The sequence below is a fragment of the Salinivibrio sp. HTSP genome (genome assembly GCF_003390965.1).
In the GTDB taxonomy this organism is placed as follows: domain Bacteria; phylum Pseudomonadota; class Gammaproteobacteria; order Enterobacterales; family Vibrionaceae; genus Salinivibrio; species Salinivibrio kushneri.
The window spans coordinates 57,672-115,342 of sequence record NZ_PXUD01000013.1; the positions used below are offsets into that span (position 1 = coordinate 57,672).

General features: G+C 49.4%; 51 protein-coding genes (2 of these 51 cut by a window edge). 31 read left to right on the forward strand and 20 right to left on the reverse strand.

From position 1 onward, the window contains the following. From C7A19_RS02915 to rmf, 7 genes are all read left to right on the forward strand, one after another. Window positions 1-2,346: the final stretch of an NAD-glutamate dehydrogenase gene (locus C7A19_RS02915; RefSeq protein WP_116644114.1), read on the forward strand. It extends 2,475 nt beyond the left edge of the window; only the last 2,346 of its 4,821 coding nucleotides appear in the window; the start codon falls outside the window, past its left edge; the stop codon is at window positions 2,344-2,346. A gap of 66 nt (window positions 2,347-2,412) precedes the next feature. Further along, on the forward strand, window positions 2,413-3,426 hold the full coding sequence (gene pyrD, locus C7A19_RS02920) for a quinone-dependent dihydroorotate dehydrogenase (RefSeq protein ID WP_069362419.1): 1,014 nt from the start codon (window positions 2,413-2,415) through the stop codon (window positions 3,424-3,426). Window positions 3,427-3,565: 139 nt separating this feature from the next. After that, window positions 3,566-4,120, forward strand: coding sequence for a cell division protein ZapC (locus tag C7A19_RS02925; protein WP_077458716.1), 555 nt, complete (start codon window positions 3,566-3,568; stop codon window positions 4,118-4,120). A gap of 647 nt (window positions 4,121-4,767) precedes the next feature. Beyond that, a complete protein-coding gene (gene rlmKL, locus C7A19_RS02930; RefSeq protein WP_116644115.1) occupies window positions 4,768-6,897 on the forward strand; it encodes a bifunctional 23S rRNA (guanine(2069)-N(7))-methyltransferase RlmK/23S rRNA (guanine(2445)-N(2))-methyltransferase RlmL in 2,130 nt (709 codons plus the stop codon). Beyond that, a complete protein-coding gene (locus tag C7A19_RS02935) occupies window positions 6,894-7,148 on the forward strand; it encodes a glutaredoxin family protein (RefSeq protein ID WP_077653000.1) in 255 nt (84 codons plus the stop codon). Before rlmKL ends, C7A19_RS02935 begins: the two co-directional genes overlap by 4 nt. Continuing rightward, window positions 7,135-9,045 carry an ABC transporter ATP-binding protein gene (locus tag C7A19_RS02940; RefSeq protein WP_077458713.1) on the forward strand — a complete coding sequence of 637 codons (1,911 nt, stop codon included), beginning with the start codon at window positions 7,135-7,137 and terminating at the stop codon, window positions 9,043-9,045. Before C7A19_RS02935 ends, C7A19_RS02940 begins: the two co-directional genes overlap by 14 nt. A 191-nt stretch (window positions 9,046-9,236) precedes the next feature. Next, window positions 9,237-9,407 (forward strand): ribosome modulation factor, encoded by a 171-nt coding sequence (gene rmf, locus C7A19_RS02945; protein WP_077458712.1) that lies wholly within the window; start codon window positions 9,237-9,239, stop codon window positions 9,405-9,407. 229 nt (window positions 9,408-9,636) lie between these two features. On the opposite strand, the gene fabA is transcribed toward rmf, so the two are convergent. Both fabA and C7A19_RS02955 read right to left on the reverse strand, forming a co-directional pair. Beyond that, complete coding sequence (gene fabA, locus C7A19_RS02950; RefSeq protein WP_100297992.1) at window positions 9,637-10,155, reverse strand: bifunctional 3-hydroxydecanoyl-ACP dehydratase/trans-2-decenoyl-ACP isomerase; 519 nt, start codon at window positions 10,153-10,155, stop codon at window positions 9,637-9,639. Window positions 10,156-10,220: 65 nt separating this feature from the next. Continuing rightward, window positions 10,221-11,876, reverse strand: coding sequence for a Lon protease family protein (locus C7A19_RS02955; RefSeq protein WP_116644116.1), 1,656 nt, complete (start codon window positions 11,874-11,876; stop codon window positions 10,221-10,223). Window positions 11,877-12,060: 184 nt separating this feature from the next. On the opposite strand from C7A19_RS02955, the gene matP reads away from it, so the two are divergent. After that, window positions 12,061-12,510 carry a macrodomain Ter protein MatP gene (matP, locus tag C7A19_RS02960; RefSeq protein WP_077486263.1) on the forward strand — a complete coding sequence of 150 codons (450 nt, stop codon included), beginning with the start codon at window positions 12,061-12,063 and terminating at the stop codon, window positions 12,508-12,510. Between the two features lie 31 nt (window positions 12,511-12,541). Next, on the forward strand, window positions 12,542-12,832 hold the full coding sequence (locus C7A19_RS02965; RefSeq protein WP_046073224.1) for a DUF3634 family protein: 291 nt from the start codon (window positions 12,542-12,544) through the stop codon (window positions 12,830-12,832). Between the two features lie 266 nt (window positions 12,833-13,098). On the opposite strand, the gene C7A19_RS02970 is transcribed toward C7A19_RS02965, so the two are convergent. Both C7A19_RS02970 and C7A19_RS02975 read right to left on the reverse strand, forming a co-directional pair. After that, complete coding sequence (locus tag C7A19_RS02970; RefSeq protein WP_116644117.1) at window positions 13,099-15,219, reverse strand: ATP-binding protein; 2,121 nt, start codon at window positions 15,217-15,219, stop codon at window positions 13,099-13,101. Between the two features lie 2 nt (window positions 15,220-15,221). After that, the gene (locus C7A19_RS02975) at window positions 15,222-16,412 is read right to left on the reverse strand and encodes an FIST N-terminal domain-containing protein (protein ID WP_116644118.1); all 1,191 of its coding nucleotides are present in this window, start codon (window positions 16,410-16,412) and stop codon (window positions 15,222-15,224) included. Window positions 16,413-16,554: 142 nt separating this feature from the next. Between C7A19_RS02975 and C7A19_RS02980 the strand changes: the two genes are divergently transcribed. Next, window positions 16,555-17,115, forward strand: a complete 561-nt coding sequence (locus tag C7A19_RS02980; RefSeq protein WP_069362409.1) for a hypothetical protein — start codon at window positions 16,555-16,557, stop codon at window positions 17,113-17,115. Window positions 17,116-17,202: 87 nt separating this feature from the next. On the opposite strand, the gene C7A19_RS02985 is transcribed toward C7A19_RS02980, so the two are convergent. Further along, a complete protein-coding gene (locus C7A19_RS02985) occupies window positions 17,203-17,622 on the reverse strand; it encodes a hypothetical protein (RefSeq protein WP_077522082.1) in 420 nt (139 codons plus the stop codon). 277 nt (window positions 17,623-17,899) lie between these two features. Here C7A19_RS02985 and ccoN point away from each other — a divergent pair, with 277 nt between their 5' ends. The 11 genes from ccoN (at window position 17,900) to ttcA (ending at window position 27,932) form a co-directional block, all read left to right on the forward strand. After that, entirely contained in the window at window positions 17,900-19,327 is a 1,428-nt protein-coding gene (gene ccoN / locus C7A19_RS02990; protein ID WP_046073229.1) for a cytochrome-c oxidase, cbb3-type subunit I, read from the forward strand. 13 nt (window positions 19,328-19,340) lie between these two features. Then, a complete protein-coding gene (ccoO, locus tag C7A19_RS02995; RefSeq protein WP_077459067.1) occupies window positions 19,341-19,952 on the forward strand; it encodes a cytochrome-c oxidase, cbb3-type subunit II in 612 nt (203 codons plus the stop codon). A gap of 12 nt (window positions 19,953-19,964) precedes the next feature. Continuing rightward, entirely contained in the window at window positions 19,965-20,147 is a 183-nt protein-coding gene (locus tag C7A19_RS03000; protein ID WP_077459068.1) for a cbb3-type cytochrome c oxidase subunit 3, read from the forward strand. Then, window positions 20,147-21,127, forward strand: a complete 981-nt coding sequence (ccoP, locus tag C7A19_RS03005) for a cytochrome-c oxidase, cbb3-type subunit III (RefSeq protein WP_116644119.1) — start codon at window positions 20,147-20,149, stop codon at window positions 21,125-21,127. The genes C7A19_RS03000 and ccoP overlap by 1 nt, the downstream gene beginning before the upstream one ends. Window positions 21,128-21,201: 74 nt before the next feature. Continuing rightward, window positions 21,202-21,687 (forward strand): FixH family protein, encoded by a 486-nt coding sequence (locus C7A19_RS03010; protein WP_077459070.1) that lies wholly within the window; start codon window positions 21,202-21,204, stop codon window positions 21,685-21,687. Window positions 21,688-21,689: 2 nt separating this feature from the next. Beyond that, entirely contained in the window at window positions 21,690-24,068 is a 2,379-nt protein-coding gene (locus C7A19_RS03015) for a heavy metal translocating P-type ATPase (protein ID WP_116644120.1), read from the forward strand. A 4-nt stretch (window positions 24,069-24,072) separates the two neighbouring features. Continuing rightward, window positions 24,073-24,288, forward strand: a complete 216-nt coding sequence (gene ccoS, locus C7A19_RS03020; RefSeq protein WP_077459072.1) for a cbb3-type cytochrome oxidase assembly protein CcoS — start codon at window positions 24,073-24,075, stop codon at window positions 24,286-24,288. After that, the gene (locus C7A19_RS03025) at window positions 24,275-24,949 is read left to right on the forward strand and encodes a sulfite exporter TauE/SafE family protein (RefSeq protein ID WP_077486255.1); all 675 of its coding nucleotides are present in this window, start codon (window positions 24,275-24,277) and stop codon (window positions 24,947-24,949) included. The genes ccoS and C7A19_RS03025 overlap by 14 nt, the downstream gene beginning before the upstream one ends. 65 nt (window positions 24,950-25,014) lie before the next feature. Continuing rightward, window positions 25,015-25,764, forward strand: a complete 750-nt coding sequence (locus C7A19_RS03030) for an FNR family transcription factor (RefSeq protein WP_077648835.1) — start codon at window positions 25,015-25,017, stop codon at window positions 25,762-25,764. A 145-nt stretch (window positions 25,765-25,909) separates the two neighbouring features. Continuing rightward, the gene (uspE, locus tag C7A19_RS03035; RefSeq protein ID WP_069362402.1) at window positions 25,910-26,857 is read left to right on the forward strand and encodes a universal stress protein UspE; all 948 of its coding nucleotides are present in this window, start codon (window positions 25,910-25,912) and stop codon (window positions 26,855-26,857) included. Window positions 26,858-27,002: 145 nt separating this feature from the next. Further along, a complete protein-coding gene (gene ttcA, locus C7A19_RS03040) occupies window positions 27,003-27,932 on the forward strand; it encodes a tRNA 2-thiocytidine(32) synthetase TtcA (protein WP_116644121.1) in 930 nt (309 codons plus the stop codon). Between the two features lie 155 nt (window positions 27,933-28,087). Here the strand turns inward: ttcA and C7A19_RS03045 are convergent, their stop codons facing one another. Together C7A19_RS03045 and C7A19_RS03050 are read right to left on the reverse strand one after the other, a co-directional pair. After that, window positions 28,088-28,738: a DUF2987 domain-containing protein gene (locus C7A19_RS03045; RefSeq protein WP_069362400.1), complete on the reverse strand. Its 651-nt coding sequence runs from the start codon at window positions 28,736-28,738 to the stop codon at window positions 28,088-28,090. A gap of 30 nt (window positions 28,739-28,768) precedes the next feature. Then, entirely contained in the window at window positions 28,769-29,596 is an 828-nt protein-coding gene (locus C7A19_RS03050; protein ID WP_069362399.1) for a hypothetical protein, read from the reverse strand. 271 nt (window positions 29,597-29,867) lie between these two features. On the opposite strand from C7A19_RS03050, the gene potA reads away from it, so the two are divergent. The 3 genes from potA to potC are packed head-to-tail and all read left to right on the forward strand — an operon-like array spanning window position 29,868 to window position 32,588. Further along, on the forward strand, window positions 29,868-30,983 hold the full coding sequence (potA, locus tag C7A19_RS03055; RefSeq protein WP_116644122.1) for a spermidine/putrescine ABC transporter ATP-binding protein PotA: 1,116 nt from the start codon (window positions 29,868-29,870) through the stop codon (window positions 30,981-30,983). Then, window positions 30,970-31,821 (forward strand): spermidine/putrescine ABC transporter permease PotB, encoded by an 852-nt coding sequence (gene potB / locus C7A19_RS03060; protein WP_069362397.1) that lies wholly within the window; start codon window positions 30,970-30,972, stop codon window positions 31,819-31,821. Before potA ends, potB begins: the two co-directional genes overlap by 14 nt. Then, window positions 31,818-32,588, forward strand: a complete 771-nt coding sequence (potC, locus tag C7A19_RS03065) for a spermidine/putrescine ABC transporter permease PotC (RefSeq protein WP_116644123.1) — start codon at window positions 31,818-31,820, stop codon at window positions 32,586-32,588. Before potB ends, potC begins: the two co-directional genes overlap by 4 nt. A gap of 58 nt (window positions 32,589-32,646) precedes the next feature. On the opposite strand, the gene cobB is transcribed toward potC, so the two are convergent. Next, entirely contained in the window at window positions 32,647-33,363 is a 717-nt protein-coding gene (cobB, locus tag C7A19_RS03070) for a Sir2 family NAD+-dependent deacetylase (RefSeq protein WP_077459078.1), read from the reverse strand. Window positions 33,364-33,551: 188 nt separating this feature from the next. On the opposite strand from cobB, the gene C7A19_RS03075 reads away from it, so the two are divergent. Together C7A19_RS03075 and C7A19_RS03080 are read left to right on the forward strand one after the other, a co-directional pair. Further along, entirely contained in the window at window positions 33,552-34,271 is a 720-nt protein-coding gene (locus C7A19_RS03075) for a DUF3581 family protein (protein ID WP_116644200.1), read from the forward strand. A gap of 67 nt (window positions 34,272-34,338) precedes the next feature. Next, a complete protein-coding gene (locus C7A19_RS03080) occupies window positions 34,339-35,163 on the forward strand; it encodes an HDOD domain-containing protein (RefSeq protein ID WP_069362394.1) in 825 nt (274 codons plus the stop codon). A gap of 55 nt (window positions 35,164-35,218) precedes the next feature. Here the strand turns inward: C7A19_RS03080 and C7A19_RS03085 are convergent, their stop codons facing one another. Next, window positions 35,219-36,121 (reverse strand): LysR family transcriptional regulator, encoded by a 903-nt coding sequence (locus tag C7A19_RS03085; protein ID WP_069362393.1) that lies wholly within the window; start codon window positions 36,119-36,121, stop codon window positions 35,219-35,221. A gap of 177 nt (window positions 36,122-36,298) precedes the next feature. On the opposite strand from C7A19_RS03085, the gene C7A19_RS03090 reads away from it, so the two are divergent. Together C7A19_RS03090 and dld are read left to right on the forward strand one after the other, a co-directional pair. Further along, entirely contained in the window at window positions 36,299-37,990 is a 1,692-nt protein-coding gene (locus C7A19_RS03090; protein ID WP_077459080.1) for an L-lactate permease, read from the forward strand. A 103-nt stretch (window positions 37,991-38,093) separates the two neighbouring features. After that, entirely contained in the window at window positions 38,094-39,884 is a 1,791-nt protein-coding gene (gene dld / locus C7A19_RS03095) for a D-lactate dehydrogenase (protein ID WP_116644124.1), read from the forward strand. A 40-nt stretch (window positions 39,885-39,924) separates the two neighbouring features. Here dld and C7A19_RS03100 read toward each other — a convergent pair whose 3' ends face one another. The 3 genes from C7A19_RS03100 to hrpA all read right to left on the reverse strand — a co-directional run bounded on the left by C7A19_RS03100 (window position 39,925) and on the right by hrpA (window position 45,608). Continuing rightward, a complete protein-coding gene (locus tag C7A19_RS03100; protein WP_077459082.1) occupies window positions 39,925-40,782 on the reverse strand; it encodes a DNA ligase in 858 nt (285 codons plus the stop codon). A 179-nt stretch (window positions 40,783-40,961) separates the two neighbouring features. Beyond that, window positions 40,962-41,591, reverse strand: a complete 630-nt coding sequence (locus C7A19_RS03105; protein ID WP_116644125.1) for a murein L,D-transpeptidase catalytic domain family protein — start codon at window positions 41,589-41,591, stop codon at window positions 40,962-40,964. A gap of 180 nt (window positions 41,592-41,771) precedes the next feature. Continuing rightward, complete coding sequence (gene hrpA, locus C7A19_RS03110) at window positions 41,772-45,608, reverse strand: ATP-dependent RNA helicase HrpA (RefSeq protein WP_235614257.1); 3,837 nt, start codon at window positions 45,606-45,608, stop codon at window positions 41,772-41,774. 329 nt (window positions 45,609-45,937) lie between these two features. Between hrpA and C7A19_RS03115 the strand changes: the two genes are divergently transcribed. Continuing rightward, a complete protein-coding gene (locus tag C7A19_RS03115; RefSeq protein WP_069362387.1) occupies window positions 45,938-46,402 on the forward strand; it encodes a TerB family tellurite resistance protein in 465 nt (154 codons plus the stop codon). A gap of 18 nt (window positions 46,403-46,420) precedes the next feature. Here the strand turns inward: C7A19_RS03115 and btuD are convergent, their stop codons facing one another. The 6 genes from btuD to pheS all read right to left on the reverse strand — a co-directional run bounded on the left by btuD (window position 46,421) and on the right by pheS (window position 53,554). Beyond that, a complete protein-coding gene (gene btuD / locus C7A19_RS03120) occupies window positions 46,421-47,194 on the reverse strand; it encodes a vitamin B12 ABC transporter ATP-binding protein BtuD (RefSeq protein ID WP_102505287.1) in 774 nt (257 codons plus the stop codon). After that, window positions 47,191-48,174 carry a vitamin B12 ABC transporter permease BtuC gene (btuC, locus tag C7A19_RS03125; RefSeq protein WP_116644127.1) on the reverse strand — a complete coding sequence of 328 codons (984 nt, stop codon included), beginning with the start codon at window positions 48,172-48,174 and terminating at the stop codon, window positions 47,191-47,193. The genes btuD and btuC overlap by 4 nt, the downstream gene beginning before the upstream one ends. 62 nt (window positions 48,175-48,236) lie before the next feature. Continuing rightward, the gene (locus tag C7A19_RS03130) at window positions 48,237-49,277 is read right to left on the reverse strand and encodes a succinylglutamate desuccinylase (RefSeq protein WP_116644128.1); all 1,041 of its coding nucleotides are present in this window, start codon (window positions 49,275-49,277) and stop codon (window positions 48,237-48,239) included. Between the two features lie 170 nt (window positions 49,278-49,447). Next, window positions 49,448-49,744, reverse strand: a complete 297-nt coding sequence (gene ihfA / locus C7A19_RS03135) for an integration host factor subunit alpha (RefSeq protein ID WP_069362384.1) — start codon at window positions 49,742-49,744, stop codon at window positions 49,448-49,450. A gap of 404 nt (window positions 49,745-50,148) precedes the next feature. Then, window positions 50,149-52,551, reverse strand: coding sequence for a phenylalanine--tRNA ligase subunit beta (gene pheT, locus C7A19_RS03140; protein WP_116644129.1), 2,403 nt, complete (start codon window positions 52,549-52,551; stop codon window positions 50,149-50,151). Window positions 52,552-52,570: 19 nt separating this feature from the next. Then, window positions 52,571-53,554 carry a phenylalanine--tRNA ligase subunit alpha gene (gene pheS, locus C7A19_RS03145; protein ID WP_069362382.1) on the reverse strand — a complete coding sequence of 328 codons (984 nt, stop codon included), beginning with the start codon at window positions 53,552-53,554 and terminating at the stop codon, window positions 52,571-52,573. A gap of 443 nt (window positions 53,555-53,997) precedes the next feature. On the opposite strand from pheS, the gene C7A19_RS03150 reads away from it, so the two are divergent. Together C7A19_RS03150 and C7A19_RS03155 are read left to right on the forward strand one after the other, a co-directional pair. After that, a complete protein-coding gene (locus C7A19_RS03150; RefSeq protein WP_116644130.1) occupies window positions 53,998-55,026 on the forward strand; it encodes a lipoate--protein ligase in 1,029 nt (342 codons plus the stop codon). A 322-nt stretch (window positions 55,027-55,348) separates the two neighbouring features. After that, a complete protein-coding gene (locus C7A19_RS03155) occupies window positions 55,349-56,737 on the forward strand; it encodes a peptide MFS transporter (protein WP_077600047.1) in 1,389 nt (462 codons plus the stop codon). 59 nt (window positions 56,738-56,796) lie between these two features. Here C7A19_RS03155 and C7A19_RS03160 read toward each other — a convergent pair whose 3' ends face one another. Beyond that, window positions 56,797-57,600 carry a PhzF family phenazine biosynthesis protein gene (locus C7A19_RS03160; protein WP_116644131.1) on the reverse strand — a complete coding sequence of 268 codons (804 nt, stop codon included), beginning with the start codon at window positions 57,598-57,600 and terminating at the stop codon, window positions 56,797-56,799. Next, a protein-coding gene (locus C7A19_RS03165; RefSeq protein WP_069362378.1) for a hypothetical protein crosses the window boundary here: on the reverse strand, window positions 57,597-57,671 show its 3' end. The gene runs 216 nt beyond the window's last position; the window shows 75 of its 291 coding nt (coding positions 217-291); the start codon falls outside the window, past its right edge; its stop codon occupies window positions 57,597-57,599. The genes C7A19_RS03160 and C7A19_RS03165 overlap by 4 nt, the downstream gene beginning before the upstream one ends.

Here is a 57,671-nt window from a genome sequence, read left to right on the forward strand (position 1 = left end):
CTTGGTCTTGTCAAAGCGCAGCAGGTGAAAAACACCGTGATTGTGCCTGTTGGGGCGAAAGGTGGATTTGTCTGCAAGCGCCAACATCAGCTTTCCGGTCGCGATGCGATTTTCGCAGAAGGGAAGCGCTGCTATCGGATCTTCATCCAAGGGTTGCTCGACATTACCGATAATATCGTGGAAGGTACCCTGACACCGCCGCGACACGTTGTCCGTCATGACGAAGACGATGCCTATCTAGTGGTAGCGGCGGATAAAGGGACGGCGACATTCTCTGACCTTGCTAACAGTGTTTCCGCACAATATGACTTTTGGCTGGGCGATGCGTTCGCGTCGGGTGGTTCCAACGGTTATGACCACAAGAAGATGGGGATTACCGCAGCCGGTGCATGGGAGTCAGTGAAACGTCATTTCCGCGAAATTGATATCAACTGTCAAACCACAGATTTTACCTGTGTGGGGATTGGCGATATGGGCGGTGATGTGTTTGGTAACGGCATGTTGCTGTCTAAACATATTCGCTTGGTGGCTGCGTTTAACCACATGCATATCTTTATTGACCCTGAGCCAGATGCTGCAAAAAGTTGGAAAGAGCGACAGCGGCTTTTCAACCTGCCGCGCTCAAGCTGGGAAGACTATGACAGCAAGTTGATTTCCAAAGGTGGGGGGATATTCTCTCGCCGCGCCAAGTCGATTACTTTAACGCCAGAGATACAAAAACTGCTTGGGACACGCAAGCAGTCAATGGCACCGAATGATCTGATTAAGCAGATCTTAAAAGCCAAAGTGGATCTGCTTTGGAATGGTGGGATCGGGACCTATGTGAAGTCGTCTGATGAAACCCACACCTCTGTTGGTGATCGCGCCAATGACGGATTGCGTGTTAATGGTAACGAAATTGGCGCCCGCATTATCGGTGAGGGGGGCAACTTAGGAATGACGCAACTGGGGCGGATCGAATATGCGCTCAAAGGCGGTCGCGTCAATACCGACTTTATCGACAACGTTGGTGGGGTCGATTGTTCCGATAACGAAGTCAATATCAAGATCTTGCTCAATGGGCTGGTGGCCGCTGGCGACTTGACCATGAAAAAACGCAACGAGCTACTAGAGCGGATGGAAGATGAAGTGTCGGATATCGTGCTTGAAGATGCGTACAGTCAGAGTGAGTCGATTTCGGTTACTCACAATCAGCAAGCTGCGTTATTAAAAGAGCAGATCCGCTTTATTCATTATCTTGAAAAAGAGGGCAAGCTGGATCGCGCACTTGAATATTTGCCGGATGATGAGACCTTGTCTGAGCGTAATCTGCGTGGCACGGGCCTAACGCGCCCAGAAATTGCCGTGCTGGTGGCGTACGGGAAGATGGTGCTCAAAGAGCAACTGGTGGTCGACGAAGTGACGCAAGATGCACACTTTGGCCAGCTACTTCCCAGTTACTTCCCGAAAGAGTTACAGCGTCACTATCGCCAAGAAATGGAATCCCATCCACTTCGCGGCGAGATCATTGCGACGGCGTTGGCGAACCAGATGTCGAACGACATGGGCTTTAATTTCATTACGCGTATGCAAGATGAAACCGGCGCAAGTGTCAGTGAGATTGCCAAATCGTATGCTATCGCGCGTGATGTGTTTGGCTTTGAACAATTATTTGATGATGTCCGAGCGCTAGATAATCAGGTCAATGCTAAGGTGCAATACGATATCTTGTTCCGTTGCCGTCGGATGTTACGTCGCGCAACGCGATGGATGTTACGCAACAAACGTAAAGGGGAGAGCATCGAGGCACAAGTGGCCTTTTATCGCCCCGCGCTGCAAAACTTGGTTGAGCACTTGGACAAGTATCTGGTTGAGAGTGAAATCAAAGAGCATGACCAACAGGCGGAGACATTGCGACAAGCTGGGGTGCCGGATGCACTGGCCAATAGAGTCTGTCGTCTCACTAGCGTGTTCTCTGGCTTAGACTTAGCTCAGGTGTCAGAGCAGCTGAATAAGCCGTTTGAGCTGGTGGCGCGCTTGTATTACGTGCTAGGGGATGGCCTGTCACTGCACTGGTTCTTGAAACAAATCAACAATCAACCCGTGGATAACCACTGGCAAGCCTTGGCCCGTGCGTCTTTCCGTGAAGATCTGGATTGGCAACAACGCTTACTCACCGCTCATATTGTGTCTGAAATGGCGGATGATCAAGATGCTGAGACAGGATTAGCGCAATGGATGGATGAGCACGTGGTGATCCTCGGCCGCTGGCAGAGCATTGTTGATGAGTTCAAAGTGGGCTCAGTGCATGAGTTTGCCAAGTTCTCGGTGGCACTCCGTGAATTGTCGCTGTTAAATTTAAATTGAATTAGCGCGCCAATAACGCAATAATCTAGCCCCGTTTATACGGGGCTTTTTTTATTAGGAGGGATAATGCTTTACCGCCTCGCCAGACCGGCTATCTTTCAGTTAGATCCAGAAAAAGCACATGATCTAACCATCAACACCCTTTCTCGATATCACCACACCCCGCTTCGTTTTCTCTATTCCCAACAGCTTCCTCCTCGTCCAGTTACCGTGATGGGACTCAACTTCAATAATCCCGTTGGCTTAGCAGCAGGATTGGACAAAAACGGCGAGTGCATAGAAGCCTTTGGCGCGATGGGGTTTGGCTTTGTAGAAGTGGGGACAGTGACGCCCCGTCCGCAACCGGGTAACGATAAGCCTCGACTTTTTCGTATTATAGCTGCCGAGGGGATCATCAATCGAATGGGTTTCAATAACCAAGGCGTTGATGCATTGGTAGAAAACGTGAAACGTGCGAAAAACTTCGATGGTGTGTTGGGGATTAATATTGGTAAGAACAAAGATACACCCATCGAGCAGGGGACCGACGATTATCTCGCCTGCATGCGAAAAGTATACCCACACGCTGACTATATTGCCGTCAATATCTCGTCGCCTAACACGCCAGGATTACGTACCTTACAATATGGCGAGATGTTCGATGAACTCCTTAGCACACTGAAAGCGGAACAGGCACATTTGGCAGACACCCACGATAAATACGTGCCTTTGACAGTTAAGATTGCCCCAGACTTGAGTGAAGACGAAATTCAACAAGTGGCCCAAGCACTGATTCGTCATCAGATTGATGGCGTGATTGCGACCAACACGACGCTTGAGCGTTCATTGGTAGATGGTATGCCACATTATCGTGAAGCGGGTGGGCTGAGTGGCCGTCCTGTGCAACTAAAAAGCACCGAGGTCATTCGCCAACTACATCGTGCACTCGATGGTGCGATGCCCATCATTGGGGTAGGCGGCATTGACTCAGTCACCGCCGCGCGAGAAAAACTCGAAGCGGGGGCGGATCTGGTGCAAGTCTACTCTGGGTTAATATACCAAGGTCCTGGGCTCATCAAACAAATCGTGCGTCATATTTAGCTTAGTAAATAAACGCTTAACGCATTAAAGGGGACGTTTTCTTCCCCTTTTTTTTTCGCTTCAGCCCATTACACTTCAGGCAATGGCAGTGTTGTTATCGCCAGACACCCAGTAAGTGAGTCATCGCGGGAGCTGAAGTATGTTAAAACCTAATGATGCATGGAGATGGTATTTCGATAATACGTCGAATTCACTGATGCTGGATTTAGGCGATGACATGGTTTTTCGCGTGGCGGTTAATGCCAAACATCTCATCCCCGATGCGTTCTCATCATCCCCATTTTCTGTTGAGGATGCATCACTCTTTCAACGTTTGACAGAGCCTCTGTCAAATCTTTCACTTTCCGGCCCTCGTCAGGCCGAACTCGCTTTGAACGCAGTGGCAGCCTATCGCTTCCACAAACCTGTCTTACCTAAAAGCTGGTTTTTCGAGCCACAACAAGACACTATTGCCACCCCTGAGTGGGGGCAAATAGTCGAGCTCACCAGCCAAACAGGGGATAGGGCGCCGTTTATTATCATAGAGAACGCCGGTTCCGCTTCACTGTGCATGCTCGCGCGCGAAGCGGATTTTGAACTGAGCGCGAATAAAAAAATGGCGTTTTGTGGTGCGATTAAAGTAATGAACGACCGGCTATCGCAACCAATATGTCAAACAAATAGCCAAAAAGGTCGCTTTGCGTTAGTGGGCTGAGTGGTTTTCACTCAGCCCACGCCTCCTTTCTTCCCTCACTTTCCTTGTTCCGTAGACAGATGACAGCGCGATAGCTGTATCTTGACGTTTCTTATACCAAACAGACGTGCATAAAAAATGTGATATCAGTTCATTTTATGAACGAAAAGTGTGCGCATCTCTGAGCATTTTTTCATTCATTTGGGGATATTTTCACCCTTATCACGGCAGTTATTGACTGCTTTCTTCCTATTTTATCCGGCAAAATGCTTGAGCAAATCTCTTCTGGTATAGTCCAGTTTTGATGGTGATGCATTCTTTCCCAAAGGGAAAATAAGTCCGTTTTTATTGTTATAAAGTGAGGTTTGATAGATATCATAGCAGCAGTGAATACTTACACGCGTCGGTTCAAACCGCATTGCGCGAGGCGATGTCAGTGTAGAAGCAAGATGGTTTCCTGGAAGAAACACGGATGGGGGTCGGGGTCGGATAATTGATTCCATGCAGAAACAAATCTTTCTTAGCATCTGTTTTTATATGGAAACAATAATCCGGCGATTTATTCATCGTTCAATGGTGTTTGTTACCGCTTGGGTCAACGATAGGCGCAAGATTGATGTATAATCGCCGCCATGATGATAACGACGCCCAAAGGGTGTAGAGACTGAATGAAACACTATCTCGCAATAACCGCTCGAGGCCTCGAGCACATGCTAGCTCAAGAGCTTGAACAACTTGGCGTCTCTAGCGTCAAGCAAGTTCATGCGGGGGTTAAATTTAAAGCCGACGATTCAACACTGTATCAATGCTGTTTATGGAGTCGGATTGCGTCGCGGTTTGTCTTAGTTCTGGGCGAATTTGCGGTGCGCGATGATATGGATCTCTACCTCGGGGCAACGGCAATTAACTGGCCCGATTATTTTCACGCCAGTCAGCGGATTGCGGTGGACTTTAATGGTACCAATCGCGAGATACGCAATAGCCAGTACGGGGCGTTGAAAGTCAAAGACGCAATTGTAGACAAGTTTGAAAAGTCGAATTTGCCCCGCCCAAGCGTCGACCGCGAGCAGCCTGATTTACGTATCTATATGCGGTTATCGAAAGATCAAGGCCTGCTTGGGATTGATATGGTAGGGAGCGGCCTACATCAGCGCGGCTATCGTACCCAAGCAGGCGCTGCGCCCTTACGAGAGACCCATGCGGCAGCCTTAGTCGCAAGGAGTGGCTGGAAGATGGATCAGCCTTTGATGGATATCATGTGTGGCTCGGGCACCCTGCTGATAGAAGCGGCGATGATGGCAGCGAAAATCGCGCCTGGATTAAAGCGCAAGCGCTGGGGCTTTGAATCGTTGTTGGGCTTTGATGATGAAGCCTTTAAAGCGATCAAAGCGGAAGCGAGTGTCAAGGCAAAACGAGGTGTAAGTCAGTGCCAGACACGTTTTTATGGCACGGATAACGATGCCCGTATGATTGAGACAGCACGCGCGAATGCACGACGTGCTGGCGTGGGTGAATTGATTGATTTTGCAACGGGTGATGCCACGCAAGTGACGCCGCCTGAGGGATTCTCAGGGGGACATATTCTTTCTAATCCGCCGTACGGGGAGCGCTTGGGAACCACGCCTGGCTTGATCGCCCTCTACACGCAGCTCGGTGATCACCTTAAAGAGGCATTTGCGGGGAACACGGTTTCTTTGTATTCAGGATCGGAAGAGTTACTGAGTTGCTTGCGGATGCGCGCGGATGACAAATTTAAGTTACGCAACGGTGCGTTAGACTGTGTGATGAAAACCTATGCGATCACTGCGCGTGGTGAAAAACCGGAGAGTGAAGCGCCAAAGGCGGACGTCGCCCCAGATTTTGCTAACCGTTTGCGCAAGAATATGGCGAAGCTCGACAAATGGGCGAAGAAACAAGCGTTAGAGTGTTATCGACTCTATGATGCCGACTTGCCTGACTATAAAGCCGCGATAGATCGCTATCGCGATTATTTGGTGATTCAAGAATACGCAGCGCCGAAAACCATTGAGCCTGAGAAAGCACGTCGTCGCTTGTTGGATATGGTGCGTGCTGCCATTGCAGTGACGGGTGTGGATGCCAATAAAGTGGTGTTAAAAACGCGCGAAAAGCAAAAGGGCAACAATCAGTATCAAAAGCTTGCTGGCGCGTCGCGGACCATGACGGTCCATGAATACGGCGTGGCGCTTGAGGTTAATCTCTATGATTATCTTGATACAGGGGTATTTCTTGACCATCGCAATACCCGTCGTCTAATCGGCGAGAAAGCGCAAGGGAAAGATTTCCTTAACCTTTTCGCCTATACGGGCAGTGCGTCGGTGCATGCCGCGGTCGGTGGCGCACGCTCTACCACGACTGTAGATATGTCAAAAACCTATATAGCGTGGGCGGAACGCAATATGGCGCTCAATGGCATTGTCGGGCGTCAACACCGTTTTGAACAGGCAGACTGTCTGCAATGGATTCGCCAATCAGATCAGCAATTTGATTTAATCTTTATCGATCCGCCGACATTCTCTAACTCGAAAAGAATGCACAGCACTTTTGATGTGCAACGTGATCACCTGGATGTCCTTTTGGCACTAAAAGACCGTTTACGTCCCGATGGTGAAATTATTTTTTCCAATAACAAGCGACACTTTAAGATGGATTTGGAAGGTTTAGCGGCTGCAGGGCTCAGTGCAGAAAATATTAGCAAACGCTCGATTCCTGAAGATTTTGCCCGCAACCCACATATTCACAATTGCTGGATTATTCGTCATCAGGATATGTCCGCATGACACTCGTATTGTTTAGTACGGAAGGGTGCCACCTTTGTGAACAAGCGTGGGCACTCTATCAATCTCTCGGTTATCAAACGCCACTCAACAGTCAAGACATTGCCTTTGACGATACGCTCTTTGAGCGTTACGGCGTCACTATCCCTGTGATCGCAATACGTGATCAGTCTGGAGCGGTGAGGGCTGAATTAGGATGGCCGTTTGATCACACACAATTACAAGCTTGGTTAACGCAACATGGCATTGATTAAAATAACCTCCGCCCAGTTGGCGTATGGCGACAACCCATTACTGGACAAAACTGACTTTATTCTCCAGCCAGGTGAGCGCGTGTGTCTGGTAGGGCGCAATGGCGCCGGTAAATCTACCTTGATGAAGGTGCTTGATGGTCAGGTACAGCTCGATGATGGCAGTATTCAAAGTCAGTCTGAACTCAAAGTCTCCCGGCTTGAACAAGATCCCCCCCGCGATAGCCAAGGAACTGTGTTCGATTATGTGGCCGAAGGTCTCGCGGAAGCAGGGGACAAACTCAAGCAGTATCATCAGCTGATCGCGACGATCGAAACCGATCCTAGTGATCGCAATATTGCCGAGCTGGCCAAAGTGCAAGAAGCGCTCGACCACGCTGACGCTTGGCGCTTTGATAATCAGATTATGGTGGTGTTAGGGGCGTTAGGCCTAGAGGGCAATACCGCGCTTAAAGCCTTATCTGGCGGTTGGCAGCGCAAAGCCGCTTTAGCGCGCGCTCTGGTTTGTGAGCCGGATGTGTTGCTTCTTGATGAGCCCACTAACCACTTGGATGTCTCGACTATTTTGTGGTTAGAGCAATTCTTAAAAGATTTTAAAGGCGCAATCGTTTTTATCTCGCATGACCGCTCGTTTATTGGCGCGATGGCCACACGTATCGTTGATCTTGATCGCGGTAAGCTGACCTCATGGCCAGGCGACTATCAAACCTACCTCGACGGTAAAGAAGAAGCGCTGCGAGTGGAAGCTGAGCAGAACGCTGAATTTGATAAAAAACTGGCTCAAGAAGAAGCCTGGATTCGTCAAGGTATCAAAGCACGTCGTACCCGTAACGAGGGGCGAGTGCGCGCACTGAAAGCGCTACGCCAAGAGCGTGCGAGCCGCGTTGAGTTACAGGGTAATGCTAACTTGCAGCTCGACGATGCCAGCCGCTCCGGCAAAATTGTGTTTGAAGCGGAAAACGTCGCCTTTAGCTATCAAGACAAGCCGCTGATTAAGCCATTTAGTTTCACTGTGATGCGCGGCGATCGCATTGCGCTGATTGGCCCGAACGGATGTGGCAAAAGTACGCTATTAAAGCTGATGCTTGAAACACTCACCCCGGACAGTGGCACTTTGCATGTAGGCACAAAACTGGATGTGGCCTATTTTGATCAATACCGGGAGAAGCTAGATCCAGAAAAAACGGTTATCGATAACTTGGCGGGAGGCAAAACCGAGGTTGAAGTCGGTGGTCGTAAGCGTCACGTGATGGGATATTTGCAGGATTTCTTATTCCATCCTCGCCGCGCTCAAACCCCGGTTAAGGCACTGTCTGGGGGCGAGAAAAACCGTCTGCTGTTGGCTAAGTTGTTCCTCAAGCCAGCGAATCTATTGGTTCTTGATGAGCCAACCAACGATCTCGATATCGAAACGCTGGAACTATTGGAAGACTTGCTTTCGCAATTCCAAGGCACTTTATTGCTGGTCAGCCACGATCGTCAATTCGTCGACAACACGGTCACTCATAGCTGGATATTCGAGGGCGACGGTACCATTAATAAGTTTGTTGGGGGATATCACGATGCCCAACAACAGCGTGAGCAGTATCTTAAAGCCATCACACCCAATAGCCGCACGCATTCAACGGGTGGTGAGGCTGATACGGAACAAAAGACGGCAAAACCTAAGAGTAAGCCACGCAAGCTCTCTTATAAACTGCAACGTGAGCTAGAAGCCCTGCCAGCGCGGCTTGAGGCGCTAGAAGAAGAGATTGAAGCATTACAATCAGAAATGAACGATCCTGATTTTTTCTCGAAAAGTCAGGATGTTACCCAACCTAAACTGACTCGATTAGCAGAGGCTGAACAGGAACTAGAGCAAGCCTTTGAACGCTGGGAAGAATTGGAAGCGATGCAATAATTGCGCTAGTGACGTTGTCACATATGGGAGGGATATGACTCACATTTTGTTTAGTTGTTGCGCGATAGTGCTTGCTTAAAAAATAATCATGATCGAAGCTGTAGAAGGTGCTTCATAAAAACGTCACAGACGGAAGCATCCTTGCAAATAGCAAGCAGCATTGAACAAAATGGAATAAAGAGGGCGACCCTATGAAAAGACAGAAGCGAGATCGTTTGGAACGCGCACAGTCAAAGGGCTTTCAAGCAGGTATAAACGGTCGATCGTCTGAACTATGTCCTTACCAACAAACGGATGCTAGAAGTAGCTGGCTTGGCGGATGGCGCGAAGGCAGAACCAGTAAATCGGAAATGATGAAGTAGTCTCTTTCTAATCTTCTACGGCCTTACCGTTTTGGTAAGGCCTTTTTAATTAGTATATAATGCACTATAACTTTATATATTTGTCACCAAATAGAGATAAGTACAAAGATAACGTTAACAATCGCTAAAAAATTAAACCATTAGTCGAGCAAAGCGCGAGGGGAAATATGGTGAGTCAAGAAGGCGGGCGGTAAAAAGCCGGCGATAGTCACCGGCTAGACAGCGAGGATTAGAATGCTGAGGTATCTTGGAAAAGCCCCACTTTCAGATCTTTCGCGACGTAAATCTCTTTGTCATCAACGTAGACGTGGCCATCACCGACACCCATCACGAGTTTGCGGTTAATCACGCGTTTCATGTGAATTTCATAGCGAACACGCTTAGCCGTTGGCAATACTTGTCCGGTAAACTTCACTTCACCCACTCCTAGGGCGCGGCCTTTTCCTTCGCCGCCAACCCAGCCGAGAAAAAAGCCGACTAGCTGCCACATGGCATCTAGACCAAGACAACCTGGCATCACGGGATCACCAGGGAAGTGACAGTCGAAAAACCATAAGTCTGGGTTGATATCCAACTCTGCGACAATCACGCCTTTATCAAAGTCACCACCTTGATCGGTAATGTTGGTGATGCGGTCCATCATCAGCATGTTTGGTGCCGGAAGCTGTGGACGTCCCGGGCCAAAGAGCTCACCTTGGCTAGACGCGAGTAAATCGTCGCGATTATAGGAATTTTGGCGTTTCATTATATCTAAACTGCTCCTTATTCAATTGCGAGCAGATTAGCGTACACGTGTACGCCAAACAACTCGGATCAGTACTGGCCAAACCAGTTTTTTAAGCGTTTAAACAAACTGTTGCAGCTTTGTTTGTCATCAGTATGAAAATGATTTATTCGATTAGATATTTTTCTGAGCAATGTCTCATCATCATCTCCGGAGAATGGGAGACCTGTCACAAGCGGCAAGGCTTGTTCGACATCATCCACCGCCCAAATATGAAACTGGCCGGCTTTAATCGCATCAACCACGTCGTTACGTAGACACAAAGAAGAGAGGTTGGTTTTGGGTAACACCACGCCTTGTTGACCGGTTAAACCACGGTGCGCGCAGACTTGATAATAGCCTTCAATTTTTTCATTAATCCCGCCAACCGCTTGTACGCGACCAAATTGGTCAACGGCGCCGGTGATGGCGATGGCTTGATTAATCGGTTGTTGAGATAACGCGCTCACAAAGGCACATAATTCAGCCAAGGATGCACTGTCACCATCCACTTCGCTATACGATTGTTCGAATACAATGGAGGCGGAATACGGTAAAGGGTCATCGAGGTTTAGCGCCACGCTCACAAAGGCCTGCATAATCATCATGCCTTTGGCGTGAATGTTGCCCGCAAGCTCGGCTTTACGCTCAACATCAGCAATATCACCATCACCGGAATGAACGACACAAGAAATTCTCGCTGGCTCACCGTAACTCATCGGATGCCCAGGCACTTCGATCACCGTTAATCCGTTTATTTGACCGATATGCTCGCCGCGGGTATCAATAAAAACTTGCCCTTTGTGGATATCTTCAATCGCACGTTCGGGGAGGTAGGCAGCACGTTGGTAACGCTGAGAGATAGCAGCATCAATGGCAGCTTTGTCGAGGGCATCCGACGCCGTTATGACAGATTCAGCCAGTAGTTGATGATACCAAACCGGACACAAGGGCATCCGCCATTGATCTTCGCTTTCACGTGCCCCGGCTTGCAACAAACGTACTAAGCCTGATTCTGTCATGGGTAAGTGAGTGTGTGCGGTAACCAAGCCTTTTAGCCAAGCAAAATAGGGCACAATGGTGGTCGCGTCGAGCGCAATGTCTTGCTCATATTCGGCATAAGCTGATAGGCCGTCGTAGAGATCAGGCTCATTGGTTTCAAAGTCGGCCAGCCACTGTCTGTCGCCGACTAACACCAGGCGTACGTTCACTGCCTCATCGGGTAACTCCGTCACTTGATCGGCGCGGGCGGTTTGCCAGGCGAGCTTGCCCGTTGATAAGCACTGCTTGAGACGCACCCAAATCCGCGGCTGCTGCAGTATATCCGCGACTTTTAAAATCAATACGCCATTGTGAGCTTGATGTAGCAAACCGTACTTTTTTTGTGACGCTGTCACATTTTTATTCGCATCATAAGCGAAGCCAAACAGTGTTGATTCGGTAATCGCATCACCGATCACAACCGGCACCTCTGGGTACTGTGTCGCTAATTCTGCTTGATAGGCATTCAGATATTGAGGTAAGTCAGCAGACATCACGGTAAGACAAGCCGTTGGACACGAAGGTGACATTAACCAAGTCAGAGCCTTTTTTAAGCGTGATTGCAGTGATAACAGTGAGGCCGCCTCTAAATGCGCAAATTGTGCAATGTCGAGAGAAAACTGAGAATAATGTGGTTTGGCATCACGCCAATCAACTTCATGCATGTCTATGATTACTGACTAAGATTAGAATGGATAGAGTATAAAGGATAACACACTGTGGTAATAGGATAGTGGGGCCATTGGATCAACCATTGGCGCACGGTGGCATCGTTGTGGTGTGTGATAATTGAACAGACAGCGCGTTAGTGTTACGCTGTCACCACTTGGCGTGACAAAAGCTTGGCATATGAAATATCAACAACTCGAGAACCTTGAGGCAGGCTGGAAATGGGCCTACCTGGTGAAAAAATGGAAAGACGGTGACGCTGTCACAAAATACATTGATAGCGATGAGGCTAAAACAGCCGTTGATGCCTTGTTAGCCTTAGAGCATGAACCCACGCGGGTGCATCAATGGATTGAAAAACACATGGCGCCGTCGCTGGAGAAAAAGCTAAAACAAGCGATTCGCGCCAAGCGCAAGCGTCACTTTAACGCCGAGCAAGAGCAAACGCGGAAAAAATCCATCGATTTGGATTACCGGGTGTGGGAGAAGCTCTCGCAAAAAGCACATGAGCTTGACGCGACCTTATCCGATACTATTGAGTATTTATTATCTGAGGCCAATCGTTCTGAAAGTGCCAACAAGCAAGTAGACACCTTAAAGCAAGATCTGAGTAACTTGCTAGGAATGTGAAACCTGTTAACCGATAAGCGAGCATTGCAGTATGGGCTACTTTTTACTGATCTCTTTTGCCATTTTCCTCGCATTCATGTTGATCGACCGGCCACTGATCGTGATTGCATTTAAAGATGGTCAGTTAGTGCGTCATAAAGGAAAAGTGCCGAAAGGTTTCTTACATGACTGCCAAGACATCGCGAAGCGCCATCCGTTTACGGGCACAGTGAAAGTGTATAGCAATCGCTTTAAACCCGCGAAGGTGGTGATGTCGCGCAGCATCGATAACCGTATTCAACAACGTATCAAAAACGTATTTCCACATCAGTCATTCAAATAGCATCAGATTACACGCCGTGCGGGACAAGGAGCGATATGATAGCGAGAAATGCCATATCGCTCCTATCTTAACGCACACCTTTAAGTGCGCATTATATATATTATGTTAAATAAAGGTTTGAGGTCTGATGTTGGACACTGTTTTTGCTCGCCCAGTACTACTCGCTTGCTGTCATTAAACGTAATTATCTATTTACCATAAAATAGCTAATTACTACTTCCTTTAATCTTGATTATTCCAAATGAATTGGCCTAAATCGATTCAAGTCAGCGGTAATTAGTGGACAGATCTAATGGCTGATGAACATGCAGTACGGCGTTAAGGCTCGCGGCTCTAATGGGTTTAGTCACAAAGTCGTCCATGCCGGCACGGACACACCGTTGTTTGTCTTCATCCATCGCATTAGCCGTTAACGCAACAATTGGACGTTTAAATCCAGACGCGCGCAGTGCTTTGGTGGCTGCGATGCCATCCATTACGGGCATCGACATGTCCATGAGCACAAGATCGAATTCTGTTTGTTCAACCCGTGCCAGAGCCTCCTCGCCATTGGACGCTAGCGTCACGGTATGACCTTGTTTTTCAAGCATTAACCTCACCACCATTTGATTAGCGCGGCTATCTTCGGCGACCAATATCGACATAGGCTGCACGGCATCAGCCGGGACATTGGGCGGTGCTTGGTACTTTTCTGCATCTTGAGGTGTTTCGACAATCGGCAAGCGAACGCAGAAGTCAGTTCCCTGATAAGGCTCACTTTCTACGTGAATACTGCCCCCCATCATCTCTACCAGTTTTTTGCAAATGGATAATCCGAGGCCGGTACCACCAAAGCGGCGAGTAATACTGCCATCCGCTTGAGTAAAAGGCTCAAAGATTCGATCAATCTGCTTTTCGTCGATACCGATTCCTGAATCTCTCACCCATAGCTCAAGGTGCTCACCATGAGCGTCAAGTGACACTGTCACCCCACCACGGTCCGTGAATTTTAAAGCATTGGCCACCAAGTTAAGCAGTATTTGCGTAAAGCGGTTCTCGTCCATAAACAAGGTGTTAGGTACAGAAGGAGAGACACTGACAGAGAGGTTAATGCGCTTTTTATCAGCCCGCTCAATCAACTGTTGATAGACATTCGACACACTATCGCTGGGCTTCATCAATGAGGGAGAGAGTGAAAAGCGGTTAGACTCAATTTTAGACAAATCTAGCACATCGCTGATCAATGTCAGCAATAACTGAGCAGATTTATCCATTTGCCCTACCCACTGCTTTTGCTCTTGCGTCAATGAAGAGTGTTGCAACGCATCGATCAATCCCAAAACAGCATTAAGTGGTGTGCGGATCTCGTGGCTCATGACCGCAAGGAATTGCGACTTGGCATTATTCGCCAACTCAGCTTGCTGACGCGCCTGCTGCAATTCAACGACGCGACGTTTGGTCGCGGTGATATCTTTAGCCGTCCCCCGATAACCTGCAAGTTCACCGCGCTTATTGTAGCAAGGACGGCCTGATAGACTTACCCAATAATCATGGTGACGAGACGCTATATGCCACTCAATATCGCTAAAGGCTTTTTCTGTATATATGTACGCTTCTAACGTCGTTTTTAATTCGGCATCTGATTTGAGCTTTGCCAGCAGGGCTTCAGGATCAATGTCGGTATCAGTATTGGGTGACGACAGGTAAGTCAGTTGAAATTGGTTATCGAGCTCCCAAAACCAATCACTGGCTGTTTGGGCAAAGTCTTGAAAGCGCTGGCGGCTAGCATTCAGTTCCTGGGTGCGACTCCCCACTAATGCATGGAGGCGATGGCGGTAGTCGATATCCATAATGGTCCGCTCAATCAAGGGGCGAAACCGGTCGATTACTTGCTGAGCTTCGTTATTAAATGCATCACGGCGGTGTGACAGTAAAATAAGCATGACTTCACTGTCATTGACCGTCAGCCCGCTAATCAGCGCAGTGCCTTGTAAATAACTGGCATATTGATGCGTTAAGCAATGCAGCTCTTTCACCATGCCAGGTTTATAGATAGCAACCGTTTCGCCACTCACACAGCGGCGAAACACATCCCCTGTTTGCCAAGTGACGGTTTCGAGCAAGCGTTCAGTCGATACTAAACAGCGAAACGCATCTTCTGTTTCTCGGTTACGGCTCAGCGCCACGGCGCTATCAAAGCTAACATACCGGCGGATCACATCAAGTAAGGAAGCAAAAATATCGGTTTTTGACGTCGCTTCCGTCATAGCTGAGATCGCCGATAAAATTGCGTCGTTTTCTTCCCTTAAACGCTTTTCTCTTGCTTCAACACGACTGAGTTCAAATAAGGTTTCTTGTAAAGATTCAGAGTCTGAACGTTCAAAGGTCGATACGCGTTTCGACGTCATGATTAATCCTTATGAAATAACACAGCCGAGATCATTAAATTACCATGGGACAATTCCCCACCCTTAAACAGGCCTTGTTCACCAAAGGTAAACGGGCACACAAACGGTGCAGTGTATAAGGCCGTGTTGATATTGTCGGCGACTTGATCTAGGCGATCTTTGACGTGAAGCATACACCCTGCACAATAAATCGCCAGCCCACCAAGAGGTTGAGGTGTCCGCAATGCATGATCGTTTGCCGATTCCACGACTCGACTTGCACGGGCGATTAACCCTTCACTGGTGCCTGTCATAAAGTGTGCAGTTTGCCCAACGGCGATTTGCGAGAAGAGCTCCATGTGTCCGTCTTGGTTCACAAACATGGGGTGTGACAAGGTGTAATAGGGTAAGCCGTGTATCTTGCCCGTTTGTGTCCCGAGCGGATACAAGGTTGATCGCGCAAATAACGAATCATCTAAGTCTAGCGTCTGCCCGGTTTCTTCTTCGTACCAGTCTTTATAAACCACCGATGCGGGTTTGTGATCCAAACTCACTAAGGTGCGACCACGTACCTCTGTAACGATGGCCTTCTTCGTTGTGGCGGCATAACCGGAGTGGAATGAATAGCTCACCCGTGCGGTTGGATAAAAAACACTGATTGCGATGCCAGATTGCGCGGTTTGCTTGTTATCGAAAATGGCCCATCGTCCGCCGACGGTATCGGCCGCCGCTGACCCACCTATCACCGGAACCGATACGCCCAACTCTTCGCGAATGGCAGCTAACGTCGTCTCCTCATCCCCTGGTGTACTGTGTAAAGCGATGAGTTTGGGAAGTTCACCACAACGGCCGCTCTCCTCTATGGCTTGATTAAGCGCAATACGTGCTGAATCTCGTATTGGGCGATGGGCTTGATGTGGCACAAGGGATGTACCGTAACTCCCCTTTTCATCATTGCAAGCCCACACTGCGGCTGTTGGCCCTTCGATGTAACCGGCTTGCGTCATGACACCACCGCAGGTCGTACAACCTATCAATGGCACGCTAGGAAAGAGTGCAACCATTGCTCGCTGAAGTGCATCAACATCGTATTGCTCCGTGCAGTAGACCATTAAAAGCCTCGGTGCGTTTAGGCGGCTCAATAAAGTGCGCGCCAGTGTTTGCGCGGCGTCCACTGCGTCTGGTTGTTGTGTGCATGCTGTGGCTATTTTCATCTTAACGTTCGTTATTGTTTTCGCTATTTATCACGATTTTAATGATACTTGTATCAGGCAATCAAATCATTGCGCTACCCACTGAAATCGCGCTTGAAATCACGTATTCTATCACTTCATTTATATCGCTAGAGCGCTCAACATGGATTGTCGACCCGTTGCGTTATTCGGTGGGGCCTGCACCTTAGGTGCCACTATCGCCTATCAATTAGCTGCGAAAGGCTATACCCCTGTTATTATCGATCATAATCAAACGACAGCGCTCGACATTGTCGCTCATGATCCCCGAGTCAGGTTTAAAGAAGCCCCTGCGCTCACGCAAGATACGCTCCAAGTCACGCTTGATCAGTGTACTGCGCAACTCTCCCCTTTTATCGGTGCCGTTATCGTCTCTGAGCTCGGGCATGCCTATATACAATCGCTGGGGATTGATGGGTTAGATGCGTTTTGTCAGGTGGAGGCTCGTTGTGTCGTTATTGCTACAAACAGGCACCTGGGTAGCGTGTCTCTCAATGACAAGCCGGCTACAAATCGCCTGCAACGGATTAACAGTATAAGTTTCTGGTCGGATCACAATATTAACACTGATGTGGAAACATTACCGTCGCGTAAAAAGAGCGAAGTTTTATCTCCTTTGGTATGCTTTCTTTTGAGTGATGAGTCAAATAGTATTAATGATCAAGAGTTTAAGATTAAGCTGTAACAAGATAAAAAAGGAAACACTCATAAATAAGCATTTCCTTTTATAATCGTCATAAACGAGAAAAAATAAGCTTTAAACCGCAGTTTTTCACTCGCTTTTAGGGTAATTAAATTTAAATTGATATTGATCAAAGACAAGGTTAAAGCTCATGGCGTCGCGAGGTAAATCTTGTGTTTTCCACTGCCAAGTCAGCGTGATCTTCTCCCCATCTCGGTCCTGCTGATCGCTAATTTCGATCTGCTTATTCCCTTCCTCTCCCCAATAAGCCAAGTGTGGCTTTTGGTCTGAAGTGGCTGAAAACATTACACTATCCTGCTCTTTTCTCCATGAGAACGCTATCGCTTGCTGAGATTGTGACGTGCCACAAAATCCGCGCTCCCCTTCACAGTCTATAATGGTCAATCCGGGTGTATAGACCAGCGTCCTCCAGAAGAAAGCAACCACTAAAAGTGTAAGCATAACGATAATTTGCGCGAGTCGTCCTCGAGTGAGTTTTTCTGCTGCCATGGGTAGCTTTCTCCGTGTTACAGAGGTCAAAGTTTTATAAGAAAGGTAGGTAAGCCGCACTAAGTGTGTGGGTTAGACCCTGTTTTTTAACCAGTATCTACAGTATGATTCTGGTCGAAAATGCCATTTTTACAAAGAAATAGCAACGGAGTGTGCAAAGTGGTTAAAAACCATACGCAACGGGGCGTTTTCTTAAAAATGGTATGTTAACAGGCGAAGCGGAGGCTTCGTCCGTATCAAACGTGAGTGTAGTTAACTAAAAGTGGAAGCATGCAATATGAGCCAAGTTAAGCAGCTTGAACAAGACTACAACTACCGCGTTGTCCGCTTATTTACTCTAACAACCATTTTGTGGGGTATTGTGGGCATGGCTGTAGGTGTACTTATTGCCGCTCAATTAGTGTGGCCTGCACTGAACTTTGATATTCCGTATTTGACGTATAGCCGTTTGCGTCCACTGCATACTAACGCAGTGATCTTCGCATTCGGTACCAGTGCGTTGTTTGCAACCTCTTATTATGTTGCGCAGCGAACTTGTCAAACACGGTTGTTCGGAGGGAAGTTAGCAGAGTTCACCTTCTGGGGTTGGCAAGCCATTATCCTTTCTGCAGCCATCTCGCTGCCAATGGGATACACCACCTCTAAAGAGTACGCGGAACTAGAGTGGCCAATTGATATCGCCATCGCGGTGGTATGGGTCGCATACGCTATCGTGTTCTTTGGCACGCTTATCAAGCGTAAGACGTCACATATTTATGTGGCCAACTGGTTCTTCGGTGCCTTTATTCTGACCATCGCGGTGTTGCACATCGTTAACAGCATGGCAATCCCTGTTTCACCGATGAAGTCTTACTCCATCTATGCTGGCGCAGTCGATGCAATGGTACAGTGGTGGTACGGACATAACGCGGTTGGTTTCCTGCTAACAGCAGGCTTTCTGGGTATGATGTACTACTTCGTTCCCAAGCAAGCGGGACGCCCTGTTTACTCTTATCGACTCTCCATCGTCCACTTCTGGGCATTGATTTCTCTCTATATCTGGGCGGGTCCTCACCACCTTCATTACACGGCACTACCCGACTGGACGCAGTCACTGGGGATGGTGATGTCGTTAATCTTGTTTGCACCTTCGTGGGGCGGGATGATTAACGGTATTATGACGTTATCAGGTGCGTGGCATAAACTTCGCTATGATCCCATCTTGCGCTTCCTTATTGTGTCTTTGTCATTCTATGGCATGTCCACGTTTGAAGGCCCAATGATGTCGATCAAGACAGTTAACGCCTTGTCGCATTACACCGATTGGACAATCGGTCACGTTCATTCCGGTGCACTTGGTTGGGTTGCGATGGTCTCTATCGGCTCCATCTACCACTTGATTCCAAAACTGTTTGGTCAAGAGCGTATGTACTCGGTGTCTTTGGTGAACGTACACTTCTGGCTTGCCACGATTGGTACCGTACTCTACATCGTTGCCATGTGGATTTCTGGTGTGATGCAAGGTCTGATGTGGCGCGCTGTCAACACTGACGGTACGTTGACATACAGCTTTGTGGAGTCATTGGAAGCCTCCTACCCGTTCTACTTCGTCCGCTTTATCGGCGGTGCGATTTTCCTATCAGGCATGTTCTTGATGGCTTACAACGCATATAAAACAATTCGTGCGCCTGAAGCTAGCTTGAAATCGCTTGAGCCTGCGGTGTAAGGAGGACGATTAAATGAGTTCAAATCGCCACGAGATAGTAGAAAAAAACACAGGTTTGCTAGCGATTTTGATCATCGTTGCAATCAGCTTTGGTGCATTGGTGGAGATAACGCCATTGATTTACCAAAAGCAAACCACTGAACCGGTAGATAACCTTCGTCCGTACACAGCGTTAGAAATGGAAGGACGTGACATCTACATCCGTGAAGGGTGCAACGTTTGTCACAGTCAAATGGTTCGTCCATTTCGTGCTGAAACCGAGCGTTACGGGCACTATGCCGTCGCAGGAGAAAGTGTTTGGGAGCACCCTTTCTTATGGGGCTCTAAGCGTACTGGCCCTGACCTTGCCCGAGTTGGGGATCGTTACTCTGACGAATGGCACCGCGTTCACTTAATTAATCCACGTGACGTAGTACCTGAATCGAACATGCCTGGCTTCCCTTGGTTAGCAGAGAACAAGCTAGATGGGGAAACAACGGCCGCGAAGCTGAAGTTATTCCGTGACCAATTTGGTGTGCCATACACCGATGAGGACATCGAGAATGCTAAGGCAGCGGTTGAAGGTAAAACGGAGATAGAAGCGTTGATTGCTTATCTTCAGTCACTAGGTCACGCAATGAAGTAATAAGGAGGGCCTATGGATATCGGCACCTTTCATAGTATCTGGACAGTTGTCCTATTTGTGAGCTTCATTGGGATCGTTGTTTGGGCTTATAGCAAACGTCGCAAAAAGCACTTTGATGAAGCGGCTAACCTGATTTTCGACGATGAGGAGAACAATCAGGATAAGTCCAATCACAAGACAGGAGATAATCGCTAATGAGTACGTTTTGGAGTATCTTCGTAACAGTCATCGTACTCGGCACGATTGCTGGCTGTGCTGCTCTTATCATTTGGACAACCAAAGATAAAATGGGCGTCGCAGAAGGCGATGACATGGGTCACGAGTATGATGGTATTCGTGAACTCAATAACCCACTACCTAAGTGGTGGTCGTATATGTTTTGGGCAACCCTGGTGTTCGGCTTAGGGTACCTTATCCTCTATCCGGGGCTGGGTAACTTTGCCGGCGTGTTAGGGTGGAAAAGTTCGTACCAAGACGTAAGCAGTGTCGAGGAGTCGCGTGAGTTAATGACAAAAGCGCAAGAAGCGCAGCACATTAACCAATATGCGATGGAGCTCGAGGCGGCTGACAAGGTATTTGGTGAAGCATTCCGCAAACTGGCGTACCAAGAAGATGGCAAATCATTGCGCCCGATTACTCAAATCGCACGTAATGAAGAAGCCTTAAAGGTTGGTCAACGTTTGTTTAGCCAAAACTGCGCGGCCTGTCATGGATCGGATGCGCGCGGTCAGGCTGGTTTCCCGAACCTTACCGACGATGCGTGGTTGTATGGTGGCGAGCCTGAAACCATTAAAGCCACTCTTCTCCATGGCCGAAAAGGCAACATGCCAGCTTGGTTAGATACCATGGGTGAAGACGGCGTTAAAGAAGTTGCGGCTTATGCGCTGAGCTTGTCAGGCCGTAAAGTGGATCCGCAAATGGCTGCTAAGGGTAAATCTCGCTTTGTTGTATGTGCCGCATGTCACGGCACGGACGGCAAAGGTAATCCTGCCTTTGGTGCGCCGGATTTAACTGACAATATCTGGCTATATGGTGGCTCTCGCCGCGCGGTTGAACAAACCATTCGTGGTGGTCGTCAAGGCGTGATGCCCGCGTGGGAAGCTCACCTTGGCGAAGAAAAAATTCAGATACTCTCTGCCTATGTATGGCGTTTGAGTAATCCTGAAGTAGAATAAGCACTTAGGTGTGATACACAGCCCCTGCTTGCAGGGGCTTGTTAAATGTAAATGCTCAAACCGAGGAGCTTCTGATGGTAACACCCTGGTACAAGCAGTTTTGGCCTTGGTTCCTGATTGCCCTTCCCGCTTCTGTTGTCGTCGCGAGTTTGTTAACTGTGACCGTCTTTTCAATGAACTCTGTGTCTCTCGTGGCAGAGGATTACTATAAAAAAGGCAAAGCGATCAATGTTGATCTCTCCAAGCTGAAAGTCGCGGCACAGCTAGGTGTTTCAGCGCAACTGTCGTCAAGCAACCAAGCAATCGCGATAACACTAGATAAAGGTGATCTCGCGTCATTTCCTGCGCTTAAGGTGCATATTCAGCACCGTACACTCGAGCGAAAAGATGTGAATGTGATGGTAAACCCAAACCAAGCAGGGGTTTATCATATCGATCTGGCTGAGCCAATATCTGGGCCCTGGTTTATCGAAATCACTTCATTCGATAAGCAATGGAAAGTTCACGGTCGTGTCGATTTCCCTGTCTCAACTCCCCTGACGTTAAGCGGTAAGCAGTAACCATGACCACATCCTGTTATCACTGTGGTGATCCTGTACTGACAGGAGACACCTACCAAGTAGTGATCTTCGATAAACCCCGCCTTATGTGTTGCCCTGGCTGCCAAGCCGTGGCAACCACGATCGTAGACAGTGGTTTGAGTTCTTATTATCAATATCGGACAGAGAACGCCGATAAGGCCGACTTGGTCCCCGAAGAGCTCAAAGCACTGACCCTATACGATAATCAAGATGTACAACAAGAGTTTGTCCGCGATGTGGCAGACCAAAAAGAGGTGACGTTGTCACTTGATGGTGTCTCCTGCGCCGCTTGTGCGTGGCTGATTGAAAAGCAGTTGCAACGTACAGCGGGCGTAACACATATTCAGGTCAACACTACCACGAACCGTGCCCAGGTGCGTTGGGATGAGAATGAAACCTCCCTGAGTACTGTACTCACACACATTCATCATCTCGGTTATAAAGCGGCACCTTTTGAGGCCGACAAGCAAGAGCAACAATATCATCGCAACATGAAGCAGTACTTATACCGATTAGGTATTGCTGGCTTAGCCACCATGCAGGTCATGATGTTAGCGGTGGCGATGTACTTCGAAGTGTTTGGCGATATGGACGAAACCTTTCGCAATTACTTCCGGTGGATAAGTTTAATCTTCGCGACGCCTGTCTTGCTTTATTCCGCGTTACCTTTTTATATCAATGCGTGGCGCAACCTTAAGGCACGCACACTGGGCATGGATGTCCCCGTTTCTATTGCTTTGTTATTCGCCTATTTTTCTAGCTTGTATGCGACCGTTACCGGAAAAGGAGAAGTGTTTTTCGAATCGGTGGCGATGTTCACCTTCTTCTTATTGCTCGGGCGTTTTCTGGAAATGCGCGCACGCCGTACTGCGGCGGCGGCCAGCGCTAACTTGTTAAAACTGGTCCCCAAAATGGCGCGTCGTCTTAACGGTGAAGCCGTGCCCGCTAACAGTCTTAAAGAAAACGATCAAATTCGTGTGTTGCCCGGTGAGCCCTTCCCTGCCGATGGTAAAATACTGTCTGGCACGACCTCTGTCGATGAAGCCATGCTGACGGGGGAATCGCTACCACAAACTAAGCAACTCGGTGATGCCGTTTATGCCGGCACCATGAATGTGGAAGGGAATGTCGATATATGTGTGACGAGTAATCACAAAGAGTCTCTCGTGGCTCATATTGTGCGTTTGCAAGATGAAGCTCAAATGGCAAAGCCCAAAGTAGCGGTGCTGGCAGACCATATCGCGCGTTACTTTGTCGCCGCCATCTTAATCATTTCCGCGTCAACTTGGCTCTATTGGCATGTTGTGCAACCTGACGATGCCTTTTGGATCATGTTATCCGTGCTTGTTGCGACCTGCCCTTGCGCATTATCGCTCGCCACCCCTACGGCCCTTACTTGCTCAACATCGACCTTTGGCCAGCTCGGCATCATGTTACGCCGAGGCCACGTCTTAGAAACCTTAACCAAGGTGAATCGATTGGTGGTTGATAAAACAGGCACACTGACCGAGGGTGAGGTAAAAATTGATTCCGTCCGCGTATTTGCCGCTGACATTAGCGAACAAGCGGCCTTGAACATTGCAGCCAGCTTAGAAGGGTTTGCCAATCACCCCATCGCCAACGCGTTCCAAGCAAAAGCGACTGAGTCTCTGACAGTCAAAGCGGCGGACAACCATATTGGTCAAGGGGTAAGCGGCGAGATCAATGGCCAGCATTGGCGTATTGGTAAGGCTGCATTTGCTCTATCCTCGCCTAAAACTGAGTATGATGCCTATCCCGTCGTGCTTAGTTGCAACGGTCAAGTCGTGGCTGCGTTTTCACTGACCGATTCGATTCGGCCAAGCAGCGCACGATTAATCGCCGCATTGAGACAATCTGGCATCCAAACCACCATGCTAACCGGTGATCAGTCACGCAATGTGGAACAAGTCGCGGACATCCTTGGCATAGATTCTGTGATTTCAGGGGTATCGCCGCAAGGAAAACTGGCGTACCTTCAAAGCCTTGATGATGACACCGTGACCCTGATGGTCGGTGATGGCGTCAATGATGCGCCGGTTTTAGCCGGTGCCCACTTGTCGGTTGCGATGGGCGGAGGCACTGATATTGCTAAATCTTCCGCCGATATGGTGTTGTTGAGTGACGATTTAGAAAAACTGCTGACCGCCAGGCAGCTTGCCCAGCAAACGCGCCGTATTATCCGCGAAAACTTAATTTGGGCCTTAGGCTACAACGTTACCATTCTGCCGTTGGCGGTTATGGGCTATGTTGCCCCATACGTGGCGGTGGTAGGCATGTCAGCAAGCTCGATCATTGTGGTATCTAACTCGCTGCGCCTACTGAACAAAAAAGAGGATTAGCGTTATGGCTAGTTTGTACATTTTGATCCCGATCGCCATCATGTTAGTTTGCGTGGCGGCCGTTGTCTTTATCTGGGCGGTCAAATCTGATCAATTCGAGGATCTAGAACGGCAAGGCTCTTCGATCCTTTTTGATGAAGAAGAGCCGGAAAAAGACACCGGATCACAATCAAGCCAACCCACCGCTCCTGACGCGTCGACCCAAGATGACAAACGTTGATTTTATAGGTGCCCTCATCATTGGTCTGCTCGGGGCAGGTCACTGCTTGGGGATGTGTGGCGGGGTCGCTGCGGCTATGTCGCTTGGCATTCCTTCGCAAAAGGCCAAATGGCCATACCTTCTCTTGTATAACTTGGGGCGTATCAGCTCATACACGCTTGCTGGGGCGATGATTGGTGGCGCTGTGGCCTCGTTGCTTGCTTTGTCCGATTTAACGCAGCATCTTGCAGTATTGCGACTGTTTGCGGCCATCATGATGTTGCTATTGGCAGCCTATATGGCCCAAGTATGGAATGGCCTTAGCTATATTGAGCGACTGGGTAGCAAACTCTGGCGAATTATCTCTCCGCTAACATCCAAGCTAATGCCACTGCGTTCGCCGTTATATGCCTATCCCTTTGGCCTTGTTTGGGGCTGGCTGCCCTGCGGGCTGGTTTACTCAGCGCTCAGTTGGGCTGCCGTCGCTGGCAGTGCCTCAGGCGGCGGCCTTGTAATGCTGGGGTTTGGCCTCGGAACGTTACCGGCGATGTTAACTGTTGGCGCCCTTGCCGAGCGGGTTAAGCCCATTCTTAACAACCACTTACTGCGTTTGATATGTGCCACAATGTTGGCGCTTTATGGCTTTTATACGGCCTATTCAGCGCTCAAACTCTTGATATAAGGTCGACCTAGCACATAATCATGGTGTAATATGTGTATTGACGTTAATCAATTTCAGGCAGGTGTATGGTGTCTAATAAGATCATCACTCGGCGGGTTCAGTCAGGCGGCTGCGCAATTCATTGTCAAGATTGCAGTATTAGCCAACTGTGCATTCCCTTTACGTTAAATGAGCAAGAGTTGGATCAACTGGATAGCATCATTGAGCGAAAAAAACCTATTCAGAAAGGCCAAGAGTTGTTCAAAGCCGGTGATAATCTGCGAGCGCTGTATGCGATTCGTTCAGGTACGGTTAAGACCTACACAATCACAGAGCAGGGTGATGAGCAGATAACTGCCTTCCACCTTGCCGGCGATTTGGTAGGCTTTGATGCTATTAACGGTAGTGAACACCCCAGCTTTGCTCAAGCGCTAGAAACGTCAATGATTTGTGAGATCCCCTACGACACGCTTGATGACCTCTCTGGGAAGATGCCCAAGCTTCGCCAACAAATCATGCGACTAATGAGCAATGAGATAAAAGGCGATCAGGATATGATTTTGCTGTTATCGAAGAAAACAGCTGAAGAACGTCTAGCCGCTTTCCTTTATAGCCTCTCGAAGCGCTTTGCTCAGCGTGGGTTCTCTCCGCGTGAGTTCCGTCTAACCATGACACGAGGTGACATTGGTAACTACCTTGGCCTGACCGTTGAAACGATCAGTCGCTTATTAGGTCGCTTCCAAAAGTCAGAAATCTTGGCGGTCAAAGGGAAATATATCACGGTTCTAGACTTAGAAGAGCTTGCTCGTCTTGCGGATGAAGAATGCGTTGTTTAGCAGACAGAAGTAAATAAGTTGTTAATAAATGGCGCTTTATGCGCCATTTCTCTTTTTTGCTCTATGGTAAGCAATTTCTTTCGCGTGAACGGGCGAAGTAGGTTAAAGTGAAATTAACCGATGCATCTGTGCAAAGGAGGCAGATATGTCTAGGTACACGAACCTGCTCGTCGTCATTGATCCTTCCCAAGAACAACAGCCTGCACTTTCGCGTGCGGTCACGCTTAGCCAGCGAAGTGATGCAAAGGTTAAGCTTACCCTCTTTCTTGCTATTTATGATTTCTCTTACGAAATGACATCCATGCTCTCATCGGATGAGCGGCAAGCGATGCGCCAAGGTGTGATGCACCAACGTGAAGAGTGGATGAATGAGATTATTCAAACGCATCAAGCTCAAGAATGTGAAATCGAAAAAGTCGTGGTGTGGCATAATCGTCCTTACGAGGCGATCGTTGAACGCGTGCTGAGCCACCACCACGATTTGGTGGTTAAAGCGACACACCAGCACGACACACTAGGCTCGGTCATCTTTACACCCACCGATTGGCACTTGTTACGCAAATGCCCAAGTTCAGTGTTATTAGTTAAAGACCATGGTTGGCCGGATAAAGGCAAGATCGTTGCCTCTGTGCATGTGGCATCTGAAACCGAAACCCACGCTGAGCTCAACGACAAATTAGTCGATGAGGGGAATATCATGAGTGCTATGCTAGGGGCTGAGTTGCACCTGGCTAATGCCTACCCCGCCACCCCGGTGAATATTACTATCGAGCTGCCTGACTTTGATCCGACATCCTATACCGATGCGGTGAGAGGTCATCATCTCACCGCCATGAAAGCCTTGCGTCAGCGCCATCATATCGAAGAAACACGCACGCATGTCCAAGAAGGGTTGCCGGAAGATGTTATCCCCAACATTGCCCGAGAGTTGGATGCCGAGCTTGTTATTCTCGGTACCACAGGACGCACTGGCTTATCCGCGGTGTTCATTGGCAATACCGCAGAGCACATGATTGATCAACTCGACTGTGACTTACTTGCCATTAAACCTGATGGCTACATTAGCCCACTCGATCCTCGCGCTAACGATTAACCTTTCTCATTCCCTTATCTAGCAGGCAGTGGCATTCACTGCCTGCGGGTGACTGGCATTTGTGGTCAAAATCCGTATCATACCCGCCATTCATGCACACTGGCAGTGTAATGCGTTTACCTTGCCTGACAACGCGATAGTACTTATGAGCACCGAAGAGCTGAGCAAAGCACAAAAATACGGATTTAATAAACTGCAAAAGCGCATTCGTCGCAACACCGGACAAGCGATTGCCGACTTTAATATGATTGAAGACGGCGATCGCATCATGGTTTGTTTATCAGGCGGCAAAGACAGCTATACCTTGCTTGATATGCTGCAAAGCCTGCAAAAGAGCGCGCCAGTTTCATTCCAACTCATTGCGGTCAATTTAGATCAAAAGCAACCTGGGTTTCCTGAGCACATTTTGCCAGCGTATTTGGAGAGCTTAGGCGTCGAGTACAAAATTGTTGAAGAAGACACTTACTCCATTGTCAAAGAGAAAGTGCCTGAGGGCAAGACAACCTGTTCCCTATGCTCGCGACTTCGCCGCGGTATCTTATATCGCACAGCGAAAGAGCTGGGGGCGACCAAAATTGCATTAGGTCACCATCGAGACGACATATTAGAGACCTTGCTCTTAAACATGTTCTACGGCGGCAAGATGAAAGGCATGCCACCGAAGCTCGTCTCTGATAACGGCGCACATGTGGTGATCCGTCCACTGGCCTATTGTCGAGAAAAAGACATTGAGCGTTACTCAGAGCAAAAGGCTTTCCCGATCATTCCGTGTAACCTTTGTGGCTCACAGCCCAACCTACAACGCCAAGTGATCAAAGATATGCTCCGAGATTGGGACAAGCGGTATCCAGGCCGTATTGAGACGATGTTCCGAGCCATGCAAAATATCGTCCCTTCCCATATGGCCGATATCGAGCTGTTTGATTTTAAATCCGTCGCAGCGGGGATGGCGTTTGAGGGAGACGGCGATACTGCATTCGATAAAGAAAACTTTACCGATCCGGCGCCCGTTTCAGAAAGCCCTGTGGAAGTTGACCCCAATTTATCACTCGACGTGGTCAATGTCGGCACATAGTGTTTGAAGCATGACAGAATCATAGTTGGCGCTAAATGGCCTGCTAATAAAAACGCCCACTTCAGACAGTGGGCGTTTTTTGTCGTTTCAATCTTCTACATCATAGTGTGCATTATGTCTTTGAAGCTCAGTACAGACTTGAAGCCTCTACCCGTTTATCCGTTTTTAGGCAACCAAGGCGACACTTTGATGGGGGCATCTGGCAGCGTTAACGTGGTGCTATCGCCAAGACGATTAACATCGATAATGGCTTGGTGAGCATCGATGGGATATTTATTCCCCTCACTGCTGGTCACCGCGCCGGTCACCGAGGGCGCAAAATGTAGAACCACGCCCTGCGCCTTAGGCATAAACCAAGAAGCAAACATCCCGCCTAAGTTTTCCATCATGGTGTCCATCTGAGGCAACCAGCCCTGGATCTGCTGGCTAGTTAATTGCTTTCCTACGGGCTTATCAACCAACACTTGGAACGAGATATCACAGTTTCGATCGGCGGGCGTTTCAACAAAAACATCCGGATTCACTTTGCGGAGCTGGTTATCAAGAGGAAGCGGTAACGCTTGAGAGGCTGGGATATCAAACGCTTCATAATGTTCTTCCTTGCTCATCCATGCGCGAGAAATCGGACAAACCTCTCCCGACTCGGCCGAGACCATAAAGTACGCCACGCCAATATCAGGGTGCCCTTCCTCTACGTTATGTTTAAGCTGAGTAAATAGCTTGCTGTAGCTAAAGCGGTATGTATCGGCACTGGCCGGGACACTCACCATTCCCAGCATAACCAGTACACTGGCTAGTTTTTTCATCGGAACTCCAGTTGCAGGCTTAAAGCGGAATTAGGCGTCAAAGGTGTCTTGGTCAGGTGACGACGAGTTAGTCGTACTATGTGACGCCCCTTCTTTATTCTCATTTTGTGACACTGTCACCTCGACACCAACGCCAAACATTTCTCGGTAAATCACACCTTTAACGTTGAAGAGAAAGGGTAACGCCCAAACCAAGGCAAAGCCAGCAGTGGCAAAAGAAATGAGAAATAGCACGCCTACAACCGCATAGATGGTTGCCATTTGGAACAATTTCTTGTTTACCGCTCGAAAGGATACGGTAAGTGCTTTAACTGGCGTGAGACGCTTTTCACAAATCAATAACGGCGACATGGAAAATGCCATCGCAACATACAGGCTCAGCAATGGAAAAATCATACTCGCCACACTTTGCAGTGTCGCTGACAGGCAGATCACCACCGTCACGGGCAACGCAAATACCAACCCTTTTAGCAAATGGCGTGGTTTAGAACGAAACCCTATAGCGTGACTCAAGCCCATTAAGCTCGCCCCCGCATATAATGGCGCAATCAGAACCTCAGAAGTAAAATTCGCCAACCACACAGATGAAATCATATCTGTGGTCAGCTCACGTTGACCGACCAATGCCTCAAATAAATGCGACGGTGCCCCCAACAACAACGTCAGCATCAGCATTAAAATACCTATTTGAGCCGCGAATAGGCACAAGGTGGCGGGCAAAAACGACCAGAAGTGCTTGAAGGTCTGAGAGAAGGCTTCTTTGATTATCTCAAATGGATCGAGCCGGTAGCGACCGTTTAGCGCCGTTTCTACCGACCCACCGATATGTAAAGCATTATTGTATTCTTGTTGACTCATAATCGTTATCTATCATGACTAATGCACCCAGTATATCTGACTGTAACCCATAGCCAAAAACCATTCTGACAAATAAGGAAAAATAACCAGATTGGCTTTGCGTAGATAATGGTCTGGTTTAGGCTGGATACCTTAATGGACAACAGAGACACAAGTGCCAACACGCGCGAAAAACTGCTTTAACTTCGATTGCCACGCGTCTATTATGCGCCGTCTGTTTTATGGGTACGAATGTACAAGACAATTTGCCAGGTAGAGAGAGAACGAACCATTGAAGCACGCAAATGTATCTCACAAACCGGTTGTCGAGCTCGAGTCACTAACCAAAAGTTTCGACGGCAAAGAAATCATCTCCCGTTTCAACCTAACGGTCAATAACGGAGAATTCCTAACTATCCTTGGCCCTTCAGGCTGTGGCAAAACAACAGTGCTCCGTTTGATTGCGGGGCTGGAAGATGCCGACAGTGGCGCTGTCGTTATCGATGGTAAAGATGTCACTAACCTGCCAGCAGAAAAACGCAATGTAAACACTGTCTTTCAAAGCTATGCCCTTTTCCCACACATGACAGTGTTTGAAAACGTCGCTTTTGGCCTACGCATGCAGGGCGTGGATCATCACCAGATTGAACCTCGAGTGATGGAAGCGCTGCGAATGGTACAACTTGACCATTATGCCTCTCGTAAACCTCATCAATTGTCTGGCGGACAGCAGCAACGTATCGCAATCGCACGTGCCGTGGTGAATAAACCGAGCGTGCTCTTGCTGGATGAATCCCTTTCTGCACTCGATTACAAACTGCGCAAACAAATGCAGATGGAGCTGAAACAGCTGCAGCGCAAGCTTGGGATTACCTTTATCTTCGTCACCCACGACCAAGAAGAAGCCCTCTCGATGTCAGATCGTATTATCGTTATGCGTGATGGCGAAATCGAGCAAGACGGCTCACCGCGTGAGATTTATGAAGAGCCTAAGAATTTATTCGTGGCACGCTTTATTGGCGAAATCAATGTGTTTGATGCCACTGTCATCAAACACATTGATGACAAGCGTATTTGGGCCCGGGTTGAATCTCGTGAGTGTGAGGTTTATTGCAAGCTCGATGTGCATCCGGGTGACGCGATCAAGGTATTGCTTCGCCCTGAAGACATCCGCTTAGAAGAAATTCATGGCAATGCCGAGCCCAATGGTATTGTGGGCTACGTACGCGAACGAAATTACAAAGGCATGACCCTCGACTCGGTACTCGAGTTGCCATCAGGGCAAACCGTGATGGTGAGCGAGTTCTTTAATGAAGACGATCCTGACGTTGATCACTCTATCGATCAGAAAGTAGCTCTGACCTGGGTAGAAAGCTGGGAGGTGGTATTGGCCGATGAAAAAGCTTAATCTGCAAACCGCCATCGTAGGCTTGGTCGTGGGTTGGTTGCTGGTCTTTGTTTTTTTACCCAACCTAATGATTATCGCGACCAGCTTTTTAACCCGCGATGACGCTGATCTCATCGAGATGACCTTTACGCTGAGCAATTATGCAAAACTGCTCGATCCGCTCTATGCCAAAGTGGTCTGGCACTCATTCTACATGGCGGCCTTGGCGACCCTGATTTGCCTACTGATTGGCTATCCATTCGCGTTTATTATCGCCAAAATGCCGAAAAGCACACGACCTTTGATGCTGTTTTTAGTGATTGTCCCCTTTTGGACCAACTCTTTGATCCGCACGTACGGGCTAAAAATCTTTCTTGGTACTCGAGGGCTGCTCAATGAGAGTATGATGTGGCTTGGCTTAATAGAACGCCCCGTTCGCATCATGTATACCGAATATGCGGTGATGGTGGGCCTTGTCTATATTTTGCTGCCATTTATGATCTTGCCCTTGTATTCGAGCATCGAGAAACTCGATCGTAGCTATTTGGAGGCGGCGCGTGATTTAGGTGCCAATAAACTCCAATGCTTTTTGCGGGTGATCCTGCCACTGACCACACCCGGCATTATTGCCGGCAGCTTGCTCGTGATTCTCCCTGCGCTAGGCATGTTCTACGTCTCGGATTTGCTCGGAGGCGCAAAAAACCTACTGATTGGTAACGTGATTAAAAGTCAGATTTTGAACGTTCGCGATTGGCCGTTTGGCTCAGCGGCCAGTATTTCTCTGACAGTGTTAATGGGGCTGTTGCTGTTTGCGTATTGGCGTGTGGGTAAGTGGATGAATCGCAAGGAGGCATTATGATCCGGTGGCTTAGAAACAGCTTTCTCTACTTGGTTTACGCCTTTCTCTACATCCCTATCCTGGTTCTGATCGTTAACTCGTTCAATGCCAGCAAATTCGGCATGAGTTGGAAAGGCTTTACCTGGGAGTGGTATGGGCAGCTGATCAATAATCATAGCCTGATGCAAGCGGCGGGTAACTCATTAACCATTGCGGTCTTTTCTGCTAGTGCTGCCGCCATTATTGGTAGCTTGACCGCCGTCGCCCTCTTTCGCTACCGCTTTCGTGGCAAACAATTTGTCAATGGCATGCTCTTTGTGGTGATGATGTCCCCGGACATTGTGATGGCTATTTCGTTATTGGCGCTATTTGTGTTGATGGGCGCACAACTGGGCTTTTTGACCCTACTGCTTTCTCATATCACCTTCTGCTTACCATTCGTAGTGGTCACTGTTTATAGCCGCTTAAATGGCTTTGACGTAAAAATGCTTGAAGCGGCGCGTGATTTAGGCGCGAGCGAATGGGTGATCCTTAGCAAGATTATTTTGCCACTGGCGGCACCGGCGGTCGGTGCAGGTTGGCTACTAAGTTTTACCCTTTCGCTGGACGACGTCATCGTTAGCTCGTTTGTGACAGGGCCAAGCTATGAAATTTTGCCATTAAAGATCTATTCGATGGTAAAAGTGGGCGTGTCACCAGAAGTGAATGCGCTTGCCACCATCATGTTGTTGGTCTCATTGGTGTTGGTTATGTGCTCGCAGTGGCTCGCGAAAGACAGGTTAAAGTAACCCGTGCGCTAGGGCTGCTATTCCACCAGCAGCCCTTTTCTATCTGTATCCTCTTGCGTTACTGCTCCAGTGCCAAAATTTCCTCCACCAGCTTAGGCACGAGCGTGCTCGCCTTCCCGTAACGCCGCTCATTAAATTCACTTTCCACGGCGCTGGGCTCCAAGTTTATTTCAATAGTGTGCGCACCATGCATTGCCGCTTCGTGCACAAACCCTGCCGCGGGATACACCGCCCCAGAGGTGCCAATAGAAATAAACAAATCCGCTTGATTAAGGGCATCATGAATTTTCCCCATTCCCAGAGGCATCTCTCCGAACCACACCACGTGTGGTCTCAGCGGAGCGGGCATCTGGCAACAATGGCAGTGATCGGACACCTGAATATCGCCGGTCCAATCGATGGTTTGCTGCGAGTGGCTACAACGCGCCTTTAACAGCTCACCGTGCATATGAATGATACTGTGTGTGCCCGCGCGCTCGTGAAGATTATCAATGTTTTGGGTCACAACAAGCACAGTGGCCTCGGTTTCCTGCTCTAGGCGTGCCAGAGCCTCGTGGGCCGGGTTGGGGGTGATTTCTCCTTGTAACTGGCGCCGACGATCATTATAAAACTGCTGAACAAGGGTCGGGTTTCTCTCAAAACCCTCAGGCGTTGCAACGTCTTCAATATGATGCTCTTCCCAAAGGCCATCTTGATCTCGGAAGGTTCTAATCCCTGACTCTGCAGATATGCCCGCACCTGTCAAAACTACGATGTGTCGATAAGGGAATGCCATACGTCGTTCCTATGCCGTGACCTGTTTATTGAGTTTATAACACGCTCATGCTTACCATTGAAGTAGTAAGGCTTTAGACCTTAGTCGTTGACTCTAATCACAAAAGGGCAATGCAACGACTGGCTAGACCAATGCCGCGCGTCGCTTGAGTTACAATGTCTGCTTATTTCTCGCATCTGTTAACCATTATGAAACTAGAAGATTATTACAACGAGCAAGATGGCAAACTGATTTTTACTCGCCAGCAAGCAAGTGACTTTGCTAAACGTATCGCCGGCGACTTTAACCCGATTCATGACACAGACGCGTCACGCTTCTGTGTGCCTGGAGATTTGCTGCTTTCTATCTTATTGGCTAAAACAGGGATCAGCGAGCAAATCGAGATTCAATTCAATGGCATGATCAGTGCCAACACGCCCTTATCGATTGTCGACACAGGCGACAGCGTTACCGTCATCGATGATAACCAAAAGCTTTATCTCACCATGACACGCCATGGTCAGACACGTCACGATAAAGCATTAGCAACAGAGATCGCCGAGCACTACGTGCAGTTTTCCGGTAAGAACTTCCCGCATATCATGGTGCCACTGATGCGGGAGCAACAAATGATGATCAACACGGAACGTCCTTTAGTCATGTACGAGAAAATGAGCTTGGCGTTTGATGATCTCGCAATCAACTCTGCCGATGTCGCTTTATCAGATTCGGTGATGCACGTGAGCGGCAAACGCGGAAAAGTCGATCTTGCCTTTGATTTTATTGTCGATGGGCAGCGTGTGGGACACGGATGCAAAACCATGGTGGCCAGTGGTTTGCGCCCCTACTGCGAAGAGGCCATTCAAAACCTGGTAGACCGATTTAATGCCAGAAAACAGGCTTACTGCGCCACCCCCGCCACAGAGTAATTTTCTTCCCTAAAGCCTTTGGCTCTGATCTATAGTTAAATCAGAGCCAACGCTGAAGGAAGTTGTTATGGAATCCAGTCGCTTAGTCGAGCTTATCGATCGTCTCCCCAAGATCCCCAAAGTCGTGCAAGAGTTGATTGAGTTGGTCAACAGCCATGACGCTGAGCTTAATCAAATCGCCGAAAAAATCGCCTACGACCAGGTCATCTCCGCGCGTGTGCTTCGCTTGTCTAATTCAGCCTATTTTGGTCGCGCCCGTAACGTGGGCTCTGTCAACGAGGCGGTTATCCGGCTTGGTTTGGGCCCTGTTAGAACCCTGGTGGTGTCTAGCGCACTGATGAGTGCTTTTGACGTCGATGACGAAGTGGATATGGATGCCTTTTGGCAACACACGTTCGAAATTGCAACCTTGAGTAAAGCCCTGGCACATGCATTAAGAATGGACGGTAACGAGGCATTCACTGCAGGGATGCTCCATAATCTCGGTGAGTTGCTGATCATGACCACCGCTTACGACAAGTTAGACCGCATTAATCTCCATATGGAAGCGGGTAAGCCCAAGCAAGAGGCACAGCAGCTTATTTTGGGGATCACCAGCGCCGAGTTAGGTGGCGAGCTGGCACAAACTTGGAATTTTCCTCAAGGGCTAAGCGATGCGATTCGTTATCAGTTTTCTCCCGTACACGATGAGCAGTTTTCGCCATTGGCGGGCATACTTCGCTTAGCCAATAAAATCGACGTCGCTTGGGGGGAGTTTGTTACCACCGACTCCAAGCTCGATTGGCTCGAACAGCAGCTCGAGTACAACATTCTCGGTTTGCCTAAAACCGTGGTCGCGAATATCGACGATGTCATTGGCTCAGGGCGTGAAATGGCCAAAATGCTTAAATAGCGCCTCTAACAGCTATCGCATGGGCTCAATCTATGAGCCCACGGCGCGATACTTCCTAAAAGCAATGCTGAATGGCAAGGTATTTATTGCGGATGTGCTCTATCAGCAAACGCACTTTTTTAGGCGGCTGGCGAGTGAATGGATATACCGCATAAATCCCGAGCTTTTTGCCTACTTGGTCAGGAAAAAGATCAACCAATACGCCCTGCATCAAGTCGTCATAGACTAAACACCGCGGTACATACGCGATGCCATGGCCACTTAGCGCGCCTTGTCGTAAGGCGATGGGGTTGTCGGTCGAAAAATTACCGGCCACTTTAATGACTTGGTTTTTATGCTCGCCTTTAAACTCCCAGTCACTGGCCCCCGTGGTTTGGTAGGCATATTGCAAGCAATTATGTTGTTTTAACTCAATCGGATGTTGCGGCCGGCCATGACGCGCAATATAGCTGGGTGCCGCACACACTACCCATTGTGAGTCGATAATATGGCGTGCAATTAAGCTAGAGTCCTCGAGGTAACCGGTGCGGATAACCAAATCAAAGCCTTCATCAATTAAATCAACAAAGCGATTGTCCAGCGACATATCAATGTTAAGGCCCGGATATTGCCCACAAAACGCTGCCACCGCTTCAGCGAGTAATAGCTCGCCAGAAATGGTCGGCACTGAAATTTTAATCTGGCCGGTTATTGACTCCCCGAGCCCTGCGACCGCATCAAAGGCCTCATCAGCGGCCTGCTTCACATTTTTTGCACCTTGATACAAGGTACGCCCGGCATCGGTCAGTGTCAGTTTGCGCGTGGTGCGATACAAAAGCTGCACACCTAAGCCTTCTTCGAGTTTTTTAATCCGCTTGCTAACTACGGAATTTGTCAGCGAATTTATTTCCGCTACCTTGCTAAAAGAGCCACATTCGGCGACTTGAGCAAAGAGGACGAGATCATCTGTTTTCGGCATATTATGTCAATTATGGAAGTAATTATTTTCATTATTTCCATATATCAGAAAAATGCAAACGCGTAATGTCACATACGGTTAACATCGAGTCACCGAGCTGTCAGCAAAATAACAACACATCGGTGACTTGTTTATTCAACGTGATTCAACGGAAGAGACACCTAATAAGGAACACCTATGACAGATACCCTATACGCCCTCATCGCGTTTTCACCCATCGTGGTCGCGGCGATTTTACTGGTCGGCTTAAATTGGCCAGCTAAAAAGGCGATGCCCGTTGCCTTTATCATGACAGTCTTAATCGCACTCTTCCAGTGGCAGATGAGTGCAGCACGTGTGTCGGCCTCCATCGCACAAGGCTTGATCATTACGGCAGCCGTCCTTTGGATCGTGTTTGGTGCCATCCTTTTGCTCAACACTTTAAAACACACCGGCGCGATTACTGTAATACGTAACGGCTTTACCACCATTTCCGATGACAGACGCATTCAGGCCATCATCATTGCATGGTGCTTTGGATCTTTCATCGAGGGCGCATCAGGTTTCGGTACGCCCGCCGCCATTGCCGCGCCGTTGTTGGTCGCCATCGGCTTCCCTGCTCTCGCCGCAGTTGTCGTCGGTATGATGATCCAATCGACGCCGGTCTCCTTTGGTGCGGTCGGCACGCCTATTATTGTGGGCGTCAACAAAGGGTTAGACAGCCATGCGATTGGGCAAACGCTCACCGCTAATGGCAGTGATTGGGCGACCTACCTGCAATCTATTACCACGCAAGTATCCTTTATTCACGCGGTGATTGGCACACTGATGCCTTTGCTAATGGCAATGATGTTGACCCGCTTTTTCGGCAAGAATAAGAGCTGGAAAGAAGGCTTAGAGGTAGCGCCGTTTGCGATTTTCGCCGGGTTAGCTTTCACCGTTCCTTATGCCCTCACCGGCTGGTTGTTAGGACCTGAATTCCCTTCATTACTCGGTGGTCTGGCAGGGATCGTGTTGGTCACAACTGCCGCACGTAAAGGCTTTTTAGTCCCGAAAAATCAGTGGGATTTTGATGATGAGTCGACCTGGCCGAGCCATTGGTTAGGCTCGCTGAAAATGGATCTCAAGGTTCAAGAAAAACCGATGAGCATGGCCATGGCCTGGACGCCCTATGTGTTGTTGGCGGTTTTCTTGGTGATCAGCCGCGTCAGCCCGACGGTCAAAACGGCACTAACCGATGTCAGCCTTGGTTTCTCCGCGTTGTTTGGTGAAACTGGGGTCAACGCTGCCATTCAGCCGCTTTATCTGCCAGGCGGCATCCTTGCGTTCGTGGCTTTGTTAGCCGTGTTGCTTCAGGCGCGTCAATTGTCGCCGCTGTTAACCGCGGCGCGTGAATCGAGTAAAACATTGATTGGTGCCGGGTTTGTGTTGGTGTTTACCATCCCTATGGTACGTATTTTTATTAACTCAGGCGTGAATGGTGCCGATTTGGTGAGTATGCCGGTCATGACCGCACGCTTTGCGGCCGATTTAGTGGGAGATGGCTTCCCAGCGTTGAGCGCTACCATTGGCGCATTGGGCGCTTTTATTGCAGGCTCCAATACGGTGTCCAATATGATGTTTAGCCAGTTTCAGTTTGAAGTGGCACAAACCTTAGGAGCATCGACCGTAGTGGTGATTGCCCTGCAAGCCGTCGGTGCGGCAGCCGGCAATATGATCGCTATCCATAACGTGGTCGCCGCATCCGCGACGGTCGGCTTACTCGGCCGTGAGGGCGTGACCCTGCGTAAAACCGTCTTACCCACGCTTTATTACCTGATTGCCGCCGCTGTCATCGGCATTGTCTTGGTCAATGTGTTGCAGTTTGCCGATGTCCTCTCCGGGGCGTAATCTTACATGTTATTGGCCGAGCCACCTCTCGGCCTTTCTCTCCACAAGCGGGCCAGCTAGGCTGACCCCAGCCTTTGTCGTAACGTAAAGGAAAGGAACGCTTATGAACACCCCATCACGTTTGTCGTCATCACAGCAACAAGCATTTATTTCCACCTTAACCGACATCGTAGGCAAGAATAACTTACTCACTGAGACAAACCAGACCCAGCATTATCGGACTGGCTTTCGCTCGGGAGGTGGTCCTGCGCTCGCCGTTATTTTTCCCACCTCTTTAGTGATGCAATGGCGGGTGCTCCAAGCCTGTGTCGACGCGGATGTGGTGATGATCATGCAAGCCGCGAATACGGGCTTAACCGAAGGCTCAACCCCCAAAGGTAGCGACTACGATCGTGATGTGGTAATAATCAACACCACACGCTTAGACGGATTACAGCTTATCGATAACGGTAAGCAGGTACTGAGTTTTCCCGGCACAACATTGCATCAGCTAGAGCAGACGCTCAGGCCTCTTAAGCGCGCGCCGCATTCGGTCATCGGTTCGTCGTGCATTGGCGCATCGATTGTTGGTGGTGTGGCCAATAATTCCGGCGGCGCGTTGGTTAAACGCGGCCCGGCTTATACCGAATATTCATTATTTGCACAGTTAAATGAGGATGGTGAGCTAACGCTGGTGAATCATTTAGGCATTGCCCTGGGTGATGATACAGAAACCATTCTTTCGCGCGTTGAGCGTGGTGATTACACAGCCAGTGATATCACCTATGACGCGCGTAAGGCGTCTGCAGATGACTACGAGCAAATCTTGCGTGATGTCGATGCTGACAGCCCCGCGCGCTATAACGCCGACAAACACCGCTTACATGAAGTGAGCGGCTGTGCAGGGAAACTGGCTGTCTTTGCCGTGCGCCTTGATACCTACCCGATCCCTGAACGTGAGCAAGTCTTTTACATTGGCACTAACAACCCAGATGTGCTCAATACATTGCGTCGCCGTGTACTTACCGAGCTTTCACACTTGCCTGAAGTGGCGGAATATATGCACCGTGACGCCTTTGATATCGCTGAGCGTTACGGAAAAGATGTGTTTTTAGCGATTGGTCGACTGGGCACGGATTCAATCCCGAAAATGTTTGCCTTGAAAGCAAAAATAACAAATTGGTTAGATAAGGTGCCGTTACTGCCTAACGCATTACCCGATAAAGTGATGCAATACGCCAGTCAGCTTTTTCCGCAGCACTTACCCAAACGTATGCTCGCGTTTCGCGATAGATTTGAGCACCACCTAATATTCAAAGCCTCAGAGGAAGGAATCGAGGAAGCTTCGGCGTTTTTAAGCCGTTTTTTTGCCGAACACGCAGACAGTGATTACTTTGCCTGTAGTGAGGATGAAGCGAAAAAAGCCATGCTTCACCGCTTTGCCGCAGCCGGGGCGGCGATTCGCTACCACACGATGCACAGTCGCGATGTGGAAGACATTCTCGCGTTAGATATAGCCCTTAAGCGCAACGAGACCGAGTGGGAAGAACACTTGCCCGTCGAGATAGAACAAGAGATGGTGGCCAAACTTTATTACGGGCACTTTTTCTGCCACGTCTTCCACCAAGACTATGTGGTGAGAAAAGGTGCGGACGTGTCGGCAATTAAGGCGAAAATGCTAGCTTTGCTAAATGAGCGAGGCGCCAAATACCCAGCCGAGCATAATGTGGGACACCTTTATGCCGCGGAGCCGGATTTGGCTAATTTCTATCACCAGTTAGATCCTACCAACAGTTTTAACCCTGGGATTGGAAAGACCGGGAAGAAAAAATACAGTGTTGATTGCCAGTGCTTAGACCACCAACTGCGCCCTCGCGCAAGTCAGGACTCGTCACCCGCCACGCACGAGCACTAAACCGACCGACAACCCCGCCAACCGTTTGGCGGGTTCTTTTTTAACGCGTTGGTTTCTCGTGAATAAAACGCGCAAAGCGTGGGATGCCTTTTTGAGTGACACCGTTGTGGCGTACCAAGATAGTACTACCAATCTGTGGTGGATCAGCCCGTTGCGCATCACTAAAGCCCGATCCCACGCTAAACTCGGTGCCGTCAGCCAGGCGTACTACCAGAGAGCCCATCAAGCCTTGTAACCGCCCTTTTCCCGGATTCACTCCTACCACAGTCACTTCTTTTTCTTGGTAGGTTTTCAACTTAACGACGCTGTCTACGCGCTGCCCCACATACACACTATCAGGATGATGCAGCATCAAGCCTTCACCGCCCGATTCATCAATAGCAGAAAGCTGTGCCTCGAGTTCATCATTGTCAGTCACCGGCGTTTGCTTTACCAAGGCTAAGAACGGCGATGCGCTATTTGTGACTATCTTTTTCAGTGCTGCATAGCGAGCAGAAAACGGGCCGGGTTGATCCGGTAAATCAAACGCATAAAAACGAACGCTCTGCCACGCGTCAGGATCCGGTTTATCGTCCAACACGGTACGCAACACAGTTTGAAACCCACCTCTTCCGGCCCATAGCTCACCATCTAAAGGCGTGGTTGGCAGCGATTGAATCAATCTATCCGGTGCGTGAATGAGATTTCCTTGTCGGGTTAAGAGTTGCGTGCCGGTCCAATAGGCGCGGATCCCATCCAGTTTTTCACTGACCCAATAGCCACGATAGTCGTGTTCGGCAATCTGTCCGTCAATACCATGCATCAGCGCTGGTGCAGACGGTGCAGCATCAACATCACTGGTGGGAAACAGGGTAAATGCGGAGAGTAAGCACAAAGTAAAAGGATTTAGGCGTGCCATGGCATTCCTCCTTAGTGGTAAGGAGCATAGACTAGCGCGATAAAAGGCGTATCAACATGCCTTTATTTTTTCGTGGTAGAGAATTAGCGTTCACGGTGAACAATGCGCAGGTGTTACATCCTCCACCGTGAAATAACTCGTGAAACCTCGTCTAGTACGACGTCTTCGTATCCTCACTCTTAGCTGGCAAACGCATAGATAAAGGTGCCGTTTTTGATCGCATCAATCACGCGGGCCGATAAATAGCTAGGTAACGCCGGGCAGCCCCAGCTTCGGCCTAATTGGCCGCTTTGTTTAATCACCTTAGGGTGCGCATAATCGGCACCGTGTATCACAATCGCCCTTGCGCGCGCATTATCGTTTAATCCCTTGGAAAGGCCATCTAAACGCAGTGAGTAGCCGTGCTTACCATGATAGGTTTCCGCCGCACGATAGACCCCCAATGATGTTTGCAAGGAATTAATCTGATTCGAAAAACGCTTTGCGTAAAGGGAGCCACTGTTTTTGCCGTGTGACACGTAGGAACGAAATAACACTTGACGCTTTTTCACATTGATCACCCAAAATCGCTTTTCTGACGAAGGTTTGCCATAGTCAATTAGCGTCATTACAGGTTTGCGGCTACGGTTATGGGCAAAGTGGCGATACGCATCTGCGAAGGCCTGGTATGACACCTCCCCAGCGAGATTGAGAGATTGGTACAACCCACTGACCTCATCTTTAAAACTGGCCCAAACCGAGGTTGGCATGCTGATCGCCAATACATACAAAACGATCCGATACCAAGGGGCCACACCTGCTTGTTTCATTTTTTGCTCCTTTCTTGCCACGGCAACACGAACTACCGAGCGGTCTGTCGTTCGTATTGACAAAAACAAAAACCGTGCCATATGACACGGTTTTGATTACTTATTGATATTTATATAAATTATTTCACGTCGACGCTTTGCCCGTCTTCATCTCATCCGCAGCGGCATAAGCTTGCCGGGTTATATCGCCGCAATGGCGTTTTTAATCCGCTTATCCGAGACAGGGTAAGGCGTGCCGAGTTGTTGCGCGAAATAGCTCACGCGCAGCTCTTCAATCATCCAACGAATCGCTTTCACCTCATCAGGCACAGGCTTTCCTTTAGGCACCTTGTTCAGCAACGCCTTATAATCATTCATCACCGATTCAATCTTGAGCATGTGGTTGCGATCGCGGGTTGGATCCACGGGGAGCTTTTCCAATCGACGCTCGATTGCTTTCATATAGCGCAGAATATCGGGTAAGCGTTGCCAGCCTGATTCGGTGGCAAAGCCCTTGTAAATCAGCCCTTCTAGTTGGGCTTTGATATCCGACATCGCAAACGCCATCGAGAGATCCACTTTGCCTTTGAGTTTTTTGTTGATATTGAACGCGTGCGTCAATATTTGTTCGACCTGTTGCGCGATATCCACGACGGTATCGCCTAGCTCCGCACGCACCGTCTCTTTAAGCGCCTCAAATGCTTGCGCCTCCCAGGTTAAGCCGCCGTGTTGCGCAATGAGCTTATCCACGCCACAGGCGATGCAATCATCGATCAAATCCAACACACGTCCATATGGATTAAAATACAGACCGAGTTTCGACTTGTTGGGCAAATGCGCATGTAGATATTTAATTGGCGATGGCACATTGAGCAAGATCAGCCGACGTTGACCCGCTTGCATGGCTTTTTGTTGCTGGTATTCGGTTTCGAATAGACGAATCGCTACACTGTCTTTTTCATCCACCAAGGCCGGATAGGCTTTGACTTCAAAGCCATGCTTTTTCTGCTGATAACGCTGAGGCAATGCCCCAAAGCTCCATTGGGTGATCCCTTGCTGCTCAATATCATCGTCCGCGACATCCGATAAGGTCGCTTGTACTTTGTCTTTTAGCGAGACTTTGAGTGTGTTTAAGTCTTCGCTTTCAGCCAAGGTGCGGTTTTTATCATCGACCACGCGGAACTGGATGCGCAAATGCTCGGGGAGCTGGCTAAAGTTCCAACTGTCGCGCTCAATGGTGACACCGGACATCTGCTTTAAGGCTTTTTCCATGCTATCGAGCAAGGGCGCTTCCATGGGCGTCACCCGCTGTAAGATCGCATCGGCATAGTTTGGTGCGGGTACAAAGTTACGGCGTAACGGCTTGGGTAGCGATTTAATCAGCGCGACAATCAGCTCGTGACGAAGCCCGGGGACGTGCCAATCAAACCCTTCCTCTGATACCTGATTAAGGATCGGCAGTGGGATATGCACCGTCACCCCATCGTGGTCTTGGCCAGGCTCGAATTGGTAGCTCAACTTGAGTTTCAAGTTGCCTTGATGCCAAAAATTGGGGTAATCCAGCTCCGTGACATGGCTGGCGTCGCCTTGCAATAGCATGGCTTTTTCAAAGTTGAGCAGGTCCGGATTGTCTTGACGTGCCTTTTTCCACCAGGTATCGAAGTGACGCCCACTGACCACGCTGTGATCGAGGCGCTGATCGTAAAAGTCGAACAAGGTATCGTCGTCTGCCAAAATATCGCGCCGGCGAGATTTGAGCTCGAGCTCCTCCACTTCCGCCAGCAGCTTTTGGTTTTGGCGGAAGAAAGCATGCTTGGTTTGCCAATCCCCCTCAACCAATGCCGAACGAATAAACAGCTCACGGCTGAGCACCGGATCGATGGCGCCATAATTGACTTTACGGCTCGCCACAATCGGGATCCCGTATAGCGTGACCTTCTCACTGGCCATCACCGCCGCTTGCTTGCGTGACCAATGTGGTTCACTGTAGCTGCGCTTAATCAAATGCTGCGCCAGTGGCTCCACCCATTCGGGTTGGATACGCGCGACAATTCGCCCCCAAAGTTTGGAGGTTTCAACCAGCTCGGCCACCATCACCCATTTAGGCTGCTTTTTGAAAAGCCCAGAGCCGGGGAAAATATGGAACCGTGCATTCCGCGCGCCTTGGTATTCATTCTTTTCTTGGTCTTTCAGGCCAATGTGGCTCAATAGCCCGGCAAGCAGAGCCATATGAATGGCCTGATAACTGGCGGGCTCTTGGTTAAATTGCACCTTCTGCTCTTTCATCACCTGGGTGATTTGATAGTGGACGTCTTGCCACTCTCGCACGCGCAAGTAGTTGAGGTAGTCTTTTTTGCACTGCTTACGGAACTGATTGTTCGATAACGCTTTTTGCTGCTCTTTGGCGTAATCCCAAAGGTTTACATAGGCTAAAAAGTCCGATTCTTTATCGGCAAAACGACGATGTTTTTCATCCGCTTGTTGCTGCTTATCGGCAGGTCGTTCACGCGGGTCTTGGATTGCCAAGGCCGCGGCAATCACCATCACCTCATGTAAGGCACCATGCTTAGGTGCCTCAATCACCATACGTGCCAAACGCGGGTCAATCGGCAGTTTGGCCAAGGTCTTACCGATGGCGGTCAGTTTACGTTTGTCTGTGGCTTGGCCGGGCTTAATCGCGCCCAGCTCTTCAAGCAAGCGGACACCATCTTTAATATGACGGCTGTCAGGCGGTTGAACGAACGGAAAGGCTTGAATATCACCAAGCCCTAGTGCCGTCATTTGCAAGATAACGGAGGCTAGATTCGTCCGCAAAATTTCTGGATCGGTAAATTCCGGACGGCCTAAAAAGTCCTCTTCGCTATACAGACGCACACAAATGCCTTCCGATACACGGCCACAGCGTCCTTTACGCTGATTAGCACTCGCCTGTGAAATCGGCTCAATCGGCAGTCGCTGCACCTTGGTCCGGTAGCTATAGCGAGAAATCCTCGCCGTGCCGGGATCAATCACATACTTAATGCCCGGTACGGTTAGTGAGGTCTCAGCGACGTTGGTGGCCAGTACAATCCGGCGTCCCGAGTGAGATTGGAATACACGGTTTTGCTCGCCAGCAGACAGTCGCGCGTATAAGGGTAAAACCTCGGTATCACGCAGTTGACGGCGCTGAAGGTGCTCAGCGGTGTCGCGAATTTCACGCTCACCGTTCATAAAAATCAGGATATCACCCGGCCCTTCAAGGCACAGCTCATCAACCGCATCGCTGATCGCTTCCAGCTGGTCACGATCGCTATCGTCCTCTTCCACCAATGGGCGGTAGCGCACTTCCACCGGATACGTTCGGCCAGACACCTCTATCATAGGCGCATTATTGAAGTGCTTGGAAAAGCGCTCAGGATCGATGGTTGCCGAGGTAATGATGACTTTGAGATCGGGGCGCTTAGGCAATAACTCGCGCAAATAGCCAAGAATAAAATCGATGTTTAGGCTGCGCTCGTGGGCTTCATCGATAATGATGCAATCGTACTGATTCAGATACCGATCGTGCTGGATTTCGGCCAGCAAGATCCCGTCCGTCATCAGTTTGACTTGCGTCGACTCCGAGACTTTGTCGTTGAAGCGCACTTTATAGCCCACGCTGCTGCCTAACTCCACGTCAAGCTCTTCAGCAATCCGTGAGGCGACCGAGCGCGCGGCCAAGCGACGTGGCTGAGTGTGACCAATGGTACCGGCGACACCTAGCCCAAGCTCCATACAGATTTTGGGCAGCTGAGTGGTTTTACCTGAGCCCGTTTCCCCCGCAATGATCACCACTTGGTTGTTCGCGATTGCCTCGGCAATGTCATCTTTCTTCTGACTAACAGGCAGTTCTTCTGGATAGCGAACGGTTGGCGTACTGGCTTGTCGCGACAACAAACGCTGCATACTCTGCGCCATCTCTGCGGCGATTTGGTCGTACACCGCCTGTTTGGCGTCGTCTTTTTTGATTTTTTGCGCGCCGTGGATGCGCTTTTTAAAACGAAAACGGTCTTGCAGCATACAATCGTTTAGCGCTGCAAACAGTGTCTCTGGCGTGTTGTGATGACGTGAACTCAAGGCGATTCCTGCTTACTGCTTAATCTTTTAAGGCGTTTATCAGTGTCACAGCCGATAAATAAGGTTGATTGGTGTCGCATCCTATCACAAAGTAAAAAGAATCAAAGCGGGATGGGTGAGGCTGCGTGTCATTGAGTGACCCGCCCTCTATACCATACCGGTAATAAGTAAACGCTGAGCGCATTTGCGACGTATTGTCTAGCAAATGGCCAAACCGCGACAGTGTCTGAATAAACCAATCACAATTTCGCTCCGCAGTGAGGAGAGTGACCATGCTTAAACAACTACTGAATAAATTAGAGTCGGCGCTGAACGCTGATATAGGACAATCGGGTCAGCAAGCGGGGCTATCCCTCCACCAAGCGATGGCGGGGCTATTAAGTGAAGTGGCGATGGCCGATCACGATATCGACGAGCGCGAGAAGGCCACGAAACGTGATCGAATATGCCAGCTCCTTTCCCTGGACACCGCACAAGCTGAGCAATTGTTGGACGATGCAAGGCAACACAGTGAGCATGCGACCTCGCTGTATGAATATACGGATAAACTGCGCGATCTTGACCCACAAGCGCGGATAGCTCTAATCGAGGCGATGTGGTCGGTGGCGTATGCCGATGAAAATATCGACCCGCTCGAAGAAGCGGTGATCCGTAAAACCGCCGAGCTACTTTATGTGGATCATGCCGAGTTTATTCGCGCCAAGCTTAATGTGATTGAAAACGACGACGAAAGCTAGTTTTTAAGATATTCACACTCATGCCGAAGACGCGCGCATGATCACCGGGCCATTGGCGGTCGATACTTGCTCTAGCGGGGTGGCAAAAACATCTGAAAGCAGCTGATCGGTCAATACTGCCTTCGGTGGGCCAAGCGAAACAATACGCCCTTGTTGAAGCACCACCACCGTATCCGCGTGCTCAAGGGTACGGTTTAAGTCGTGATTGGCCATGATAATCGCAATCTCCTGCTCTCGCGCCAAGGCGGTTATTTCTTGATAAATCACCGCCTGTTGCGCGACATCGAGCCCAGTTGACGGCTCATCTAGCAACAGTAAACACGCATGTGGATTTAACGCTTTTGAGACTTGCAATAAAACGCCCGCCAAACGCACCCGCTGCCACTCACCGCCCGATAAGCTGTCTATTCTTCGGTGGAGCTTGTCGCTGATGGCCAAGCGAGACACCACGTCAGCGACGGCCTTGTCGCGAATCTCACCGGTTGCCAATTGCACACTATCGAGCACCAGGTTGAGGTATTCAAATACCGCCATGACAAACGCGGGGCGCTGTTGTTGCATCAGGTATCCCCGCACTTGCGCCAAATCGTATCGGGTTTGTCCTGATACCGGTTGCCCTTGCAGCCAAACACTCCCCGATTGCGGCACTTCCAAGCCCGACAAGAGTTCCAGTAACGTGCTTTTACCACTTCCGTTGGGGCCGATAAGGTGTACCACTTGCCCGGCCTCAACCGATAAAGATATCGGCAGCAGACGTGGTGCTAAGCTTAAGTCTTTAGCGTCAACGATCATCCCGCCCTCACCAACATCCAAATAAATAATGGCGCACCAAGCACACTGGTCACTACCCCCACCGGCAGTTCCGCTGAGGGAAGAATAAGTCGGCCAACGGTATCGGCGCTGACCAATAATAGCGCCCCTGCCAACGCAGACATGGGTAACAAGGTACGGTTACGGCTGCCGAGCCAAAGGCGTAAGTAATGCGGAACAATGAGGCCAATAAAGCCAATAACACCCGCCACAGCCACAGACACCCCGACTAAAACGCTGATTAAGGCGATCAATTGCCAACGTAGTTGATGTGTGTCTAGCCCTAATTGCTGCGCCTGAGACTCGCCGAGCATAAGCTGGTCAAGTTTATGCCCGTATCGCCACAATAATGCAATACAAGGTAAGGTCATTGTCAGTATACCCACATGCTCCAATCGCATGCCGGACAGCGATCCCATTAACCAAACCATTAATTGGCGCAAATTAAAGTCAGTGCTGAAGTAAAACGCCAAGGTGACGCCTGCCCCCGCCAAAATGCTAAGCGCAACACCGACCAATAAAATGCGAGCCGTCGCTAGAGCGCGACGGGCTAATATCACTAATATAAAGGTAAACAAGCTCGCGCCCAACATGGCAGCGACGGCCATACTGCCACTCGACGTCCAAGCCGGCGCGAGCAACAACAGTAAGACCACGGCGATGCTTGCGCCGCCGGAAATGCCTAAGACACCTGGCTCCGCCAGTGGGTTACCCAATAGCACTTGTAAACTTGCCCCAGCCATCGCCAGTGAGGCGCCTATCATCACACTGACTAGCACACGAGGGAGGCGAAGTTGTAGGAGTAACTGCTGCTCTAATGTTGAGCCGGGCGCAAAAGGATTGATCCATATTTCGCCCACACTCAGTGCAAGCCCACACACCAACAAAAGCAAAGCCGAGAAAGTAAGTAACGCGCGCCGCCAACGGCTCTGTTGGCGGGCGGTAAGTTCTGACACTCGCATGCGTCATCCATTAAAACAATACTGCGACGCACTTTACCGACTGATTCCCCGCTTGAAAAGCGCTACGCCGAGGCTTTTTGTGGTGCGTGCACATAGATCGGTTGATTGACAGTGGGCTCAAAGGGGGTGGCGAGTAATCCAGCCCGATGACCAACGTGGACATTCGCGTTTGGAAAGATCACCACTTCACCGTCGTGTTCAGCATAGATTTCTTGTCCCTGGTCGGTGGCCAATAATGCCCCCTGCTCGAACGGTGTAAAGTTTTTAGCCGATGAGGGAAAAGTGAGCGCGAATTGATCGGTGTGCTTGGTCAAGGTTCGCGTCACACGGTAAAAGCGCATCGGCGCTAATTCAGTCGGTAATGTGGCGGCTTTGAGTAAGCCTCGTAAGGTGCGAGCAAGCGGCTCGTACTCACGCATATCATTTTCAAACAATGGCGCGACCCGGCCCATTTCTAAGGTGGCAGCCAGCGCACCGTGGTGGTTGGTGCTATACCAACTAAAGGTAGGTGATGGCGATTGGGAAAGGACAGTGGCATCCATTTTGGCGTCATTGAGTAATGCGGCCAGTGGACGTACATCTCTCGCGGTCGGCGTGGTGGGGATCACACCAAACATATAATGATAGGACTCACGAATCGCACTGTGTAAGTCAAGATGCCAACGGGTCATCTCGGTTGACTGAGTTGCAAAGAAGTCGCTCACGGCTGTTTGCAATTGGTTAGCAAGATAGTGCTCTTCATTCTTTTCTTCATTCCAGCCACCAAATAGACGATTAAGGTTATCTTCAATAAAGCGAGTGTGCGCTTTAATCGCTTCGGCATGACCAATAATCAGTAATAGCGGCACATTGGGGATAAATTGCTCTGACAAGATATCGGCGAGTAGCCGGTCAATAAGCTCGATGGGCGCGGTTTCGTCACCATGAATGCCTGATGACAATACGACGCAACGCGAAACCTTGGCGACATCGGGCTGTATCGAAATAATACCGGGGGCACTGTGATTGACGGTGAGCGAGCCCACTCGCCATGAGTCTGGGGTAAAAGCGTGAGGTGCAGTCAATGCGGCATCAATAAAGGCACCTGGGCGTGCTGTCAGCATAATGCTTCCTTTTATTACAACTAGACAACAAAACGTTACAGCGAGATAACCAATAAACCCAGTGTTTTCCCCTCACAATGTGATCATGTATAGACAAATTAAAAAGCCGTGGCGCATCGGCACACGGCTTTCTAGTGTGGTATCGTCACCACTGTCGGGGTCACGCAACGTTATTGTTCAACGTCTGCGTTTTCAACTCGCGCTTTGAGTTTCTGGCCAGGTCGAAATGTCACGACGCGGCGCGCAGTGATCGGAATATCTTCCCCTGTTTTGGGATTTCGACCGGGACGTTCATTCTTGTCTCGCAAGTCGAAGTTACCAAACCCTGATAACTTGACCTGTTCGCCACTTTCGAGCGCTTTCCGAACTTCTTCGAAAAACACCTCGACTGTCTCCTTGGCGTCCCGTTTGCTAATCCCGATATTTTCAAACAGGTTCTCAGCCAAATCGGCCTTAGTGAGCGCCATAGGTTTTTCCCTCAAGAATTGTTGAACACATATGCAATACCGCAGTATCGACACCACCATTCTACACTTGACCCATACGTCTTTAGCCCTTGTATTTTAGGGATATTTGCAGGCCAGCTCAAACAAGTGTATGCCAACTGGCTGATTTGCGCCAACTTTTTTACATTAAAAAATCACGAGCAATGTCCAAAAAATTGACCTTTTAAACCAAGGTGTTACAAGCGTTTTCTTAACCAGCATAGGTCATAGACTACTAAGCTGCTTAATATTAGGCTTTTTTATCAATATTTGAACACTTACTCATCAAATATAGTGAATTTATTTAGTTTTTCAAATGGATAGATGTTAGGCCATTTAGGCATAAAAAAAGCAGCGTTTCCGCTGCTTTTTGGGATGACGTTAGCTTAATCACGCAAGGTAACGCCTAATTTCTCTGATAAATGGCTAACAACACCAGACACGGCATCATTGATATCGGCTTCCTCAAGCGTGCGCGCATCAGATTGCAAGGTCAGTGCGATTGCCAAGCTCTTCTTGCCCTCTTCCACACCTTTGCCAGTGTAAAGGTCGAAAAGCTGTGCGTCCTTAAGCAATGGGGTGCCGCTTTGCAAACACGCGTCCACCACGTCGCCCGACGCAAGCGATTGATCGGCAATCACCGCAATATCACGGCGGTTGGCAGGGAATTTCGACAGCCCTGCCGCTTCGGGAATAAAGCGTTCGTCAATGGCTTGCCACTCCAGCTCAAACACCACCGTTCGGCCATTTAAGCCAAACTCACGCTCAAGCTCAGGATGCAAGGTACCAATGTGACCCACTACTTTGCCGTCAAACTCGATCGCGGCAGTTTGACCTGGGTGCATGGCAGGATGGGATGCTGACACGAAACGGAAGTCTTTCAACTTACCGGTGAGTTCCAGTACCGCTTCTAGGTCGCCTTTCAAATCAAAAAAGTCGACGGTTGCGCTTGCCAGATCCCAATGCTCTTCACTGCCAGGGCCTGCAATCACACCCGCAAGCATGCTCTCTTGGCAAATGCTCGATTGACGAACGGTCCCACCGGTGTCACCTTCCGGGGTAAAGCGTAAGCCAAATTCAAACAAGCGCACACGAGGCTGCTGACGTTTTTGGTTATAGGCCACCGTGTTTAAAAGCCCAGGAAGCAAGCTCAGGCGCATGGCTGACATGTCCGCAGAGATTGGGCTTGGCAGGATCAGTGGCTCAACATCGGGTACAATCAGCGCTTGCTGTTTAGGTTCAACAAAGCTGTAGGTAATCGCTTCGTGGAAGCCACGGTCAACCAATAAATCGCGGACACGTTTCAGTGGCATCGCGGCCTCTTTGTATTCGCGCATAGCCAGTGCCGCTTTAGGCGCACGGGTTGGAATGTTGTCGTAGCCGTAAATACGACCCACTTCCTCAATCAAATCCTGCTCAATGGCAATATCAAAACGCCAGCTAGGTGCCGTTGCTTGCCAGCCCTTCTCCGTTTCTGTTACCGCACACCCTAGACGGGACAAAATAGCTTGTACATCACTGTTATCGATAGAATGACCCAACAGACCATCTAACTTCTCACGACGGAGGGTGACAGTGTCACGAGTTGGCAGTGTTTCTGCTGACTCAGCGGTTATAATCTCTCCCGCTTCACCACCACAAATCGCTAAAAGCAGTTCAGTCGCCCGTTCCATCGCCGCCGCTTGTAACGCTGGGTCGACGCCACGTTCAAAACGGTGGGAGGAATCGGTGTGCAAACCATAGCTACGCGCACGGCCGCGGATCACGTCAGGGGCAAAAAACGCCGACTCGAGCAAGATATCTTGGGTGTCGGTGGTGACGCCAGAGTCTTGCCCGCCAAAAATCCCGGCCATCGCCAAGGCTTTTTTCTCATCCGCGATCACCAATGTCTGAGCGTTAAGGGTTGCTTCGTTGCCATCCAGCAATGTGAGGGTTTCACCCTCTTCTGCCATGCGTACCACAATGCCACCCTCAAGCTTGCTAAGATCAAAGGCGTGCATCGGCTGACCTTGCTCAAGCATCACATAGTTAGTGACATCCACCACAGGGTCGATAGCGCGAATGCCACTGCGGCGCAGTTTCTCTTGCATCCACAGCGGGGTCTGTGCATTAAGATCGACGTTTTTTACCACACGCCCTAAATAACGTGGGCACGCTTGCGGCGCATCAATGCGCACCGATACCTTGTCTTCAATGCTGGCCGCAACCGGTGTGATGCTCGGTTCAGTGACATCAGCGCGGTTCAATACGCCGACTTCACGTGCCAAACCACGCAGGCTTAAACAATCAGCACGGTTCGGGGTCAAATCAACATCGATGGTGACATCGTTTAGCGCGAGGTAATCACGAATGTCGGTACCAATTGGCGCGTCGGCAGGCAGCTCGATAATGCCGTCTGATTCCACATCAATACCCAGCTCGGTAAAGGAGCACAGCATACCGAAGGACGGTTGACCACGCAGCTTCGCTTTTTTGATTTTGAAGTCACCGGGTAATACGGCGCCCACCATCGCGACCGCGACTTTCAAGCCTTGACGACAGTTAGGTGCCCCACAAACGATATCAAGCAATTCATCGTCGCCGACATTGATTTTGGTCACACGCAGTTTGTCTGCATCTGGGTGTTGGCCACACTCAACCACTTCACCCACAACCACGCCGCTAAAGTCGCCAGCAACGGGTGCAATTTCATCGACTTCAAGGCCGGCCATGGTGATCTGATGGGCCAGCGCGTCGGTGTCGTTTGCTGGATTTACCCACTCTCTCAACCAAGATTCACTGAATTTCATTATTACCTTGCCCCACTGATTACTTAAATTGTTTCAAAAAGCGCAGATCGTTCTCGAAGAACGCACGAAGATCATTCACGCCATAGCGCAACATGGTTAGGCGCTCAACGCCAATACCAAAGGCAAAGCCTTGATATTCCTCTGGATCGATATTCACCGCACGTAGTACATTCGGGTGAACCATGCCGCAACCTAGGATCTCCAGCCATTTTCCGCCTTTGCGGCGCACATCAACTTCGGCAGAAGGCTCAGTGAATGGGAAGTAAGAGGGACGGAAACGCACTTCTAGATCTTCCTCGAAAAAGTTGCGCAAGAAGTCATTGAGGATTCCTTTGAGATCAGCAAAGGTGATGTCTTTATCGACCAATAACCCTTCCACTTGGTGGAACATCGGGGTATGCGTTTGGTCGTAGTCATTACGATAAACGCGACCGGGGGCAATAATACGAAATGGAGGTTTACCCGCTTCCATGGTACGGATCTGCACGCCAGAGGTGTGCGTACGCAACATCAAATCAGGGTTAAAGAAGAAAGTATCGTGGTCGGTACGCGCAGGATGATCTGGGGCGATATTCAGCGCATCAAAGTTATGAAAACCATCTTCAATCTCTGGCCCGGACGCAACAGAGAAACCCAACTCACCGAAAAATTGCTCAATACGTTCAATGGTGCGCGTCACGGGGTGAATACCACCGTTTTCAATACGACGGCCCGGCAAGCTTACATCAATGGTTTCTGCGGCAAGCTTCGCTTCCAACTCGGCGCGCTCAAGTGCATTTTTACGCTCAGCAATCGCTTGTTGTACGGTTTGCTTGGCTTGGTTAATCGTTTGGCCCGCTTCGCGGCGCTCTTCCGGAGGCAGTTTGCCCAACGCCTGTAATTGTGCGGTTAGCTCGCCTTTCTTTCCTAGGAATTTAACCCGGACTTCATCCAATGCAGCCACAGAGGCGGCATCGGCCACCGCACTGGTTGCATTCGCAAGAATTTCTTCTAATTGTTGCATTGTTTCCTCGTCGACCCGTTGGGCAGTCCAAATCAGGTAGGTGCGTGACAATACCTGCTGACATCATGGTTTCACCCATTGTCTGAGCAAACTGACAGAGTCGTCTCAATAATACGCCTCAATGCCAATTGACTGAGAGAACAGGTAATAAATTGACCTTACATACTAATTAATGCCACGACTAATGCCAAACGCTAAACAGCATTTACGCTATTTTTCCTCGCCATCCGGTCACGTGTGGCGTCATTTTGATGGCAGATTGGTCATTCAGCGCGTTAATGCGGTAAAAATCGAGCCTGTTAGCGCTGATTGAATAACTCGCTAAGCATTGTTTGATATTCTAGCGTCTATATTGATTGCCGAACGAGCTTGCGTGGCAACAATCCAGTTGGTCCGCGCTCGCGTTTCCCGAATAATTTGTTTACCGAATACTTGGAGCCAGTATGCAAGACACTAGTCGCCCTTTACGTGTGTTTGTTTCGACGTCCACTCACCCTTGGTTCAATCTGGCCGTGGAAGACACCATATTTCGTACCATGTCGGCACAGCAGAACGTCCTGTTCCTATGGCGTAATGACAATACGGTGGTTATTGGACGCGGTCAAAACCCATGGCGCGAGTGTAATACACGCAAAATGGAACAAGATGCTGTGGTGTTGGCGAGACGCCAAAGCGGTGGGGGCGCGGTGTTTCATGATTTGGGCAACACCAATTTTACCTTTATGGCCGGCAAGCCCGGTTATGACAAGTCGGTATCAACACAAATTGTGTTGAATGCGCTGAAAACGCTCGGGATCAGAGCCTCAGCCAGTGGCCGAAATGATCTCACCATGGACACGCCCGAAGGCCCAAGAAAAGTATCGGGCTCTGCCTACAAAGAGGCCAAAGATCGCGGCTTTCACCACGGTACGCTATTGATTAATGCCAACTTGTCGCGACTGGGTGACTACCTCAACCCTGATCCTAAAAAACTACAAGCTAAGGGGATTGCATCTGTGCGTGCGCGCGTGGCCAATATCGCTGACTTTGTCCCAGACGTTGATCACCAACGCGTGTGTGACGCGATTAAAACCGCCTTTTTCCGCCATTACGGCCATACCACTGAGGTTGAGTACATTTCCCCCGACGCCAAGCCCGATGTCGAAGGGTTTGACGCTATTTATGAAAAACAGTGCAGTTGGTCATGGAATTTTGGTAACAGCCCGCAGTTCATGCATACCTTTGATGAACGTTTTGAATGGGGAGGGGTTGAGCTGCATTTGGATGTGAAAAATGGAGAAATCATCGATTGCCAGTTATTCACTGACAGTTTAACGCCAGGACCGCTAGAAACCCTGGCCAATCAATTGATCGGACAAGCCTACCATCCAGAAAAACTTTACCAGTTTGTGATGAGCTGGGCTGATGCTGATCAAAGTCACCAAGTGATGTACGAAGATATAGCCCTGTGGTTACGTCAAGCCATCGCCTGATCGCTGAACACCTCTAAAGTGACCTCTATCACATAATCCCCTCTCCTTTGATCCCACGCAAAGACGTTAACGCCTGTCACGTCACTATAGGTGGCAGGTCTACTTTGGTTATATATCCCACAAATAATAGACAGGATATTATTATTCACGCACAAGCGACTTGAATAATAGTTTTTAATTTTGGTAAAAAACCATTACGCTAGTTTTACATATTTTGTTACAAAATACAGGAGGCCATTTTACAAAGGCGTTAAGGCCAACACCCTGCACCCGGCTAACCCCATGCAGACCCAACAATCATTCAACGAATAATTAGATAGTTATGGAAAACCAAAAAACAATACTTGGTCACCCTCGGGGACTGTTCTTACTTTTTGGCACTGAGCTTTGGGAGCGCTTTTCCTACTACGCCATGCGTGCCATCCTCGTCCTTTACTTGACCGATCAAACCATTAACGGTGGTTTAGGCTGGTCAACCAAAGACGCACTCGAACTTTATGGCTACTACACTGGCCTCGTCTATATCACGCCACTGATTGGTGGCTGGATTGCCGATAACTTTATTGGCCAACGTCGCGCTGTCGTTGTCGGTGGTGCACTGATGGCAATTGGACAATTCACCTTAGCTTTCCCTGCTCAACAATACGGTTTAGACATTGTTCATACGCTATACGCCGGTCTCGCGTTGCTCATCACCGGTTGTGGCCTGTTAAAACCCAACATTTCGACGATGGTCGGTGACCTTTATGATGAAGGCGATCATCGTCGTGATGGTGCGTTTACCATCTTTTATATGGGCATCAACATTGGCTCATTGTTAGCAGGCTTCGTCTCTGGCTCTGTGACCAGCGCTTACGGCTGGCAATATGGCTTCTTTGCCGCCGGTGTGGGTATGGTGTTCAGCTTGCTGATCCAGCTAACCATGGCCAATTCTTGGTTAGGTGAAATAGGCCGAGTCCCAGCCGCACAGCAAGCGCGAGACGCCAATCATTCCAAGACCAATGCCCCACTGACTAAGCAAGAAATCGATCGCCTTAAAGTCATCTTATTGATGGGTTTATTCGTGATTATTTTCTGGGCCGGCTTTGAACAAGCTGGCGGGTTGATGAATATTTATACTCAAGAGTATACGGATCGTATGGTGGGTGGGTTTGAGATACCAGCGGCGTGGTTCCAATCACTTAACCCTTTCTTCATCATCGTTTGTGCCCCTATTGCAGCGTCATTATGGGTTCGTTTGGGTCCTAAAGAGCCAAGCTCGCCCGTGAAGTTCGCGATGGCTTTATTTATGTTGGCGCTTGGATTCGTGTGCATGATTGGCGCTGTGTTGGAGCAAGGCGGTGATACCACAGTGAAGACGTCGATGTTTTGGCTAGTGGGCGCGTTCTTCTTCCACACGTTAGGCGAACTTTGCCTCTCGCCGATCGGTTTATCCTTGGTTACTAAGCTCGCGCCGCTACGCTTGGCCTCATTGATGATGGGCGCCTGGTTCGGCTTTAACGCGATTGCCAACTATGTGGCGGGCATCATTGGCTCACATGTCGGTGATTATGGTGCCTTGGCCATCTTCGGTGGTATCGCGGCAACCGCTGCGATTTCCGGTGTGATCTTACTCGCGCTATCCGGCACGCTGATTCGTTGGATGCACGGTGCTGAGTCTGGTGCCACACCCAGTGAAGACATCGAACAACAACAAGTACAAGTGGCGTAACCCCACTTCACCACTGAAAAGAGGCCGTTTGGCCTCTTTTTTGGTTGCGCTGATTTTTGCTAGGTCTTACTTAAATCTAACTTTCCGCCAAATACGGTCACTGCTTGGCCTTGTAGCAACACATGCTCGTTGGTAAGCGTCATCTTGATATGCCCACCGCGCGCGGACGCTTGATAACCGATAAGCTGCTTTTTACTCAATGCTTTTGACCAATACGCTGCCAGCGCGCAATGCGCCGAACCCGTCACGGGATCTTCATTCACCCCTACCCAAGGGGCGAAGTAGCGAGAGACAATATCGACCGTGTTATCAGAGCTTGCTGCAGTCACCACCACGCCACGTCCAGGCTGCGTAGTTAGCGCAGCAAAATCAGGAGACAGCGCTTTTACATCGTCTTCAGAATTAACCACCAATAGCTCTTTTTCGCCAAAGCAATAACTCGCGCGGATAACAGAGCCATGTATACCTAAACCTTCTAGCCGCAATGGATTTGGCGTTACCTCTACCAGCTCTGGAACAGGAAATGCCATCGCGATCCCCTCGCGTTGTATCGTCACCTCAAGCGGTCCAGACTGGGTATAAAAAGTGACATTGTCACCCATTTTAACATCACCGCGCTCAGCTAAAATATGTGCTGTTGCAAGTGTGCCATGACCGCAGAGTGCGACTTCTACTTTCGGTGTAAACCAGCGTAGGGACATGGTATCTAAGGCAAGAAACGCCGTTTCAGAGACAGCCATTTCCTCGGCAATGGATAACATAGTTGCTTCATCCAACATAGACGTCGAGATACACACCCCTGCCGGGTTTCCCTGAAACAATGACGCGCTAAAGGCATCAACCTGATAAATATCAACAATCATGATTTCATTCCAAGCCGGCGACGCAGCGAATAATACATTTCCACGATAAAAGTCGTAAAGCCAACGGTAGG

Excerpts from the sequence above, each read along its gene's own strand:
- C7A19_RS03130 (WP_116644128.1), bottom strand. The coding sequence starts at position 49,277 with ATGCTGACAGCACGCCCAGGTGCCTTTATTGATGCCGCATTGACTGCA.
- C7A19_RS02940 (WP_077458713.1), top strand. The coding sequence starts at position 7,135 with ATGGCATTGATTAAAATAACCTCCGCCCAGTTGGCGTATGGCGACAAC.
- C7A19_RS03010 (WP_077459070.1), top strand. The coding sequence starts at position 21,202 with ATGGTAACACCCTGGTACAAGCAGTTTTGGCCTTGGTTCCTGATTGCC.
- C7A19_RS03045 (WP_069362400.1), bottom strand. The coding sequence starts at position 28,738 with ATGAAAAAACTAGCCAGTGTACTGGTTATGCTGGGAATGGTGAGTGTC.
- pheS (WP_069362382.1), bottom strand. The coding sequence starts at position 53,554 with ATGCAACAATTAGAAGAAATTCTTGCGAATGCAACCAGTGCGGTGGCC.
- pyrD (WP_069362419.1), top strand. The coding sequence starts at position 2,413 with ATGCTTTACCGCCTCGCCAGACCGGCTATCTTTCAGTTAGATCCAGAA.
- C7A19_RS03155 (WP_077600047.1), top strand. The coding sequence starts at position 55,349 with ATGGAAAACCAAAAAACAATACTTGGTCACCCTCGGGGACTGTTCTTA.
- C7A19_RS02935 (WP_077653000.1), top strand. The coding sequence starts at position 6,894 with ATGACACTCGTATTGTTTAGTACGGAAGGGTGCCACCTTTGTGAACAA.
- C7A19_RS03025 (WP_077486255.1), top strand. The coding sequence starts at position 24,275 with ATGACAAACGTTGATTTTATAGGTGCCCTCATCATTGGTCTGCTCGGG.
- C7A19_RS03030 (WP_077648835.1), top strand. The coding sequence starts at position 25,015 with ATGGTGTCTAATAAGATCATCACTCGGCGGGTTCAGTCAGGCGGCTGC.
- C7A19_RS03160 (WP_116644131.1), bottom strand. The coding sequence starts at position 57,600 with ATGATTGTTGATATTTATCAGGTTGATGCCTTTAGCGCGTCATTGTTT.
- C7A19_RS03075 (WP_116644200.1), top strand. The coding sequence starts at position 33,552 with ATGAAACTAGAAGATTATTACAACGAGCAAGATGGCAAACTGATTTTT.
- rmf (WP_077458712.1), top strand. The coding sequence starts at position 9,237 with ATGAAAAGACAGAAGCGAGATCGTTTGGAACGCGCACAGTCAAAGGGC.
- C7A19_RS03100 (WP_077459082.1), bottom strand. The coding sequence starts at position 40,782 with ATGGCACGCCTAAATCCTTTTACTTTGTGCTTACTCTCCGCATTTACC.
- ihfA (WP_069362384.1), bottom strand. The coding sequence starts at position 49,744 with ATGGCGCTCACTAAGGCCGATTTGGCTGAGAACCTGTTTGAAAATATC.
- ccoP (WP_116644119.1), top strand. The coding sequence starts at position 20,147 with ATGAGTACGTTTTGGAGTATCTTCGTAACAGTCATCGTACTCGGCACG.
- ttcA (WP_116644121.1), top strand. The coding sequence starts at position 27,003 with ATGAGCACCGAAGAGCTGAGCAAAGCACAAAAATACGGATTTAATAAA.
- C7A19_RS02970 (WP_116644117.1), bottom strand. The coding sequence starts at position 15,219 with ATGACGTCGAAACGCGTATCGACCTTTGAACGTTCAGACTCTGAATCT.
- C7A19_RS03115 (WP_069362387.1), top strand. The coding sequence starts at position 45,938 with ATGCTTAAACAACTACTGAATAAATTAGAGTCGGCGCTGAACGCTGAT.
- btuD (WP_102505287.1), bottom strand. The coding sequence starts at position 47,194 with ATGATCGTTGACGCTAAAGACTTAAGCTTAGCACCACGTCTGCTGCCG.
- hrpA (WP_235614257.1), bottom strand. The coding sequence starts at position 45,608 with ATGCTGCAAGACCGTTTTCGTTTTAAAAAGCGCATCCACGGCGCGCAA.
- ccoO (WP_077459067.1), top strand. The coding sequence starts at position 19,341 with ATGAGTTCAAATCGCCACGAGATAGTAGAAAAAAACACAGGTTTGCTA.
- C7A19_RS03085 (WP_069362393.1), bottom strand. The coding sequence starts at position 36,121 with ATGCCGAAAACAGATGATCTCGTCCTCTTTGCTCAAGTCGCCGAATGT.
- ccoS (WP_077459072.1), top strand. The coding sequence starts at position 24,073 with ATGGCTAGTTTGTACATTTTGATCCCGATCGCCATCATGTTAGTTTGC.
- C7A19_RS02985 (WP_077522082.1), bottom strand. The coding sequence starts at position 17,622 with ATGGCAGCAGAAAAACTCACTCGAGGACGACTCGCGCAAATTATCGTT.
- btuC (WP_116644127.1), bottom strand. The coding sequence starts at position 48,174 with ATGCGAGTGTCAGAACTTACCGCCCGCCAACAGAGCCGTTGGCGGCGC.
- C7A19_RS03000 (WP_077459068.1), top strand. The coding sequence starts at position 19,965 with ATGGATATCGGCACCTTTCATAGTATCTGGACAGTTGTCCTATTTGTG.
- C7A19_RS02980 (WP_069362409.1), top strand. The coding sequence starts at position 16,555 with ATGGATTGTCGACCCGTTGCGTTATTCGGTGGGGCCTGCACCTTAGGT.
- C7A19_RS02925 (WP_077458716.1), top strand. The coding sequence starts at position 3,566 with ATGTTAAAACCTAATGATGCATGGAGATGGTATTTCGATAATACGTCG.
- C7A19_RS02965 (WP_046073224.1), top strand. The coding sequence starts at position 12,542 with ATGGGCTACTTTTTACTGATCTCTTTTGCCATTTTCCTCGCATTCATG.
- dld (WP_116644124.1), top strand. The coding sequence starts at position 38,094 with ATGAACACCCCATCACGTTTGTCGTCATCACAGCAACAAGCATTTATT.
- rlmKL (WP_116644115.1), top strand. The coding sequence starts at position 4,768 with ATGAAACACTATCTCGCAATAACCGCTCGAGGCCTCGAGCACATGCTA.
- C7A19_RS02955 (WP_116644116.1), bottom strand. The coding sequence starts at position 11,876 with ATGCATGAAGTTGATTGGCGTGATGCCAAACCACATTATTCTCAGTTT.
- potC (WP_116644123.1), top strand. The coding sequence starts at position 31,818 with ATGATCCGGTGGCTTAGAAACAGCTTTCTCTACTTGGTTTACGCCTTT.
- C7A19_RS03090 (WP_077459080.1), top strand. The coding sequence starts at position 36,299 with ATGACAGATACCCTATACGCCCTCATCGCGTTTTCACCCATCGTGGTC.
- C7A19_RS03050 (WP_069362399.1), bottom strand. The coding sequence starts at position 29,596 with ATGAGTCAACAAGAATACAATAATGCTTTACATATCGGTGGGTCGGTA.
- C7A19_RS02975 (WP_116644118.1), bottom strand. The coding sequence starts at position 16,412 with ATGAAAATAGCCACAGCATGCACACAACAACCAGACGCAGTGGACGCC.
- C7A19_RS03080 (WP_069362394.1), top strand. The coding sequence starts at position 34,339 with ATGGAATCCAGTCGCTTAGTCGAGCTTATCGATCGTCTCCCCAAGATC.
- matP (WP_077486263.1), top strand. The coding sequence starts at position 12,061 with ATGAAATATCAACAACTCGAGAACCTTGAGGCAGGCTGGAAATGGGCC.
- pheT (WP_116644129.1), bottom strand. The coding sequence starts at position 52,551 with ATGAAATTCAGTGAATCTTGGTTGAGAGAGTGGGTAAATCCAGCAAAC.
- C7A19_RS03105 (WP_116644125.1), bottom strand. The coding sequence starts at position 41,591 with ATGAAACAAGCAGGTGTGGCCCCTTGGTATCGGATCGTTTTGTATGTA.
- C7A19_RS03015 (WP_116644120.1), top strand. The coding sequence starts at position 21,690 with ATGACCACATCCTGTTATCACTGTGGTGATCCTGTACTGACAGGAGAC.
- C7A19_RS03150 (WP_116644130.1), top strand. The coding sequence starts at position 53,998 with ATGCAAGACACTAGTCGCCCTTTACGTGTGTTTGTTTCGACGTCCACT.
- potB (WP_069362397.1), top strand. The coding sequence starts at position 30,970 with ATGAAAAAGCTTAATCTGCAAACCGCCATCGTAGGCTTGGTCGTGGGT.
- ccoN (WP_046073229.1), top strand. The coding sequence starts at position 17,900 with ATGAGCCAAGTTAAGCAGCTTGAACAAGACTACAACTACCGCGTTGTC.
- uspE (WP_069362402.1), top strand. The coding sequence starts at position 25,910 with ATGTCTAGGTACACGAACCTGCTCGTCGTCATTGATCCTTCCCAAGAA.
- cobB (WP_077459078.1), bottom strand. The coding sequence starts at position 33,363 with ATGGCATTCCCTTATCGACACATCGTAGTTTTGACAGGTGCGGGCATA.